The 57310-nt window shown below is 54.7% G+C and carries 45 protein-coding genes and 6 pseudogenes; 32 read left to right on the top strand and 19 right to left on the bottom strand.

Going from position 1 to position 57310, the window contains the following annotated elements; genetic code table 11:
• Positions 1-969: 969 nt before the first annotated feature.
• On the bottom strand, positions 970-2298 hold the full coding sequence (locus EO776_RS18695) for a restriction endonuclease (protein ID WP_129452727.1): 1329 nt from the start codon (positions 2296-2298) through the stop codon (positions 970-972).
• 659 nt (positions 2299-2957) lie between these two features.
• On the opposite strand from EO776_RS18695, the gene EO776_RS18690 reads away from it, so the two are divergent.
• A complete protein-coding gene (locus tag EO776_RS18690; protein WP_129452726.1) occupies positions 2958-3950 on the top strand; it encodes a DUF6414 family protein in 993 nt (330 codons plus the stop codon).
• Positions 3951-3974: 24 nt separating this feature from the next.
• Positions 3975-4217 carry a hypothetical protein gene (locus tag EO776_RS18685; protein ID WP_129452725.1) on the top strand — a complete coding sequence of 81 codons (243 nt, stop codon included), beginning with the start codon at positions 3975-3977 and terminating at the stop codon, positions 4215-4217.
• A 489-nt stretch (positions 4218-4706) separates the two neighbouring features.
• Here EO776_RS18685 and EO776_RS19555 read toward each other — a convergent pair whose 3' ends face one another.
• The gene (locus tag EO776_RS19555; protein WP_246041593.1) at positions 4707-5453 is read right to left on the bottom strand and encodes a hypothetical protein; all 747 of its coding nucleotides are present in this window, start codon (positions 5451-5453) and stop codon (positions 4707-4709) included.
• Between the two features lie 431 nt (positions 5454-5884).
• Here EO776_RS19555 and EO776_RS18675 point away from each other — a divergent pair, with 431 nt between their 5' ends.
• From EO776_RS18675 to EO776_RS19545, 10 genes are all read left to right on the top strand, one after another.
• Positions 5885-6982 (top strand): hypothetical protein, encoded by a 1098-nt coding sequence (locus EO776_RS18675; protein WP_129452724.1) that lies wholly within the window; start codon positions 5885-5887, stop codon positions 6980-6982.
• A gap of 3 nt (positions 6983-6985) precedes the next feature.
• Positions 6986-8113 (top strand): hypothetical protein, encoded by a 1128-nt coding sequence (locus EO776_RS18670; protein WP_129452723.1) that lies wholly within the window; start codon positions 6986-6988, stop codon positions 8111-8113.
• A 456-nt stretch (positions 8114-8569) separates the two neighbouring features.
• On the top strand, positions 8570-8704 hold the full coding sequence (locus EO776_RS19680) for a hypothetical protein (protein WP_276425098.1): 135 nt from the start codon (positions 8570-8572) through the stop codon (positions 8702-8704).
• Complete coding sequence (locus EO776_RS18665) at positions 8701-11994, top strand: ATP-binding protein (RefSeq protein WP_129452722.1); 3294 nt, start codon at positions 8701-8703, stop codon at positions 11992-11994. Before EO776_RS19680 ends, EO776_RS18665 begins: the two co-directional genes overlap by 4 nt.
• Positions 11991-12608: a DUF7680 family protein gene (locus EO776_RS18660; protein ID WP_094519821.1), complete on the top strand. Its 618-nt coding sequence runs from the start codon at positions 11991-11993 to the stop codon at positions 12606-12608. Before EO776_RS18665 ends, EO776_RS18660 begins: the two co-directional genes overlap by 4 nt.
• 16 nt (positions 12609-12624) lie before the next feature.
• Positions 12625-15522, top strand: a complete 2898-nt coding sequence (locus tag EO776_RS18655; protein WP_129452721.1) for a DUF1156 domain-containing protein — start codon at positions 12625-12627, stop codon at positions 15520-15522.
• Positions 15523-19155, top strand: coding sequence for a DEAD/DEAH box helicase (locus tag EO776_RS18650; protein ID WP_129452720.1), 3633 nt, complete (start codon positions 15523-15525; stop codon positions 19153-19155).
• A gap of 625 nt (positions 19156-19780) precedes the next feature.
• Positions 19781-20365 (top strand): hypothetical protein, encoded by a 585-nt coding sequence (locus tag EO776_RS18645; RefSeq protein WP_129452719.1) that lies wholly within the window; start codon positions 19781-19783, stop codon positions 20363-20365.
• 213 nt (positions 20366-20578) lie between these two features.
• Complete coding sequence (locus tag EO776_RS19550; RefSeq protein ID WP_246041592.1) at positions 20579-20914, top strand: recombinase family protein; 336 nt, start codon at positions 20579-20581, stop codon at positions 20912-20914.
• Positions 20911-21396, top strand: a complete 486-nt coding sequence (locus EO776_RS19545; protein WP_246041589.1) for a serine integrase family protein — start codon at positions 20911-20913, stop codon at positions 21394-21396. Before EO776_RS19550 ends, EO776_RS19545 begins: the two co-directional genes overlap by 4 nt.
• Before the next feature lie 274 nt (positions 21397-21670).
• Here the strand turns inward: EO776_RS19545 and EO776_RS18635 are convergent, their stop codons facing one another.
• The 3 genes from EO776_RS18635 to EO776_RS18620 all read right to left on the bottom strand — a co-directional run bounded on the left by EO776_RS18635 (position 21671) and on the right by EO776_RS18620 (position 24391).
• Positions 21671-22450 (bottom strand): cell division protein ZapB, encoded by a 780-nt coding sequence (locus EO776_RS18635; RefSeq protein WP_129452718.1) that lies wholly within the window; start codon positions 22448-22450, stop codon positions 21671-21673.
• 369 nt (positions 22451-22819) lie between these two features.
• Complete coding sequence (locus tag EO776_RS19540) at positions 22820-23137, bottom strand: MraZ N-terminal domain-containing protein (RefSeq protein ID WP_246041587.1); 318 nt, start codon at positions 23135-23137, stop codon at positions 22820-22822.
• A gap of 498 nt (positions 23138-23635) precedes the next feature.
• Positions 23636-24391, bottom strand: coding sequence for an SDR family NAD(P)-dependent oxidoreductase (locus tag EO776_RS18620; RefSeq protein WP_129452717.1), 756 nt, complete (start codon positions 24389-24391; stop codon positions 23636-23638).
• 254 nt (positions 24392-24645) lie between these two features.
• Between EO776_RS18620 and EO776_RS18615 the strand changes: the two genes are divergently transcribed.
• Positions 24646-25137, top strand: coding sequence for a hypothetical protein (locus tag EO776_RS18615; protein ID WP_129452716.1), 492 nt, complete (start codon positions 24646-24648; stop codon positions 25135-25137).
• 1023 nt (positions 25138-26160) lie between these two features.
• On the opposite strand, the gene EO776_RS18610 is transcribed toward EO776_RS18615, so the two are convergent.
• Positions 26161-26829, bottom strand: a complete 669-nt coding sequence (locus tag EO776_RS18610; protein WP_085682810.1) for a site-specific integrase — start codon at positions 26827-26829, stop codon at positions 26161-26163.
• 633 nt (positions 26830-27462) lie between these two features.
• On the opposite strand from EO776_RS18610, the gene EO776_RS18600 reads away from it, so the two are divergent.
• Positions 27463-27744 (top strand): helix-turn-helix transcriptional regulator, encoded by a 282-nt coding sequence (locus tag EO776_RS18600; RefSeq protein ID WP_004599500.1) that lies wholly within the window; start codon positions 27463-27465, stop codon positions 27742-27744.
• Positions 27745-27861: 117 nt separating this feature from the next.
• On the opposite strand, the gene EO776_RS18595 is transcribed toward EO776_RS18600, so the two are convergent.
• On the bottom strand, positions 27862-28062 hold the full coding sequence (locus EO776_RS18595; RefSeq protein ID WP_129452714.1) for a hypothetical protein: 201 nt from the start codon (positions 28060-28062) through the stop codon (positions 27862-27864).
• A 223-nt stretch (positions 28063-28285) separates the two neighbouring features.
• Between EO776_RS18595 and EO776_RS18590 the strand changes: the two genes are divergently transcribed.
• Positions 28286-29227 carry a ParA family protein gene (locus EO776_RS18590; protein WP_129452713.1) on the top strand — a complete coding sequence of 314 codons (942 nt, stop codon included), beginning with the start codon at positions 28286-28288 and terminating at the stop codon, positions 29225-29227.
• On the top strand, positions 29224-29802 hold the full coding sequence (locus tag EO776_RS18585; RefSeq protein WP_129452712.1) for a nucleoside/nucleotide kinase family protein: 579 nt from the start codon (positions 29224-29226) through the stop codon (positions 29800-29802). Before EO776_RS18590 ends, EO776_RS18585 begins: the two co-directional genes overlap by 4 nt.
• A 252-nt stretch (positions 29803-30054) precedes the next feature.
• Here the strand turns inward: EO776_RS18585 and EO776_RS18580 are convergent.
• From EO776_RS18580 to EO776_RS18570, 3 genes and pseudogenes are all read right to left on the bottom strand, one after another.
• A pseudogene (locus EO776_RS18580) lies at positions 30055-30255 on the bottom strand (IS1595 family transposase); the annotation flags it as partial.
• Between the two features lie 239 nt (positions 30256-30494).
• Entirely contained in the window at positions 30495-31829 is a 1335-nt protein-coding gene (locus EO776_RS18575) for an IS4-like element ISH30 family transposase (RefSeq protein WP_129452703.1), read from the bottom strand.
• Positions 31830-31910: 81 nt separating this feature from the next.
• Positions 31911-32696, bottom strand: a pseudogene (locus tag EO776_RS18570) (IS1595 family transposase); the annotation flags it as partial.
• Between the two features lie 103 nt (positions 32697-32799).
• Here EO776_RS18570 and EO776_RS18565 point away from each other — a divergent pair.
• Positions 32800-33249 (top strand): hypothetical protein, encoded by a 450-nt coding sequence (locus tag EO776_RS18565; RefSeq protein WP_199237876.1) that lies wholly within the window; start codon positions 32800-32802, stop codon positions 33247-33249.
• Positions 33250-33282: 33 nt separating this feature from the next.
• Here EO776_RS18565 and EO776_RS18560 read toward each other — a convergent pair whose 3' ends face one another.
• From EO776_RS18560 to EO776_RS18545, 4 genes are all read right to left on the bottom strand, one after another.
• Positions 33283-33501, bottom strand: coding sequence for a hypothetical protein (locus tag EO776_RS18560; protein WP_129452711.1), 219 nt, complete (start codon positions 33499-33501; stop codon positions 33283-33285).
• Positions 33502-33503: 2 nt separating this feature from the next.
• Entirely contained in the window at positions 33504-34721 is a 1218-nt protein-coding gene (locus tag EO776_RS18555) for a Cdc6/Cdc18 family protein (RefSeq protein WP_129452710.1), read from the bottom strand.
• A gap of 788 nt (positions 34722-35509) precedes the next feature.
• Positions 35510-35689, bottom strand: a complete 180-nt coding sequence (locus EO776_RS18550) for a hypothetical protein (RefSeq protein WP_241997568.1) — start codon at positions 35687-35689, stop codon at positions 35510-35512.
• Between the two features lie 115 nt (positions 35690-35804).
• On the bottom strand, positions 35805-35984 hold the full coding sequence (locus tag EO776_RS18545; RefSeq protein WP_004598870.1) for a hypothetical protein: 180 nt from the start codon (positions 35982-35984) through the stop codon (positions 35805-35807).
• 85 nt (positions 35985-36069) lie between these two features.
• Between EO776_RS18545 and EO776_RS18540 the strand changes: the two genes are divergently transcribed.
• The 4 genes and pseudogenes from EO776_RS18540 (at position 36070) to EO776_RS19535 (ending at position 41862) form a co-directional block, all read left to right on the top strand.
• Positions 36070-36600, top strand: a complete 531-nt coding sequence (locus EO776_RS18540) for a hypothetical protein (protein ID WP_129452709.1) — start codon at positions 36070-36072, stop codon at positions 36598-36600.
• A 2356-nt stretch (positions 36601-38956) separates the two neighbouring features.
• A complete protein-coding gene (locus tag EO776_RS18535; RefSeq protein WP_246041595.1) occupies positions 38957-39343 on the top strand; it encodes a hypothetical protein in 387 nt (128 codons plus the stop codon).
• 1774 nt (positions 39344-41117) lie between these two features.
• Positions 41118-41285 carry a DUF7837 family putative zinc-binding protein gene (locus tag EO776_RS19960; protein ID WP_439330843.1) on the top strand — a complete coding sequence of 56 codons (168 nt, stop codon included), beginning with the start codon at positions 41118-41120 and terminating at the stop codon, positions 41283-41285.
• 231 nt (positions 41286-41516) lie between these two features.
• Positions 41517-41862: pseudogene (locus tag EO776_RS19535) on the top strand (DUF6788 family protein).
• 185 nt (positions 41863-42047) lie between these two features.
• Here EO776_RS19535 and EO776_RS18520 read toward each other — a convergent pair.
• Positions 42048-42548, bottom strand: a complete 501-nt coding sequence (locus EO776_RS18520) for a hypothetical protein (RefSeq protein WP_007992836.1) — start codon at positions 42546-42548, stop codon at positions 42048-42050.
• A gap of 226 nt (positions 42549-42774) precedes the next feature.
• Between EO776_RS18520 and EO776_RS19165 the strand changes: the two are divergent.
• The 11 genes and pseudogenes from EO776_RS19165 to EO776_RS18470 all read left to right on the top strand — a co-directional run.
• Positions 42775-42912: pseudogene (locus EO776_RS19165) on the top strand (DUF6788 family protein); the annotation flags it as partial.
• Between the two features lie 76 nt (positions 42913-42988).
• Positions 42989-43819, top strand: a complete 831-nt coding sequence (locus EO776_RS18515; protein WP_129452707.1) for an IS5 family transposase — start codon at positions 42989-42991, stop codon at positions 43817-43819.
• An 87-nt stretch (positions 43820-43906) separates the two neighbouring features.
• Positions 43907-44158: a hypothetical protein gene (locus EO776_RS18510; protein ID WP_129452706.1), complete on the top strand. Its 252-nt coding sequence runs from the start codon at positions 43907-43909 to the stop codon at positions 44156-44158.
• Positions 44159-44506: 348 nt separating this feature from the next.
• Positions 44507-44830, top strand: a pseudogene (locus EO776_RS19705) (HNH endonuclease); the annotation flags it as partial.
• Positions 44831-44882: 52 nt separating this feature from the next.
• Positions 44883-46109 (top strand): IS701 family transposase, encoded by a 1227-nt coding sequence (locus tag EO776_RS18500; protein ID WP_129452469.1) that lies wholly within the window; start codon positions 44883-44885, stop codon positions 46107-46109.
• Positions 46110-46123: 14 nt separating this feature from the next.
• Positions 46124-46324, top strand: a complete 201-nt coding sequence (locus EO776_RS18495) for a hypothetical protein (protein WP_129452705.1) — start codon at positions 46124-46126, stop codon at positions 46322-46324.
• 1084 nt (positions 46325-47408) lie between these two features.
• Positions 47409-47852, top strand: a complete 444-nt coding sequence (locus EO776_RS18485; RefSeq protein ID WP_129452704.1) for a hypothetical protein — start codon at positions 47409-47411, stop codon at positions 47850-47852.
• Positions 47853-48985: 1133 nt separating this feature from the next.
• Entirely contained in the window at positions 48986-50320 is a 1335-nt protein-coding gene (locus EO776_RS18480; RefSeq protein WP_129452703.1) for an IS4-like element ISH30 family transposase, read from the top strand.
• A 1102-nt stretch (positions 50321-51422) separates the two neighbouring features.
• Positions 51423-51998 (top strand): annotated as a pseudogene (locus EO776_RS18475) (methyl-accepting chemotaxis protein); the annotation flags it as partial.
• A 363-nt stretch (positions 51999-52361) separates the two neighbouring features.
• Positions 52362-52529 carry a DUF7837 family putative zinc-binding protein gene (locus EO776_RS19955; protein ID WP_456152232.1) on the top strand — a complete coding sequence of 56 codons (168 nt, stop codon included), beginning with the start codon at positions 52362-52364 and terminating at the stop codon, positions 52527-52529.
• Positions 52530-52761: 232 nt separating this feature from the next.
• Positions 52762-53109 (top strand): DUF6788 family protein, encoded by a 348-nt coding sequence (locus EO776_RS18470; RefSeq protein ID WP_129452702.1) that lies wholly within the window; start codon positions 52762-52764, stop codon positions 53107-53109.
• Positions 53110-53157: 48 nt separating this feature from the next.
• Here the strand turns inward: EO776_RS18470 and EO776_RS18465 are convergent, their stop codons facing one another.
• The 4 genes from EO776_RS18465 to EO776_RS18450 all read right to left on the bottom strand — a co-directional run bounded on the left by EO776_RS18465 (position 53158) and on the right by EO776_RS18450 (position 56860).
• The gene (locus EO776_RS18465; RefSeq protein WP_129452701.1) at positions 53158-53595 is read right to left on the bottom strand and encodes a TRAM domain-containing protein; all 438 of its coding nucleotides are present in this window, start codon (positions 53593-53595) and stop codon (positions 53158-53160) included.
• 103 nt (positions 53596-53698) lie between these two features.
• Positions 53699-53992, bottom strand: coding sequence for a hypothetical protein (locus tag EO776_RS18460; RefSeq protein ID WP_129452700.1), 294 nt, complete (start codon positions 53990-53992; stop codon positions 53699-53701).
• A 159-nt stretch (positions 53993-54151) separates the two neighbouring features.
• On the bottom strand, positions 54152-55135 hold the full coding sequence (locus tag EO776_RS18455; RefSeq protein WP_129452699.1) for a hypothetical protein: 984 nt from the start codon (positions 55133-55135) through the stop codon (positions 54152-54154).
• A gap of 399 nt (positions 55136-55534) precedes the next feature.
• Positions 55535-56860, bottom strand: coding sequence for a Cdc6/Cdc18 family protein (locus EO776_RS18450; protein ID WP_129452698.1), 1326 nt, complete (start codon positions 56858-56860; stop codon positions 55535-55537).
• Between the last annotated feature and the right edge of the window lie 450 nt (positions 56861-57310).

The following is a 57310-nucleotide window of genomic DNA, read 5'->3' as shown; positions in this document are numbered from 1 at the left end:
ACTGTTCATCCGTGAATGTCATGTTTACTTCCTCCGAGGAGTTCTTGAGAGACGTGTGTGGTCTCTATTCTTCCGGGGTAGTGTTTCTCACGTCTCCAAAATCGAGTGTTAACTACTTTCCTGTTTTGAGTAACGCACTCACTCGAACTCTAGGGAATGGTGTTCGTCCAGCTGAATTAATTCCTGAAACACTGGTGGGTGTCAGGCGGATTTATATGAGTTAGCGTCTCTCTTGCCCCGGAACCGAATTCGTGAATCTACTCTCTCCAGATAGGTTTATGACTCTCATTCTCCGATACTCTCGCTAAATTCGTGAAACAGTGGTGGGTGTGTCTCCGATAGCGGTTGCTCAGACTCTTACCAAACGCTGAGAGCAGTTTTGTTCGCGACCGCGTCGGTGGTTACACTCGAACGGATAGTGTGTGAGAGCGGCTGGATCTCAGCGTCGATCTACTGGTGTACTGTTTGAAATACTCGAAGTGCCGGTGTGTGGGGACGTAGGCGATCAACCTCTTCCAGCACACCCACTACGACCCGCACTCCTCTTGCCAATCACAGCGACTGGCAGCACCGACTCTATAGTGTGAAACCAGATCGCCGCCCAAGAGAAATCTGTACCCGACAAGTGTATGATCGAGGTAATATCCGACGTTCGGTAGTTAGACAGCAGGATGCTGTGATTAACCAACAAAGATAGCAAAACCTGAAGTATGTTGGTTAAGATCGCTCGCTCTCATGGAAAACTGCTGAAAAGACCCATCGCTAATGGAGTCTGTTGTTTCACTTGAAGCAGTGGTGTGTGGGCTCAATAACTGGTATAGATCGCGTCTAACTCTCCACCGTTTCCGCAGCTTTTGTTGACGAGTGATCGCGGGAATCCGCACACCACCATTTCCGAAGCTATTCACGAGAGAACAAGGGGACTACGAAAGAGGCGGCGTAATCAGGATGAGGCCGGATCGCCCCAATCTACTCCTCCCTTCCCGGTGGTTGGACGATCTCTCCAAGAGATCGAACCAACTCTATTCCGTTCTCGTAGCCAGTCGTCACCCGATACCCTTCTCCATCCTGCTCGACGGCACCTACGCTGGGATGCGCAAGAAGTTGGAGGGCGGATCGAACCTCTTCGGTGGTTGGGATATCGTTCGAGTCCTCCATGCCCACGACGATCCACCGGACGTCCTCCGCTGTCTCTACGGCTCCATCGGCACGCTCGAGGGCCTGGATGACCGCAAGTAGGGTCTCTCCAGCATCGATCCGGTCCTGGATGTACTCATCGAGGAGGTCGAGCCTGTCGTCTTGGAAGGCTCCTGAGCGTGTCAAGAGGGCCAGTATCTCCTCGGGTGGGACGGCATACTCGTCCCGGCGATCGAGGGGCTCGACGAGGTCGTCAACGGCGATGGTCGTTAGCTCGGTCGTTTCGGCGTTATCGATCACCTTCGGAGCAAAGCCTGGGGCGACCACGATGGCGTGATCGGCTCCACGCTGGCGTCGGTGTTTGTCCACGTTTGTGACCTCTAGCGAGTTGACTCGCCCATTCCCTCGGGCCTTCACTTCGACAACGACGTGTTCGGGGGATCGGATCTCCACGTCGGTGTCACCCCCTCCTTCGATCCAGTCGGCGGCACAGCCCAGCCGAGAGAAGGCCTTCGCAACGAGTTTCTCGAACTCCTCGTGGGCGTTCCCATCTGTGCTGGCCGCCCGGAGCTGGTCAGCAAGGTCGGGAGCTGGTTCGTCGTCTTCGTCGTCGACGGGGTGAACACGTTCGCCGGCATCGGTCAGGTCGGCAATGGCAGTCTCGACTGATTCCTCGCCAGAGAGTTGGTTGAGGCGCTTGTCAGCGACCCGGGTGAATCCCTGCGGGCGATAGGTCTCGTCATAGCCAACAAGCTCGTTGAATTCCTCAATGTCGACGTCGACTTCCTCAACATCGGTGAGGAAAGTCATGTACTCCCAGGGGCTTTCCTCGTTCCAGCGACCGTGTTCAACGTTCTCTTTCCAGAGATACTCCGCAAGGTCGGGGTCGTGTCGGAGTTGGAGGACTTGTGCCCTCGCGACGAACGCGCCATCGTGGTAGACGAGCGCGATGTCGTTTCGCTCGACGTTCCGCCACGTCCCATCTACTGAGGTCCCCCAGACGTGGACGAGATCGTCGTCAGATGTCGTCTGAAACAGTTCGAGATCCTCGTCATTGAGGTAGGACTCAATATCCTCAATTGGGTGCCCATCTCGGATGAACTGTTTGTAGTCCTCAAACGCGTCGTCGCGACCAGCGGGGAGGATCACGATTCCGGTCATGCTTGAGTGGAAATCACTAGTGGGAAGCAAATAATTGGCTACAACTTCATTGACTCTGTTGACTCGATGGAAACGCTGCTATCCCTAGAGAACGTGAACCAAGATATGGGGCGCAAGAGACCGATAAGGATTCCGTGCCATAGAGCACGTTCTGTTGACTGGTCCATGCGCGAAAGAAGTCGATTCATGGGCGCTACAGCCCGGATGCCGCGGCGCGCGGCATCCGGGAAAGCCCGAATACGTGAATCTCTGCTTCACGTGCTGGCGCCCCGAGTCACACGATCGCCTCTCCGAATGATGATGACCACTAGCCGGGCAGACAGACGAGGGAGCTGAGGGCCGCCAAACCGGCGGCCCTCAGCGGTCGGCGGGGCCTTCTTTAGCACCTGCTATCGCTAGACAGCGACCGCACTGCACACACGTTTCGACCGCCTACCGGCTGTGGAAGAAGCAGATCCCCAGACGGCGTAATCATTTTGTTGTTAGCCGTGGTTTGGCTAGCTAGCAGCGTTTCCATACGTGAAATCCTAAGGAGCTGATAGGATTGGCGTGCGAGATACAGAGGTTACATCTTGTATGATTTGTTTGAGACCAAACTAACTGTTCTTCGAGAGGGTCACGTCATTAAATCTATGTAATTGGAATGAAGATGACAACATATGTCCGATGAAGACGGTGGAGAGAAGCTTGCTCCTCGATATGTTCCCGGTTTCGTTTATCTTGATATGGACCAAGTGAAGTCTATCTCAGCCCGCATGGGCGGCGGCTACATCAAGGAACAAATTGAGGGACAAGAAGAGTTTGAGGAAGAATCTGAGAGCCTTCGAGCGCGATTGATGGCTTCGATTTTCAATATCGGATCGGATGTCGAAGGAGAAATCACGAGAACCAAGGCCAACACCTCGCGGTCGGAATCCGTGAAGGGGCTTCACCACTACCATTTCACTCTTCTCGAATCAGAGCTTGAAGATGCAGAGGAAGACTGGTTCCACGACTTGGAGTCAGTTATGAGCAAATCAAATATGTCCGGCGAGAGTGCTCAAGAACGGATGTATAAAAGCGTATTTCGAGACCGTATCTCCGAAGGTGATATAATCCGTATTCAGGCAGACATGGAACTCTCTGACGTGTCTACCAGTCTCGACCTCCTCGATGGGTTCGTATCGATGATGAGTACGATGCAGAAACTCGATAGCCTCGGGATTGAGGGCTTCGACATGGAGGGAGCCTTCGACGAGGATTCAAAGATCGCAGAAATGGATTGGGATTCCCGGGAAGAGACATTTAATGCATTTCTGGATTTGTTCTCCGCTATTCTCCCAGAAGAGTATGAGAACATGATAATTGCGGAGTTATTCCCCTTAGACGGGAACCGAGAACACACCGTTTGGTCAATACTGGACGGGGAGAAACTTGAAGCGAAACCTGTCGAGCTAATGGCAAAGTATGAAAAACGCGACATTCCGAATTGTACGCTTATTGCACGTGTAGATACCATTACTAACGACCCCACTGAGATTGAAAGTTCGGAAGATCTTGACTCAGACCAATTGGGAATGCTTCACCATCTTGTGGACGGTCTTGCTTCTCAGATGGGTTTCAAGGTGTCTTACCCTTCAATTTCGGTTACACCTATCGCCATTTATCGGTGAATCACGGAGGTCTAGCTACCTAACATGGACAAGATATTTGAGTTTCTCAGAAATCTCATTAATGCTGTAGTTGCTGTTGTCGTCGTCGCGGTGTTCTTCGGGGCCGTCGTGAACATCGGATTTGCTCCACAACCGGGTGACCCATTCTTCCCTGCTTGGCTGGATATAACTCAATATGGATGGCGGGCGCTTATTTTGGTTATCCCCGGTGTTGGGACCGCTGCTTATATGATCTTCAGTCTATTTCAGGACTCCAGTGGATTCTAACGGTGTCGTATTTTGACTTATTCTTGGCTACTACACTAAATTAGACAGCTCTTGCCTGTATCCCTGCGGTTTGATCTGAATGAATAAAACGCTCACAAATGACGACGGTCACGCCTATAAATTACAGCCGAAGAGCGAGGAAGGATGCAATAACCAAGACGAGTGATTTACTGATCAAGTAGCTCCCCGCATGATTGTCTGCTTCTGCTGCCAGATACGCGCCCTGTATTCAGCACGCATCTCTTGTCATGTCTAAAGGACTTTAATGAAGCCGCCCACAGCTAATCGCGTGCCGAGATCGGGCGGGTATAGTAGCTACTCAATATTGTCGCAACACCTTATGTAGCCCTTGCTTCCTACTGTTATTAATCTGTTACATAAGGAGTTGATGTCGGATGTCGCGTGACCAAGTCGAAAAACGTCCGTTGAGGGTCCGTCGTGCTACCGAGTGGGCGTAATTAGCGCAATAATCACGACCACAGAAGCCGCTTATCCATCAAATGAATTACGGACATGATCGTTGAGATTTCTCTTTCCAAAAACAGGGACGAACTCTTCTGAGAGTGTTTTTCGATCAGCAGCTCTCCCCAGCTCAACATCCCCATCAATTGTTTCGGCCCTAATCGCTTCGCGTTCCACAATGCTAGAGAGATCGACTTTTGGGGTGGCTTCTTTGATCTCTCCAGTAGCAAGGTGTTTCATCCAAAGGGTCCACCGGAGTCCATCAGTGCCAATCCCTACGAGGTACTTTTGATCGATATCGCGGAGATATTTACAGAATGTATCCTCTTCGAGGTATTGCCGAATGTCGGCTGTAGCGTCTTGTTTCGAGCCTCGTACTAACTCACGGTTTGCTGCTTTCGCCTCCACGAGACAAACTAACGAGTCATCGACATTCTTGAGGAGATAATCCGGTTGTCGAGGTTCCACCTTACGATATGTTATTGGTCGGCGAATGAAGTGTGCGCCACCTGCGCTGTACTCTTCGGATGTCGGACTTCGAAATCCGAGCCCGTGAAGAACCGGCTCGATCAAGTACTGCTCAGTAAATACTTCGGGTTGTTGTTCAACCCGCGCTCCAGGAAGTGTCCCTGGATTACGGAGGATATCTGCTAATTGGCCTCCTTCGTTGAGCTCACGGAACTTTTGCGCAAACATCTCCATTTGAAGACGAACTCGCTCGGCAATCTGGTAATCTGGGTGGAGGGTAGGATGTAAGTCAGCGTCGTCAGCCATATGATTCGTGTCGGACGTATCGTTGATGTATCTGTTTGTTGGTTCAGATGAATCACCAATCTCGGGCTGAGAAGGCGAACTGTACGTCTTCTTTCCTCCTGTAAGAATGAGGGGCTACGGCACTTACAGGTGGAAGCGATAATAGAGATTGGATCTCTTGAAATCGTTAAGAGCTGATAGGATCGGCGTGCGAGATACAGAAGGTGACTTCAGCACGAGGTAATAGTGTGGTATTCGTTCGGATTACGGTATCTACGTGTGGCTCACCTAATTTGGGGCTATGATATCTCCCAGAGCAGTTGGTATTCAATATTCCCAAATTTGAGGGAATAGAATACACTTAGCTATTGGTTTTCACATTTGTTCTGAAGGGGGAACTAATATACCTCCTGCTGTTCGATACCCAATAAGGAGTAATCAGAGGTACCCCTATGCACATCCCCGAAGGACAATACACGCTCAAAGAGTTCTGCCGAGTCATCTTCGATTCACCAGAGCGTGTGCTCGAAGGGTACCACGGTCAACGCATCAAGTCCTTTCTCTACCTCTCCGACGAGGGCTGGCAAGATTACCTCAAACAACACTACGAGACCGAGGAGCTTGGGGACATCACGAAGTTCGTCGGCGAGTACCGGAACAGGAAGGGTGTGGAGCAGCCAGCGAAGTTCTACCTTGGCCAATACAAGGACGACCTCCGGATGGTTTTGACTGCCGAAACAGAAGAGGCGATTCGACAGGCTCTACGCCCGGTCTCAGAGCACAGCGATTGCCTGTCGCCGATGCCGATTATGACTGAGGACTTCCAGACAATGAACGAGATCGTCCTCAGCACCTACGACGATATGCGGATTTCCGAATTCAAATCGAAGCGGGTGCCAAGTCTTGCTGATGCTCGAACGCGCCCAGATGTGGATCGGGAAATCGAGTACAAAGGCGGCGATGGACGGGATCGACTTGATGAGTTCCGCGACGAGTATGGCGTTGTTCCAACCCGCATTCAGTACGAACACGAAGATGTCTCTATCCGGATCGATACGTCCGGTAAATTCACACTCGAAACGGTCAACAAGGAGAGCTTCAACATACTGTTCGACCTGCTGAGTGAGGTTGTGGTGAACGTCCTCGAATTGCTGGATGTGGCGAACCAGATTAAGTTTGAGAAGCGGGAGGTGGTGCCGGGAAACCTGAAAGTGCAGGTGCCAGAGGTGAGTTCTGGTGAGATAGATTTTGATCAACAGGTGTCATTAATGCAGGCTGAGAATTTTATCAAAGGAACGAAGAATAGTGATGACCTGAATTTCAGCTTCACCGATGTCACCAAGCAAGCAGGGTCGCTCGACTTCTCCGCACAAGTCACCGACGAGAACCGAGGTTCCCTGTTCAATGTGAGTGCGACAGAAGAGTCGATGCGTATCGTCCCGAAACACGACTGTTCGTTCCCGTCTTTGGTTGAGTTCTACTTGGCCGTGATTCAGTTGTTGGATGGTGGCGCTGAGATGCGGCTGTATGAATCCCAATCAGCAGCATAACGCATGACGAATGTTGACCCTCCTGAATCGGTGCCAGAGGGTCAAAAAACAAAGTATCGTGGGCTGTACGGCAAGTGTATCGAGCATAAGCTCGACACATTCCCCGAGCAGTCTAAGCGGGAAGACCTACTTGAGGAAATTAGTGTTCAGCGCAGACACCGGAAGCTAATCAGTTACTCTATCTTCCCGTTCGTACAGGAACGCCCAGCTGGTTATAAGTTCTTCACGGCGGAGCCTCTGGAGGAACTTGGCGTTCCGAACTTCGATTTCCTGTTGTGGGACCTAGATGGGAAGGTAATTTTCGGAGAGGCGAAGTCTTCCATCCCGGCGAGTGCCGACACCGTGGTGAACCAGCTCAAGGAACGTAAAGAGATTGCTGAAAAGCACAAGGAGCACATCGAGGACGAGTATCTCGGAAGTGAGATTGATCATATGGAGTTTGTGGTTTCGACTTATGTCAATCATGGAGACAAGATTGCGAAGGCCATCATTGAGCAAGGGGCCGAGTTCATAACGTGGGTTGTGGACGCTCATCACGACGAGCTGTGGATTCGGCAGGCGCGTCCGACCTCGTTTCCGGACAATTTGGAGGCTGATGAGCCGGATACGATGCTAGAGGAACTAGACCGGCGACACACACACGACGTATCGTCGCTAAACGGGGAGTTAGACCGAATAAAAACTAGTCTAGGGCAGGCAGATGTCTTACCAACCGCGATTATTGTCGATCAGCTACGAGCTGTGGTACAAGCACGACGCGTTGTGGGGCGTCACCCATGTGTTGACAGGGCGGATATTGAGACGTACGTCTCGAACAGTTCGCTGAACTATACTGAAGAGCGTGTAGGGGGTATCGTTGATGACCTGATTGAAGCTGGGAAACGAATCAATTTCTTGTCTGAGTGGGACGACGAGCGTGCCGATCTGAAATTGGTGTCGAACTATACAGCGAAGGACGACTTGGAGCAGGTGCTTGAGAATAAGTGGATTGACTGGCGAGTTGAGGGGATGAAAGACAATCTTCGGAATCAGTGTGAGGAGCGGATTACTGCTGAGCTGGGCCGGCAGAGGCAGCTTGATGAATTCGATACGGGTGTTCCAGCTAAAGAAACAGAGGAGAAGTCACGGTAACTACCGGGCCGGTATCTACCGGTCCAACCAACTCCTTACGACGACTCGCCTGTAGCCGACTCACGCGCTTTATTCAGCGTGGCTCCAAGAACATATCAGCGGGAGAGAATTTCAACAGAGCCTAGAGATTCAAAATAGATCGCGGGACGACAGGGTACTTTTTGTGGCCGACGCGACCTAGCAATCTGCCAAGGCGATGTAGGAGGCCTGTCCGACAGACGGCTACGACAGCGACCAGCCCCAATACGAGAAGGTGCCGAAGCCGGATGGTTTCTAAGAGATCTGGCTGTTCACGTGTGTCGCGTTTGGCCACAAGTGCGCGAGTCTGGATCTCTCAGCAACCCGAAACCATTCAATTAGAATACCAAACCACTAAGTTAACAGTCTGTATACGCTCCGATAACTCACTATGCAGGTAATTCAAGGAGTAAAACAGTTTGTGACCCAGCCATGCCAATGATACGGGTACAAGACTGGACAAAAGAACAGCTAGAAGAAATAAAAGAAGAGGAAGACCACACGTCTATCGACTCAGTAATCAAAACCCTCCTCAAAGAACGCGACAACAAAACTACCCCCGCAAACGAATGAGTGATACGCCCTCAACCACCGGCACGACGAATCAACCACCGAGTATCTTCGACGCCTGTGAGCCGCGCCAAGATGTTCTCACCGGTGAACTCGCCGAGGACCAGTTTGCGGCCAGTCTCGCAGACGTTGCTCATAGTGACGATGCGCCAGAGGTGTATGCTGACCCACGTCTATTCTTCGAGAAAACGTTCCCCACGGCTGGTCTACAGGACCTTCTCACGCGTCTCGCAACCCGTTTCGTCGGGGCACATAACGACGACTACACCGGCACGAACGGCATTCTCCGACTCGACACTAGCTTCGGTGGCGGGAAAACCCACAACCAGATCGCCGCGTATCACCTCGCAGAATCGCCGAGTGCTGTCCCCGATCTGTCTGACTTCATCCTCGACCAGGACATCTCCGACGAGTATACTGACGCCGCTGCACTCGGTCTCGACGTCAACTCAGCTGTCTTCGTGGGCACACACGTCGACGCCGAGGACGCTCGATCGAACTACGACAACCCTGACGCCCCTGCGACGAAGACGATGTGGGGGGAAATGGCCTACCAGCTGTTCGGGCGGGAAGGCTACGAGTTCCTGCGGGAAAACGACGAGAACCGAACGCCTCCAGGAACAACCAAACTCGAGCGGCTCTTCGAGCGGAACGACAATCCGTCGCTCATCCTCATCGACGAGATCGCCGCATATCTCGAGCAAGCAGCCGCTGTCGAAATCGGGGATTCGACGCTCGCAAAGCAGACGAATACCTTCCTGATGTCGCTGCTGTCCGCGACGCAGAATAACGACAAGGTCACTGTTGTCCTCAGTATTGCGGACACTGCCTTCGCCGACCAAGCCGAAGATGTCCGTGGGCTCGTCTCCGAGACCATCTCCGAGTTCAACAGTATTAGCGACCGTGTCGAGGGCTCCATCACCCCGACTGAGGACAACGAAGTTGCCGCTGTCCTGCGACACCGCTTGTTCGAGAGCGTCGCAGGAGATGGGCGCGATGCGACCGTTGATGCCTACATGTCTCTCTACACGGGTGATCGTGACTCCTTCCCTGATAGTGCGACGAACCCGGAACACCGGGACCGCCTCGAAGACAGCTATCCGATCCACCCGACGGTCATCGATACACTCACAGAGGAACTGGACTCCCTCCCATCGTTCCAACGCACTCGGGGTGCGCTCAAGCTCCTCTCTCGCGCGGTCTACCGGCTCTGGCAGCACCAGAGCGACTACCAACAACGCCACTTCGTCCGTCTGTTCGATATGCATCCCTCCGATGGGGACGTTCGTTCAACGCTCCTCCGGCTGTTTTCGTCGGTCGACATGGACTTCGAGGCCGCGATCAAAGCCGACATATTCTCCGAAGATGGCACGGCGAACGCAGAGGAAGAGGACCGGAACTGGATCAAGAACGGACACCCACCACTCGGAACGCATCTGACAACGTCAATCCTCTGGAAAAGCATCGTAAAAGGGGCTGAGGGACGCGGTACTACACGCCGGCCTCTTCGACACGCGATTGCCAACACAGAGGTCGAGCTGGCGCACTACGACGACGCGCTCAATAACCTCCTTGGAGAGGGACGTCGATCTGCGTGTTTCTACCTGCACGGAGACAACGGTGAGAAAATCCAATTCAAGTCAGAGGCGAACCTCACAAAACTCATCGATTCTGTCGTCGAACAATTACAAGATGGGCTTGCCCGTCGGCATCTCGAGGAAGCTCTCGACGAGGCGCTTGGTCAGGGCAGTCTGAATGTGATTGTCGGGCCAGAGGAGCCACACGAGATCCCGGATACAGCTGACGAAGCGCATCTGTGCGTAATGGACTTCGACACGGTCACCATCACGGACTACGAGACCGTCCCCGAAGCAATCCAAACGCTATTCAAGAATACAGCATCGTCGAGTGGTGGACAGAAGACGCCACGGGTGTTCAAGAACAATGTCGTCTTCCTAGCAGCGAGCGCGAACGACGTGACTGATGCAAAGCGGACCGCAGAGCGCGTTGCCGCCATCAAACACATCCAGAACAATCTCGACGACCAGTACGATCTCAACACCGAACAGCAGGACAAGCTCGGTGAACGCCTCGATAGCGCGAAGGGCACGCTCGATCAGGACATCAAAAAGGCGTATACGCATCTCTACTTCCCGACTGGAGATGGCCTGGCTCATCGGAACGTCACCACCGACAGCACCATCCATCAGAGTGTCATCGAGAAGCTCGATGAAGCAGGCGCGATCATCCCCGAAGGAGAGGACGCCTACGGTGTTGACTGGTTCGAGGCGACGATCTGGAACGTCGGCTCGACCTCGATGACGACGAGAGCAATCGAAGAACAGTTCGGGAAACGCCAGGATGCGGAGATTCTCCTGTCACCCATCCCACTGCGAAAGACGATCGCCCAGCTCGTCCGTGAAGACGGGTACGCCTACTGGGACGAGGAGCAGAAGACCGGATACTACACCCCCGAGACGACGCTCACGGCAACCGATCACGAACTCGACGACGCGAAGAATCTGCACACGGGGCTCAGCTATCAGGACGTGAAGCTCTCGCAGTCGCACACACTCTACACCTCGCTCGATGAGCTGGTCGACGACGTCGGGAGTGAGATCGACTGGGAGGAACCCGACGAAGACGAAGAGCAAGAGGACGAGACTACTGACGACGATGATGAGGAGACTGGCGGTAGTAGCGGCGGCGGTTCAGGTGGCGATGACGACCCTGAGCCGTTCAGTAAACTCATCGAAGTTCGCACCTCTGAGCCCGCCCACGTCTCTCGGGCCCTGCAGGAAATGCGGGCTGACATCGCGGATGAACTTACCAGCGCTCGCGAGGAGTACGACGGACACCCTGACGAACTGACGCCCATCGTCGAAGGCGTCTGGATCCATCTGGACGGGGCTGATGCGTGGAAGGGCGCGTGGTTCACTGCGAACAAACTCAGCAACGATGAGGAGTTCGCAGAGGATACGACGATGGACTTCGATTATGAGGCCAACGACGGAGCCGACTCGAAATCGGAGTTCGAAGTCGATTTCAATGGACGCCCTGAGGTCTTCGCGAGCCATCTTAGATTCAACATGGAGCCGGAAGATCTCGCGAATCCGGATGGCGGTCGTACCGCTGAAGCCGAGTTCTCGATTGAGTTCGACGAGGGCGATGACCGTCTCTATGGCGACACCTTCGACCTCCTGGACGAGCTCCTCGCGGTCGACAACGCATTCACCGTCACGATGCACACGCAGATCCGTGTGATCGAATCCAGCGAGGTGAGCCAAGTATGAGCCAGAGCATCGCCGAGGGGAATTCGTTCGCCTTCACCACCGGCGCGTACGGGAATCGACCGACGTTCGTGTTGACGCGTGATCGGGTCGACGACCAGCACGAAATCACGCTCTACGAGCTGGCGCCCCGTGATATCGCGACGGCTCGACGAGAACGGTTCGAGAGAGTGCAAAAAGCAGTAAGCGTCTCAGTACGTGAACTGGAGAAGGCCATTATCGGCGACCGTTCACCGTCCGAACTTCCTGGGGCAGATGACGCGGCGTACGATTGGGATGACTGGTGTGCGATTCGTATCGCGACGTTACGCGGCGGGGCGTTCAACGAGGTGAGTTTCCTCATCGAATCCACCTTCCGTGAGCTGAGTCTTGATCCCGAGACCGTCTGTACAGGAGACCCAGCAAGCGTGAGTCTCCCCGAAGCGGCCGGTGTTCGGCTCTCGATCGCGTTCCGTGCGATGAAGCCGATGCGACGCCGGGACCGTCTCCGTGAAGTCGCAAAGGGAATCGACCAGATGAGCCTGGGTGAATGCTACTACTGGCACGCCAAGGCTCGTTCACCGTCCTCACCAAGCGGTACGAAAGCACTTCGCGTCCTGCTCGCCGACCACATCTAACGATATTTCCGATACTATGAGCGACTCTCACACGACATCCGAGACCGAATCCGAATCTGACGATGAGTACACCTCGTTGGCAATCGAGGGCGAACTCCCCCTGAAGGCCGTGGGGATTGAGAATCTCAAAGAAGCGAACCCGAAGCACATGCCGCCACACCGGTACATTCACCCGTGGTTCGCTCGCCGCCCCACCCCTGCGGCTCGTCTGGCGATTCTTGGATCGGTAATGGAGGAGGGAACGAGTGCGGATGAACTGCTGTCGCTGATGCAGATCGGGCCAGACGGTCTAGAAGAGAACATCAGCGAGTACGTTCAAGAGCGCAAGACGACTGAAGGACAGCGTGACGGGACACTCGGCGAGTGGTACGGCTATCCGAGACCGTTCACACAGTCTCCGACCGGAGACGAGCTGGCAGATCTACATACCTCGTTGCGAGAGACCTGGGATGGCGAATTACCGACTGTTCTAGATGCGACTGCTGGTGGCGGAGTGATTCCCTTCGAGTCCATCCGCTACGACTTGCCCACCATCGCGAATGAGCTGAATCCCGTCCCGTCGGTGATCCTGAAGGTGATGTTGGAGTACGCGCCGGAGGTCGGATCGCTCGAAGATGACCTCTACAAATGGCGCGACCGAATCCAAAAGAAGGCGAGCGAGGAGCTCGACGATCTGTACCCTACGAAGCGGGATGGTCGTGAAGTGCTGGCCTCAGCCTGTACGTACCACATTCAGTGTGAGTCCTGTGCTGGGACGGTCCCGTTGATGCCGAAGTGGTGGCTCCACAAGCGTAGCGCCGGCGAAGGCGTCGCGATCAAACCACACTACGAGAACGGGGGCGTGTCGTATGAATGCGTTGAGCTCACAGAGAACTCGAACACTGACTTCGATCCGTCGGAGGGTACAGTATCGCGCTCGGACGTAGAATGCCCCCACTGTGGTGTGATTACCGAGTACGAAGAGACTCGGGAGCTGCTTAAGAACGGCGAGTTCGAATACCAGATTTACGGTGTCAAGTACGACGATCCCCGTGGTGGTTCAGGGTATCGGGCGGGTGACGACCTCGACCAGCAAGCCCTCAAGCGCGCCGAAGAGCGTATCGAATCCGACTTCGAGCTGCTCACTTTTCTGTCCGAAAAGGTCGAAGTGAGTAGTCGTATCACTGATCCGGCGACCTACGGGATGGAGGAATGGCGAGATATCTTCAATCCGCGTCAGCTGGTCTCCCATTACGAGTACTGTAACGCATTTCGAGAATGCGCTGAGGAGATTCGTGAGGAATACGATACACGCGAGGCAGAGGCCATCCTGACGATCCTTACGATCTCTGCCAGTAAGATGATTGATCGGAACTCTCGAATGTCTCCGTGGGACACAGGAAGAGGATATCCTGCGAATATGTTCATGTCTCACAACTACTCGTTCCGTCGAGTGTTCTGCGACAACAATTTAGTCTCTGAAACGATGGGGTACGAAGATACCTCGCGGAAGGTGATCGACTGTTACGAGGAGCTCGTTGAGATGGCTGCGGGCCGAGACGCAGCAGAGGTGTACTGTGGGGATGCAGCTGATCTCACGTCGAAAGTCGGAGAGGGTTCTGTCCAAGCTGCAGTCGTTGACCCCCCATACTATGATAGCGTCATGTACGCCCAACTCGCAGATGGCTTCTACGTCTTGCAGAAGGCGTACTTGAGCGACGTCCACCCCGAGTTCTTCACCTCAGAACTAACCAACAAGTCTGACGAAGCTGTTGCGAATACCTCCAGATTCGAAGGACTGGAAGGTGAGAAGTCAAAGAAGCAACTCGCAAAAGAGGACTACGAAGAGAAGATGGCAGAAATCTTCTCTGAACTCTACGAGACTCTTGAGCCCGGCGGCGTCCTGACAATTATGTTCACACATAAGGAGACCGACGCCTGGGATACGCTGTCGATGTCGCTCATCGAAGCCGGGTTCACAATTACCGCGACACACCCGATCACAAGTGAAATGCCAAACCGCGTCGTGATGCGCGGGAGCCAGAGTGCTGACAGCACAATCCTCCTTACGGGGCGGAAACCGTTGCACGAGAAGGAAGATACAGGCGGGGCGACGCTCTGGGATGATGTGAAATCGGAGACGCGGTCCGAAGCAAAGAAAGCTGCACGAGAGCTTCTGGACTCCGGTCTAAGCCTCACCAAGACGGACACGATTATCGCAGCGTTCGGTCCAACTCTACGCGTCTTCGCCGATAACTACCCCGTCGTGGATAAGAAGGGGGAGGAAGTCCCGCCCCGGGACGCACTTTCAGCCGCCCGCGACGCCGTCGCGGAAGTTCTCGCCGAGCGGTATCTGGACACGAAAGGATTCGACGATCTTGACGGGCTGACGCGCTGGTACGTCCTCTCCTGGCTAATTTATGAAACAGACACAATGCCCTATGACGAGGCTCGACAGCTCGGAATCGGCGTCGGTGTCAACATCGACGACGTGAAACGGGACACCAAAATCTGGGGGAAAAGCAGTGGTGATGTCCAGCTCAAAACCCACAGCAATCGAGTACAGGACATCGTTCGTGTCGAAAACCGAGAAGACGTCTCCAGCCGCAAATATCCCGTAAACCCGACTGATGAACGCTTCAGTCACGGCATCGATGCAGTCCATTCTGCCACCCACGTCTACGAAACCAAAGGTCCAGAAGCTGCCTGGGAGTGGCTATCCGATCGTGGTCTGAAGAATGACGAGCGGTTCCGGACCACCGTCACCGCTCTCCTTGAGGTGCTTCCCCAAGAACACGAAACTGCGGAAACCCTTCGAGATATACTCTCGGGGCGCACGGGCGAATACCTCGATATCGACATCAGCAACATCAATCTCAACGTTCGAGGAGAGGACGACGAAGATAATCAGGCAGCACTCAACGAGTTCGAATAAATGACCCTCAGGGACGTCTCGTGGGAGCCGGTGTACGAGAGCGAGTTCCGGACCAACCGGACGCTCATGGAGACGTTCTACCGGCCATTCCTCAACGAGGTCATCCGCTACGACCGGCTCGCCGGCTATCTGAGTTTACGTAGTCTGGCGCACGCTCTCGAAGGGGTTGACTCCCTCCTCGAGACTGATGGAACAGTACGTGTTATCGCTGGAGCCGACCTCCAGAAGCGCGAGAAGGGAGCGATGTTCCCTGACGCAGATGAACCCCTCGAACCGTGGGTTGAGTCCCAACTCACCATCATCGCTACCCTCCTTGACCGCGGCGACCTCCAAATCAAGGTCGGCGACCCCAAAGGCGGTGACGGGCTCTTCCACCCGAAGCTCGGCATCGGTGTCGATCGCGAGGGCAACAAGATTAGCTTCGAGGGGAGTATCAACGAGACGCTCAGTGCGTGGCAGTACAACTACGAACGCTTCAAAGTTCATCGCTCCTGGAGCCGCGGCGAGGCGAAGTATGTCGAGGAAGACGTCTCGACGTTCAACGCACTCTGGAACGGCTTCCACCCCTCCGTCGATGTCTTCGAGCTCGACGAAGCTGCACGCCAGAACCTCATCGACTGGAAGGACACCGATGGAACGCTCGAGGAACACGTCGATCGGGTCCAGAATCACGACCCTCAGACGACGGTGCCCGAAGACGATACCGCTGGCGTCGTCTCGATTGCCGGACGAACACCGGGAGGAATCCATCTTGCAGAGGAGATCAGTACTGTCACGCCCTGGCCCCATCAGCGAACGATCTCCGATACCGCGGTCAGTATCTATCCGAACAACCTCCTGTTCTGTGACGAGGTGGGCCTCGGCAAAACCATCGAAGCAGGTCTGACCCTCTCACGGCTGATGCAGGTCGGAGAGGCTGAGCAGGCGCTGTTTCTGGTTCCTGCAGGGTTGGTACAGCAGTGGCAGAACGAACTCCTCGACCGCTTCAATATCCACGCCTACTATCACGAACGGTCCTACGACGGTGATTACATGATCGGTCCTCTCGGAGACGCAGAGGATCACCGCATCCCCACATCCGGAGCGGTCGACGCCGATGCCTGGGAGAACACGCCGATTGGTTCGTTCGTTACGGAGAGAGATGAGCCAACCGTCGTGATCGAGTCGTGGCATACTGCCCGCCGCGAAGGTAATCAGGGACACGTCGCCCCACGCATCGACAAGAACGTGTGGGACCTCACAGTCGTCGACGAGGCACACAGTGCTCGCGAGGAGACGAAACTCTACGACCTGCTCGGACAAACCGAGGAGGCCTCCCGGTGTCTCTACGCTCTCACGGCGACGCCCATGCAGCTGAATGTTGGCGAGCTCTACGATCTCCTTCGACTGTGCGATCTTCCAGAGGGTTGGGACGACAAGGACCGATTCGTCGAGTTCTTCGAAACACGGCAGGCACTCGAAGATAGTCTCAGTTCCGTTGGCTCTCGGTATCAGAATATAGCCGATGGACAGCAACAGGTTCTCCAACAGTTCCAGAAAGAGCTCGATCTGGAGGAGGACGAAGGCCGACCGAGAATTGAACGGTTCGGGAAACTCATTCACGAACATCTCACGTTGAATCCCGGCTACGACGAGCAGGCGAAGGCACTAATCGAGACGACGGACACGGAGTCAATTCAACAGCGGAAAGCCCTCGAGAAACTCGTTGGCGTACGCGAAACCTCACCCCGCTTTGACGATCCGCGCTCGCTCATTTTCGACTGCGGGCCAACGGAGTGGAGCGCACTTGTGGAAGCGTCTCAGTGGGCGACACCGGTTCAGTCCCGCATCTTCCGGAATACTCGAGCGGTCTTGGAGCAGTGTCAGGATCTCGGGCTGCTCGACGATACGGTTCCGACTCGGGATGTCGAGACAAAACGTATCGAGCTGGGTGACGCAGCCCCGCTGTACGATCAGGTAGAGCAGTATATTGATGAGACGTATAAGCAATCGCAGAAAGTCCTGACGGGGAAGGAGAAGCTCGCGTTGGGCTTCGTGATGACCACGTATCGTCAACGCCTGACGAGCAGTCTCCACGCCATCAAGCAGAGCCTCCAGCGCCGGATGGAGAAGCTCGACGAGAAGGTTGCGGACATGACCGAGGAAGTCTCCGAGCTTAGTAGGGACGCCGGAGTGACGGAAGCGACCATCGACGAGGCGATCGGCCAAGCGTCCCTCGACGCCTATCAGCCGAGTAGTCGTGGTGCCGCCGACGTGATTCAGGCTGAGCGGACGGCCCTCCAAGAGTTCGTGGACGATCTCAGGCAAGCCCACACCGACCCGAAGGTAGCGCAACTGCGCCGCGACATTCGCTCACTCCGTCAGAGCGCCCGTGATAACATTATCATTTTCACGCAGTATCACGACACCCTCGAGCATATCCGTGAGACGCTGACAGACACGCATCCAAACGTCGGTACGTACAGTGGTGGCGGCGGGATGCAGTACGACGAAACAACCGGAGAGTGGGTGAACGTCGGTAAAGAGGCGATCAAGCGCGATTTCACTGACGGGGATACCAATATCCTGATCTGTACAGACAGCGCGAGTGAGGGGCTGAACCTTCAAACCGCAGATGCGCTGATCAATTTCGATTTGCCGTGGAATCCGATGCGGGTTGAACAGCGCATCGGTCGAATCGACCGTATTGGCCAGAAGAACGAGGTCGTGAAGATCATCAACTACGCCTACAAGGACAGCATCGACGGCGACATCTACGAAGAACTGGAGGGACGGTTACAGCTGTTCGAGAACGTGGTTGGGCCAATGCGTCCGGTATTGAACAGCATCGAGCAGGACATCAAAGACGCCGTTATGGGTAGTTCTGGGTCGGAGGACACCAGAGATCCCAGTGAACAAGTCGTCGAAGAAGCGGATTCACGGGCGAAGCGTGCCCAAGAGAAAGCCGAGGAGACCGGGCTAGCAGGTGAGCCAGAAGGGGTATCGACGAAAGAGGCGATAATCGAAAGTTCCGGACTTGACGGGTGGGAACCCTATTGCTATCCCGCATTCGATGAGATCGGGACCGGTGATCGGTCGTATGAACCGTTGGTGAGCCTAGAGACGATCGAGACACAACTTACGCAAAGCGACCGCCTCGAAGAGACAGAATGGTCGTTTACTGCCCTCCGGAACCATAACCGCGCCGACGACTTCGAAGATGTTGTCGACGAGGCATACGTTCTGGAACTGCCGGAGGAGGATGCAGTAGCAATGCCGGAGTCGCTCGGAGAGACAGCTCAGGCAGAGCTTGGAGGGGGTAGCGGTGTTGTTGTGACGTTCAAACCAGAGATTGCTGAGCAGTTCCCGTCGATTCGCCTGCTCCTACCTGGAGATCCACTATTCGAAGCACTCGTCCGCGAAGCTGCGCCTGTAGAAGTCGATAATGTGGAGTTCGTCTGTGGTCAGCGTGGAGAGAGTGGATCGTCTGTTACCCGAAGTAGTCAGGTCGCCGAAGCCAAACACGCGACTGTTGTTGAACCAGCTGTAACGAGCGAGAGTGTGAAAAATCTCCTCGGTGGGACGAACTCGATCTCAGATGTCGACGATGCTGAGCAAACCGTCCTGAGCTGGTTATCTCAATCTCAGTTATAGATTCAGTGTACTTCAAATTACTACGATATCTCTGAGTCAGCAGATCGTGTCACTATCACTCCTCAATTAAACCGGTACGCGAAAGCAGACAAATCCTCGCGTCGGTAGGCGTGCTCGCCGTAATATAACCAACAAAGGGAGTGGTTCAACAGATTTGTTGGTTAACGTGGTCTCCCTTGAGCAGTCGAGAGAGGGGATGAGAATTAAATACAATCGTTCTATACGGGTATATATGCCACTGTGTCCTAGTTGTCGTCGAAAAAAGGAATCGGTTACCACGCAGAAAGAATACCGAGAGTGTGACCGCTGTGGAAAGGAATTCTAATGCTTTGTGAGGATTGCCGAGAGGAAGCAGAGACTCGCCAGAGGTTGAATGCCTCAGTTGGCTTAGATTTAGAATGTGATCGGTGCGGTGAAAAAATAAATGCTCTGTGAGGAATGCCGTGGAGAGGCAGAAGTGAGTGTTGAGGCGCTTAGAGATACTCGACCCGAAAACAAATGTGACCGGTGTGGTAAGGAGCTATAATGCCACTATGTGAGTCTTGTAAACGGAAGGGTAGAGCCGAAACACAAACCATATTGGATGACGACAAGGTTCGGTGTGACCGTTGTGGAAAAGTGATTGATGAGTGATTCGGATGAAGATGGTATTGACCTAAGCAAATTTCCTGGGCTTGAACAGGCACTCACAGAGGCTCGTCGTCGGTTCGATAACGAAGAGAGTCGCCGTGACAATATTGAGAGAAAGATCGGCATCGTTGTTACAGTAGACGCTCTTCTCATTTCTCTTGGAAGCCTATTTCTAGAAAGTGGAGAAGAACTTCTTTCAGTTGTTACCTTGACTCCTGCTTTGCTCTCTGCTTTGATTGGACTGGTTGTAATTCGACCTAAGAACTACAAGAACCCTCTTCGAGACCCGAGTGAGTACTATTCTTATGCTGGATTTAAAGAGGAGGAACTTCACGACAAATTCTTACTCTCGTATATGTCCGCTATCCAGTACAATGGAAAGCTGAATCATCTCAAGGTACTCTTTCTTAATCTCTGTAATGCCCTCACGTTCACCACATTACTGTTGATAATTGGTAATCCAATTCTGTCGGGTGACGGGATTCTCACAATATCTCTATTTTTGGCCCCGCTGGTGTTTACTGGAGATTCTCTTACCGAGTCAAGATTTTTCTCACGTAATTTTTCTCAGTTATTCTAACGGAACAAAATACACATAGTCCAACACACCAGTTGGGCTATGATTGACATCTACACAATGGTTTTCTTTGCCTTGTTGGGCCAATGGTGCCAGAGACCTTCGATATTGATCGTCTAATATTTGCTCTCGAAGGTAGTAGCACGAAAAGGTAGTGCTATACACAAAACCGCAGTAACTCCCACTCGTTTAAATCAATAGCACGTCCTCGAAAACATGAGCGAAAATGGACCCTCGAACGCAGCGATCTACGCCCGAGTCTCGACGTCGGATCAGGACGTCTCTCGGCAGCTCGACGAGGCGCACGACCATCTAGAGCGTCTCGGTGTGGAAGACATCAAGGAGTATCCGGAGGTTGTCTCCGGCGCTGCCGGCACCGACACTCGCGAGGTCTACAACCAACTCCTCGATGATGTCGAGAGTGGGGAGTTCGATCTCGTGATCGTTCACGAGATCAGTCGTCTGTCTCGCCTCGGCCCGACTGAGATTCACGAATTCATTCAGCACTGTTTGAACATGAAACCGGTGTCGAAGCCCTCGGCGTCGGCTTGAACATCCACGTCGACGATGGGGAACTCCAGCAGAGCATATACGGCATGGTTGCTCGACTGATGGATGACCTCGCACAGATAGAACACCAGCAAAAGCTCCAGCGAATCCAGTCCGGCGTGCGCGCCGCACAGTCTGCCGGAAAGTGGACCGGGAGGCCGCCTGCGGGATTTGTCGTCGAGGACGGGTACCTCCTGGATCCCGCCGAGTTCCTACACCTGCGTGAGGCCATCGCCCGCATTGACCGTGGTGCGTCGTTTGCGGCTGTCGCCGACGACACCGGGATCGCCGAGTCGACCCTCCGGAGTCTCCACCAAGATCGGCGTGATATCTACCTCAACGGCGAAGCTGACGACGATCGCGCCGACGAAGCGCTCACCGACATCCGCCTGCTGGAGGACGCCCGGTCCGGGGGTCCCGACCTCGAAGAGCTGCGCGACCGCGTCGAGCGATTGGAGGAAGCTGCCAACCTCGGTGACCGCTAACGCTCCACCTCCACCCCCTGCCTCAACTCCGACACACGAACGAGTGTGAGTTCGGCTATCCTTCTTCATTCGATCTGAAGGAGCTGGATCTCTATCACACGGTTGTGATAACACAAGTCGGTGACTCCGTCAAAACGCGCGATTTAGAGCGGTAAACACAGTCTAAAACCAAGGAGTTCTGCCGGGTACTGCTGCTAAACATAAAGTAACCAACCGCTGTGTCGTGTCAGTGTCCTAGAGAGGTCCCTCTCGGGATAGCGCCCTCATCACAGGGCTAGGCTGCTCCCTCCATCACACACCCGTGATTGGTATCGTACTGATCGAGCCGACGAACGAGGCACTCGTCGAAGACGACGATCTTTGAGTTGTCTCGTTCGACGAGGTCCACACCGTCTTGCCCGAGTTCGTTGAGGAACTCCCGGACGCGGTTGATCGTCTCGGTGTGAGCAGTGTCGAAGGCTGCTTTGAGGACACGACCCATCGTGGCGGCTTTAATCACGTGACCAGCTGGTGCTTTGCTGGCGTATTCGCGAATGTCCTTCGCGATAAACCGAGCACGTTGCTGGTTTTCTGTGAGTTCTTGTTCAACAAGTTCTTCGGGAAGTGTAACGATCCTCTCCAGCGGTGTTTCGGGCTTTGGCCCCTCCGAGGGTGGTGCTTCTTCGGCGTCCGAGGTGGGGGTTTCGCCGCTCAACCGGGCTTCTAGGTCTTCGATCTCGTCCTTGAGGTCGCCTCTGGGGGCTTTCGACGAGATAATCCGTCCAATCGGCACTTCGTTGATTGTGAGTGACTCGTAGTCAGTCCCGTCGATGTCAACGTCCGGTTGGTCTTCAAGATCGTCGACGCGGTCGTCGACATCGTCAAGCCGCTCTCGGAGTTGCTCATTTTGTTGACGCAGCTGTTCCTTCTCTTCGTGGAGGTCATGGTTCTCCTCTCGGAGATTGTCCTTCTCTTCCTCGAGAGTGTCGACACGGTCTTCAAGTCCGTCGACACTGTCTTGGAGTTGGTTGACTATCCTGATCAGTTCGTCGTCAGTGGCCGTTGTTGTTAACATGGTTCGTAGATCGCGGTTGGTTGCTTGCTGGTCTGCGCAGTCGCACCCGGCAAAATCATCGCTACCCGACAAGGCCCCTTCCACGGAGTCGCACCGTGGTCGCGCTGCTGCTCAAGGGGTGAGGACACGGTTAGGAAGCCGCTATCACCGGAATAATCGGATCTCATGGGTTTTCACCCGGATTGAGCTGCAATAGTGACGCATCTCGAGAGTCGCTAAAGCTAAGTTCGACCAGCAACGAGAAGCGAACACGGCCCACGCGCGAGGACGACCCAGCAAACCAGACCTTTCCACAATCTTGAATGCTGGATCGTCGGTGGCCCGTGTCAGCCCCTCTTGGGGCTAACACGCACATTCTGAGTGGCTACTTTATTCGCCGTCACCTCCGTTCTCGTCGTCGAGGTAGGTTACTTTCTTGGCTTCGAACTCAATGAGTACTTCCTGCCCTTCGATGCTGAGTGCCTGGCGATGCTCTTTCGGGATGACGAGCCGCCCTTTCTTGTCAACCTTCTTGCTGAACAAGATCGTCTGACTTTCCGAGCCGCTCACTGGTTTGGCGTTGAACTCGACAAGTGCATCCCGCCCATCAATGGTCAATTCCTCACGCTGATCCTGCGGAATAACGAGCTGCCCTTTCTCGTTTACCTTCTTGCTGAAGGGAATCGTTGGACTTTCTGAGCCGCTCATCTATTCAGTATGATGAACTTGCTCCTGGGTTAAGTGTTTGGGTCGGTAATATGGATCGGATCATATAGGCAGACGGCCAACTCATCTCGATGTTTATCGCTGTCGTGGACTGCTGAGACGCAGCAATCTACGCCCGTGTTTCGACATCGGCCCAAGACGTCTCTCGGCAGCTCGACGAAGCCTACGAACATCTGGAGCGTCTCGTTGTCGAACCTGACGAACTGGTTGAGATGCCTTGCACTCTTTTCGCTCTCAGACTAGTACCGCATCAACGCTGAACTGCTAGAAACGACTGATAGACTGTCTGTAAGGTGAATCTAGCAGATCATAACTGAACCGGCACTAGCTGAACTCCCTACGCAACCAACGCTCTGTCTTGAGCGATCGGTGTTGGGTGTGGGAAGTACTGCTACGACAGTTTCATCGCGGCAGCACTGCGGTGTACGGGGACACCATGTTGCCACCGAAATGAAAGCCACCTCTGCGGTATCTGTTCAGCTACTGGACAAGCAACCCTCCGTCGACAATAATTGGCTGTCCCATCACGTAGGAGGAATCCTCCGAACAGAGCCAAACAACTGTATCGGCTATCTCTTGGGGCTCACCGAGGCGTCCTGCTGGAATACCCGCAGTGATGCGGTCCATTTCCTCGCTGTTGTCCTCACCCGCCTGTTGGACCATTGGCGTTTCGATGACACCCGGACAGACAGCGTTGAACCGGATTCCATCTTCAGCGTAATCAACCGTTGCCCGTCGAGTCAGTCCAATAACACCGTGTTTGCTGGCCGCGTAGTGCGCGCTCCCGTTCGCACTCACGCCAGCGACCGAGGAAGTGTTAACAATGGCGCCACCACCCCGTTCAATCATCTCCGGAATCTCGGCTTTCAGACATCGCCAGACGCCTTTCAGATTCACGTCAATCATCCGATCCCACTCCGCCTCGTCATATTCAGCAAGGCGATTACCCTCATCTGCGATGCCGGCATTGTTGTGTGCGAAGTCAAGCCCGCCGTACTCGTCGAGTGCCGTCTGTACCATCGCGTCAACATCGTCAGAGTCGGTGACGTTTGTTTTGACGAACGTCGCTTCGCCGCCGTCACTCGTGATCATCTCAACTGTCTCCTGGCCACCTTCCTCGTCGATATCGGCGACAACGACTTTTGCTCCTGCTTCGGCAAACCGAAGTGACGACTGTCGACCGATTCCCGATCCACCGCCAGTGACGACCGCAACTCCGTCTTGTATTCCGTTCATAGTGTCTTCCACCACGCTGTTTCACGTGGAGTATTAAACATTAATAAACAACCATTATATATCTATCGGCAAGATTTCATACAAAGATAGTATGACTGCCTCTCCCTGAAAAATAATTTTACAGAGAAATAATCGGCTGATTTAGTTTTGAATTTTAATTGTCGATGTAATTGTCAAGAGATTCAAAAATGTGTGCGACCAGCAGGCGCGAGCCTGACGAAACCAACAAGTGAACCAAGAGATGAGAGTATGTAATGAACACGTCACGACGAAACGTACTGGCAGCAACAGTAACCGGCTCCACACTCGGGCTCGCTGGATGTGGCGACCTCGCGGGCTCGGACGGCAACGTAACTGAACAGACCGATGCCGAGGAGGGCGGAACCGAGAACGACAACGAGGCGAGCGCAACGATCGCACTTGATGTTCAAGACGAGATTCAGGAAGCTCAAGAAGAAATTGGAACACGTGTTCAAGAGGAGAATCTCTCGCGGGAGGACGCGCAGGTAGAATTCCGTGACGCCCAGATAGAGATTATTTCGGCCGCGATTGAGGACGTGCGAACGTACGCAGCTGATGCTGAGGGGCTCACTGTCCAAAACACCAACGAGCAGGTAGGTGCGGTTCTCGTCAGCGGGCCGGCCGCGGCAGTATTAGGCACGCTTGATGCCGACCCAGTAAACTCGCTGCTATCCGCGTCTGATTTCCCCGCTCCTCAGGAAGGCGGACAGCCCAATGGGTCCTGATGAGGTCGAGTTTTTCAAAACCACATAGTGACCGTATCATCATCCGCGTTCGGTTAATCCCCAGCCGACAGCTCTGTGCGGTTTGAGTATCGGTCGCTCCTGCCGTGTACCCCCGGCTCAAGCAATCTTGGACCGCATAGGATATTACTGAGAGAATTAACCGAACACTAATAACCATATCACGACTTCGGCGACAGTTTTGAAATAAAACTGGCAAGACGCTAGTGTCAAAATAGCGTACAGGAAACGGGGTTTTCTGAACAGTAAAATCAAATCTACAAGGCTCTTCCCGAACTCAGTGAAACACTACTATTCGCAAATTGATAGAACATTCCGTGATGAATACGGGGCGCGAGTCGGTCACTGCAAATTAAACCGTTTGTGTGGTTATCTGAGCCCGATTTCCTTGTGACGCTTGTACAGATAGACTACACCAGCCGGAATCGTGATTAGTTGCACGGCCGAGAACACAAACGAACCCAAGTGCAGTATAGCAACGCCGCCCCACAGCACTCGGTTTGGTATCAAGTCACATTCTTTCTGACGGAGTGCTCTGGTATCGAGATAGATGCAGAGTGAGTACAGTGGGGCTAGAAGGCCCCCGATTAGAACGGTCGCTACCACCGAGAGCAAGGAGTATAAGAATAGCAAGCCAGTCTCTGGACTGGAGGGCACGAGGCTGGGTGGAGAACCGGCCAGTGGTTCGCTCACCAACTGAAGAAGACTGTATGAGGCCTGCACTAGCACAAAAACCACGATGAAGAACGCGACTCCATACCACCATCGTGAATTGGTGGACCTATTGGAAGACCTTCCGGGCGACTTTTCGGACATAGGCTGTTGGAAAGAGTGTGATTGTGGCCGGGCATGTAAATTGTGGACTGAGACCTCTGACTCGATACTTACGCAGACTACACCCTCTCTATTCAGCAGTCAGTAGCAGCCTATATCATATATCGAATAGTTGTTTCGCTAGGTTGGGCAAGAGCCATCTACAAATTGGCCTACGATTAGGCCTATAGATCAGTAGAGAGAACGCGACTGAATCGTCGGCTCAAAAACCGGATCCGCACCCGGGTCGGACTCGACGCTGCCCGTGACGTACGAGATCTTCTTGCGTTCTCGCTCGGCAGCTGCCGGACTCATTTCCCCGAGATAGTGGTTCCGGAACGTCTCCCAGTCCTCCCACCCGCCGAAGCTCATTACCACGGCAGGAAGTACGCCGCAGTCCCACAAGAGATGCCCGCCCCACGTCCGCCGGAGGTCGTGGACGTCGAGGTAGGTCCATCCCTCGTCACCGGTTGCCGCGTAGCGTCGCTCGCCAGCTCGCTTCACCCAGCGATAGATCGAGTTCGGCTCGACGCCGACAACCGGCTCGTCGGGATCACGCTCGTACGAGAGCGTTCGAACGGAACTGGCGAGTTCTTTCGGGATCGGCGTCTCCCGATATTTCCCGCGCTTCGCGTAGTCGTTCCACACGCGAAGGAAGCCGTCGGGAGCGTGGGTGAAGTCGTTGCTGGTGACGCTGGCGATCTCTTCGCGGCGGAGGCCCGCCTGAACACCGAGCCGAAATGCGATCTCCTGCTCGGGAGACTTCGCCTCGTCGATGAGCGCTGCGACCTCGTCGTTCTCGTCGCTCTGGCTGAGCCAGACCCGCTTCCCGTCTCGTTTGGGGTAGTCGTCAAGTCGCACAGTAGGCTTAACGAGGTGGCGCTACTAAAAATCGTGTGGAATAGGTATCTGAGGGGTCTCTTTGAGAGTCAGCTCGGGCCTATCAGTAGCCGAATCCCGGATTCTAACACATCCAGAGACAAAGAATCAAATAGTCAATCAGAGTAGGATTTACTATCATGCTCCCAGACGATCTCCCGGTTGATCGCCAGAAATTGCTGACATGGGAAACAGAATGCTGGCAGTGTGGCGAGCAAACGCCTGTGGTCTGGCCACGAGGAGACCATCTTGATACGCCTCTCGGAGATGTATTAGCGAATTACGAAACCCCTGTTGAACGGGTCTACAGCAATACTCTCGGCAAGAAAGTCTGGGGGAACGTCTGTCAGCACTGTGATTCTTACCAAGGAAATCATTTCATCCAGCAAGAGGCACTGGAGATTGACCCTCCACTGGTAGACTGTCCACATTGTGGGGATGAACACGAATGGAGCCCGGACCAAGGGATGGGTGGAGCATTCGGACAGGGATGGGTCTCATGTCCAGAATATGGAGAAATACCGGTTGGTGACCCACGGGGAGAGTGATGAATCCCTTAGCTCCATACAGGACCAGATCAGTAGTATTTCAAAACTCGAATGAGTAAATTGCGACATGTACGATCTCACTGGCTTTCAGCGCGATCTGCTGTACGTAGTTGCCGGACTTGATGACCCCCACGGACTCGCGATCAAAGACGAGCTCGAGGACTACTACGAAAAGGAAATCCATCATGGTCGGCTCTATCCCAACCTCGACACGCTCGTCGAGAAGGGACTCATCGAAAAAAGTCAGCGCGACAGGCGGACCAACGAGTACAGCACTACTCGCCGGGGCACTAGAGAGATCGAAGCTCGGACTGAATGGGAAGCTGGATACATTGACCACGACGGGTGATCGAACCGTTACACCCGGGGACTGTTTGCCTCTAGTGGCTCTGTTGAAATCCTATTCTTCAGACATATAATTAAATGAAACGGCTGGTCGCTGAAGGATGCGTATTGATGGAATGTATCAGAACCAGTCGTCCTTTCTGAGATAGAACATCGTAATTCCAACAACGAGACCGTATAGCCCTCCCTGCATGACTGCACTGGTCAACTCGCCATTGAACAGTATAACTTGGGTAGCACTCACGACTACTATCCCAACAACAACGTTCGTGAAAACGAACAGCCACGGATTCTCCAAGTCGAAACGACGGACCTCATTCATACTTCAATTACTGACCTCAATAGTAAATGCGTTCCCTGTATTGACCGCAACTGGGTCAGAATATGTCTCCTGTTGAGGATTTCATTAGAGTCGGTCATTTCGTTTAGCCACGACATCGCATGGCAGCAACTAGTGGACCAGCATGAAGTCGTGACATTCCGCCGCGGTCGGCGGAAGTAATGTCTGACGTAGAGTTAAGACGCTCCAGATACCCCTTCCGTCTATGCCACCACAGCCGCCACAGGCGGGACAGGCGACACACCCGCCACGGTTGGTCATCGCGAATGCAAAAGGAGGTGTCGGCAAGACAACCGTCTCTGCAAATCTCGTCGGCGCACTCGCCGATCGCGGACTCGACGTCCTCGCTGTCGACGCCGATCCGCAGGGCAACCTGACCGAGGCGCTTGGCCACTTGGACGTCTATGAGGCTGAACCGCCCACGCTATTCGATGTCCTCCTCGATATCGAGGCTCGCGACGACGTCGCGACGATTCTCTGTGAGGGGGTTGAAGCCGACCTCGTCCCGAGTAGCATCGACATGCTGGGGTCGACGCTCGAACTCTCGGCGGCACACTTCCTCGGCCAGCTACACAACGGTGACGTCGTTGACGATCCGGACGCCGTTGAGGCTGCGACGTGGGCGCTTGAATCGATGACGCAGTTGGTGACGCCGGCGACGATCGGGAGCGACGACCACGGCTACGGCTTGCTCGATGACGCTATCGCCCGAATCGACACGAACTACGATGTCGTGATCGTCGACGCACCGCCGGGACACAACCCGATGTTCAAGAACGCGCTGTACGCCGCGCCGAACCTGATCGTGCCGGCGACGGCGGAGGCGTCCTCGAAGGGGGCGGTCGACCGTCTGTTCGACGAGATCGCGGCGTTCGAGACAGAGACTGGCCGCGGTATCGACGAGGTCGCTGCAGTTACCAACCGGATCCGCATGTCGACGAACGCTGCCGATGAGATGACGTCGTTCCTTGCAGAGGTATTCGACGATGTCCCCGTGTACGAGATACCCGAACGTGTCGCGCTCTCGTACGCCTACGACGCCGGCGAGTCCATCTTCGAGTACCAGCCGGAAGCCGACGTCACTGAGACGTTCGGTCAGCTGGGCGACCACGTCATCGAGGCGTTCGACCTCGAGGTGGCAGCATGAGCGACGACGCCGACGACGCCGACGAGGACGACGAGAACCTCGACGAAGAGACACAGGAGCGTGTCAACCGCGTCCGGGGGAAGCGTGACTCCCGACCGAGCCGCCGTCGAGGGCGTTCGAAACAGACACCTAAGCCGGAACAGACGCCACAGGCGGAACAGGAAGAACAGGCTGAACAGTCAAACAAGGCGGAACAGGAGGCTGACGAGATGGACGCAAACCCACAGACAGAAGCAACACAGGAGAATAAGTCACCACAACCGACACAGGCGGAACAGAGAGAACAGACGACTGTGTCGAAACTGGAGCCCGTGACGCAACGGGAGCACGACACCTACTATCTCGACGCCGATGTCCGGGAAGAACTGGAGCGCGTCTACCGGCGGATGTCGTTGGACATCCTCGAGGAGACTGGCGTCGACCTCGATGAACAGCGAGTCGGGGGACGAAACCGCTACTACCGGCCACTCGCTCTACTACTCGGTGCTCGCCAAATCGCCGAGATGTCTCCGGGTGAGGTTCGACAGGCGATCGAGGAAGAAGACCTCGTCGACGACCTTCCTGATAGCGAGTAGCCGCGTAGTTTCTATCGCGGGATGTGATTTATGAACAGACGAAATGAGGTGTCTCCCGCAAACACTCCACTATCGAAGTGTATCTTCGGCGGTCTGACCCCCTGATTTAGGACGACAAGAACGGCTTCTCGAAGGTGTAAGCGTGGTGGATACTGGGTTTCCGGTTAAGATAGGTTCAGATTCCGGGATTAAAAAGACTATCTCGAACACTGACCCCATCATCCTCACCGTCCTGCGGTTTCAGTCTCGCTCTTATGTAGAACTACGGAAAGCCCCCATAACAAGGCAGTCAATGGTGATATCGACGGATGCGCCTGTGAGATTCAGCGATCTAATGATCCCGAATGTATGAGCGGCCTGCTCCAAGCCTTGCTTGGACAGGCCGCGGAACTTCCGCAGCCACGGTTGAACAAGCAAAAACAGACATTCTGCCTGATTAATGTGGACTCCGTCCATTCGTTGTAGTTTAGCGGCGCGTCGAGACGGTGTTTATGCGGATAGTTGAACAAGACGGTGTTGAGTCGAATCGCTAATGAAGCGTGATCGGAGAACTGAATGGATGTTCTTCTGTCTCGGATGCTGAGATCTGTGTCACTCTCTGAAGGCGGCGCACTCACTCCGGTGAGTGCGTCGCCGATCCAGAGCTGTCGCTACTACCTACCTCTGAGCTGACCGGCTTGTCAGGCGAGTTTCTACCAGAACTCGCCTGACTCAACCTGCTCACGTAATCTTGGTCGATGTGGATTTGGATCTCGTGACGACCACAACAGCAATTCGTCGAGATCTGGCAGTTCATACCCGAGATCCAGCATCAGGTACAGCTGGACTAGGTGTGCGTGACGTTCGAGCGCATGAGAACACCGACGACGTGGAAGACGCGTCGACGACGCGGCCGCGTCGTCGTCGCTCCCCTGCCGCTTTGCGTCTAATTTGCGGAGTTCATCCACAATAACGCGGCTCATCAGCAGCGAGAGCGCCGCTACGATGATCAGCGCTTCGATGATGTAGGGATCTGTCGTATTGATCTCATCAAGACCGAAGCGCGATTTGAGTTCCTTGAACAGCAGCTCAATCTCCCAGCGCGCCCGATAGAGCTGTGCGATATCGGGCGCGTGGTAGTTGTCTCTGGCAAGATTCGTTACGTAGAGATGGTACTCACCGCTGTCCTCGTTGAGCACACCGACGAGTCGGAACGTTCGGGTCGTGCTGACGCCCGACCCTCGCTTGCGGTCGAATGAGAGGGTGATCCGAGCGTCGATCTCCTGTCGCTGCAGGTCGTCGAGGACGTCCTGCAGCGACTCGCCTTCGAGTGGAATACTGTTTCCCCGCCATGTGCGAAGCTCTTCGACGATCTCGAAGTTTGCGTCATCTTTGACCCGTGAGACGAACCAGCCGTCGTTTTGGTCGATACGGTCGAACAACCAGAAGTCGTAGAAGCCGAGATCGAGTAAGACGAGTGCGCCAGCTACCCACTCGCCGGTGGGTAGCTGGCTCCGTTCCTGCGTTTTGGCGTCAGTCGTTTGAAACCGCGTAGGAAGTCCGGTTGAGAGTGATTCCGTAAGGTGGAGCTTTACGCCAGCTTGATCTTCGCCAGTCGCTGCGTAGACATCTGTAGCGTCTTGGTAGAGTGAGACGATAGAGGCGTCAACAATGAGGACGTCTCGAAAGCGTTCGAGACGTCCGCTGAGGTCGGTTTGTCCCGGTTCGAGATTCTCGATGGCGTCATCGAGAATCTCTCGCAGGAGTGCAACGAACGCGGGTGAAAACCAGCCGTGGAAGGTTGGATAAGCAAGTTCGTCACAGTCAGCCATTTCGACGAACCGTTCGAGAAATGCCTGAATAGAGCGATCCGATCCAGCAGCGAAACCCAGTGAAAGGGTATAGAACAACGCGACAGTGTCGAACTTGCGCTCTCGTTGGACGAGATTCGTTGCGCGAGCGCGCTCGCGCAACTCATCAGAGGGAAACGCTCTTTTGATCCGGTCGATAATCACTGAATCCGGTGGTTTGTAACTCACAGCAGCCACCGGGTTTCTCTGACAGGTAGTCCCAACGATATTCAGATCAGGAGACGGTGCTGGCGTGAGGCGTTAAACTATAACGGATGGGACTCCGTCAGGCGATACGTACCTCTCTTTGTGGACGACCGTTCGGTGATCCCGATCCATCTCGCGGTACGCTTGGAGTCCATCTGTCCAGACCTCTCCCAGCCGCTGGGGGAGGTCTTCAGCTTCCTGAATCACTGGCTCAAGATCGCCTTCGTAGTCGATCCCACGCTGTCCGCGAATCACACGAAGCGAGTCGCGGCACGCCGCGACGAGCGTCAGCTGGTCACCGTGACGCCCTCGCCAGCGTGATCGGCCAGTGCGCGACGAGCCGCCGCGAGAACGACTGTTTCGCGGCGGCTCTTGACCTTTGTAACCAGAACAGACTTTGCCAGATTCGTCGACCTGTGTCGGTCCATCGGTGGTCTGGTTAAACAGTTCCCAGGTGAGGGGGAAGCCGCGCTGAACCGCGGCTTCCGCCTCCCGAATCGCCGTGTGAATGGTTTTGTAGGCACGACCGAGCAGCGGCGCAATCTGGTTGATGCTCAGCAGTGTATCTGCGTAGAGGGTGAAAGCGAGAAGGACCTCACCGCAGGAGAGGTGCTTCTCGTGAAATGGCGTTCCATGGGTGTATACTGGCTTAAATTCGCAATTACGACACCGAACTCGGTCGTGTTTCTCCCACGTCATAATGCTCTGGTGACCGCAGCGAGGACAGGATGTATTCTCCCAGAACCGCTTGAGTCGCCGCTCGATGCGCGCATCGAGCGGCTCGGTGTTGATCTCTATGACTCCTAGCTCGATCAACTGCCGAAACATCCCGCCGAACGCTGACTCAGTGGAAGACATATCGCCAGATTAGAACTGTCTGAGTGTAATTATACGGGCTTTCCGCGTTTCTACATAAGAGCGTGAAGGGAAGTGGACACATCCAGAAAATGTCCCAACAGGCGTGGACACCGATACGTTCCACAAGTTCCTGCTCGGACTGATGAACTCCCGCGTGCTACACTACTACATGTTCAAACGTTCTGGCGAGATCGACGCCGCCGAAGCGTTCGCGAATATGCGGCAGGGAGATATTCGCGAGCTGCCGGTGCCGGTTGCGGACCTGACGACAGATGCTGGGCGCGAGACAGTGCGTGAGATAGCGGAGTGTGTCGAAGAGATGCAAAACGGTGGAGAGCTCGGGGATGCGACGGATCTCAAGATCGAGCGTCTGCTACTCGATCTGTACGGTTTGCGACCGGCGGATCTGTCGTATATTCATTCGCAAATGGGGCTTGGAGCGTACCACAAGAAAATGATGGAACTGTATCCGGACGGGAAGCCGTCTGCTCCGGAGCGAAAGCAGGATATCCGCGTCGATGTCGACTCCACAACAGCTGAGGCTGACGACTAGGCCAAATTGTTCTGTTGGGTCGGCTGTGTTCGTTCACTGGATGTCGTCGGCATACTTCCCGATCCGCATTACCCAGAATTTTCCGTTCACCTTGAGTACCCGCCCTCGCTCCTCGGCGATCGTGAGAAGATTCTCGACTTGTTGGAGTTCGATCTCGTTCAAATTGATGTGCTCGTCGACGTCTTCTGCTGTGACCGGCTCGTGAGTTGCGACGATATCGACAACCTCATCGAGGGAGAAAGGCTGGGTCATTTTCAGGCCGGCTGGTCGTCGCTTCGTTCATCAAGCTCCTTTGTTGCGCGGAGCACTTTCTCTGGGTCATCGATGAGGGTGATCTGCGTTTCGCTTCCAAGTGCGTGACCAGCAGGCTTCCGCTTCCGGGAGAGAATTTCAAGGAACTCTGCTTCCTTCAAGAGGTCTCGTACGCGACGTTCCGAGAGCGCATCAGTCGCATCAAAATTACATTTTCGTTGGTAGAGTTCGTACGCTTCTGTCGTTGTGACTGGATCTGCGGTGGTATCGCGGTCAGCTGAAAGTGCGGCGACGGACTGGATGACCAATCTCGAGTGCGGTGGGAGTCGGGAGATGATTTGGAGAATCTCTTCCACTTCAGCCTCCTCGAATCCTTGTTCGACGTGGCTTCTTTTCACAGTATCTGAACCAGCTTTGTTCGCTACTTCACCAGCGTATCGGAAGATGTCCATCGCTTTGCGTGCGTCTCCATGCCGACTGCCTGCTTTGGCTGCTGCGAGGGGAATGACATCTGACTCAAGAACACCATCTTTGTAGGCGTCCTTCCGCGCGTTGAGAATCTGTTCTAGTTGAGCCGGTTCGTATGGCGGGAAAATGTGGCCACGTTCGTTGAGACTGGAAAGGGTTCGCTCTTGGAGTTTGTCCTTGAATCGAGGTTTGTTGCTGATCGCGATGATACCGAGAGAGCTCGAATTAAGTTTGTTTGCTTCCCCAGCTCGAGAGAGTTGCATCAAGAGAGAATTGTAGTCTCGGTGTTTGTCGATTTCATCGAGAATGACGATTCCGACGTCGTGGTTTTCCTCCAACGCATCCCAAGCCCGGTTGTAAACAGTATTGGTCGCGAGGCCAGTGTCGGGAATTGACACGTCACTCCCGTCGGTGTTGAACATCTGCCCGATCTCGGTGATCGCGCCAGTCTCGGTGTTGCTTTGAGCACAGTCAACGTACGCACGTCCGATCGAGACGTCGTTGGCAGTAGCTTCTCGTTGGAGCTGTTTCGTGATAAACTTCGCACACAGTGACTTTCCCGTGCCCGGTTTCCCAAAGAGGAGGCAATTGTTGGGTTTGCTTCCTTCAAGTGCGGGCTGGAGAGATTGAGCCAGCGCCTCAAGCTGGTCGTCACGCCCGATAATACGACTCTCATCGACCACATAGTCGATTTGGAGGATATCTTTGTTCGCGAAGACCGAATTGAGGCCGTCAAAGAAATTCCGTGACATAGATGGAACAAGAACCCATCCCCAGTTAAAATTTTGGAGCAGTAGAACACCGAGTTTCCGTAAGCGATCTCTTCAAAACCAGCATCACAGAGGATTTATACGGTGTTTAGAGCGGAAACTGGGGGTGTTCCGCGTATCCCCGTTTCCGTTCTAAGTATGTGAGCCATCAACATTAGTGCTCGGAGGTCCCCATCCCACGTTTCCGCTCTAGATATCTTTGGGGACAACAGAGTAAGAGTTGGCTTTGTCGAGGTCTGATTTCATTCCGGTGGCTCGGGGAACTCAGGCTACAACAGGACACCCCCACCCCACGTTTCCGCTCTAGATGGCGGTTCTGTACCTTACCTAACGCACCCGATCTAATTCTGGCGTCTGTGCTGCCACACCCCGTGTTTCCGTTCTAAATATACCGTTATCACTGTTTCTAACGCCTCTATTGATTGTCTTCTATATTCGCACCCACTTCCCTATAACACATATTATATATTTTACTGTAGTAGCAATAAATACATACATGGATAGACAGCAAATACGTGCGTGTTAACCGTCTTACTGATTGAATACGTATTCTGGAAGTAGTTCCAAAGATGGCGGTAATACGGCTATTTATATACTACAATCCAGGAGAATAGGCTAGGACTCCCGTATTCGGTGTATTTAGAACGGAAACGTGGGGTGTGTGTCTGGCCGTTCTAGTACTTCCTAACGATGATCGGTAGCAGGTTCACCGAACTAGAGCGGAAACGTGGGGTGGGGCTGTCCGCCCGTCCGATCACGATACGCCAACCTCAGACAGAGGCGTTCATGACCTCCGCCAGTTCGCGGTCAATCTGTTCGACCTGCCGAGTTAGTCGTGAGACCATCTCTGTTTGGCTCTCGTTTTCGTCCGCGATTTCCGCGATTTCCTCACTCACGACGATTGCCCGGTCGGAGACGTCGTCGACGGCACTCGATATCTCTTCGGCCACGCTTGCCTGCTCCTGTCCCGTTTCGAGTATTTAAACCCAGGGGTAGCCTCTCGCACTCAATGCTAAAATACGAACTCAAGAATGGTTGCAGCGGCTGTAACAAGTATTCAGCTGGTTAGAGTGTTCCTTTCCGACGACGGATGATCAGCTCACGGACTCGTGCTTCGTGGTCGATGTCGCCTTGGAAGTACGCAGTCAAAATCGCCTCAACAACCTCTGAACGGCTTGCTTGGAGATCGACGCACTGCTCGGTCAGTTCATCCAGCTCCTCAACGAGTTCATCCGTGATGGACACGCCAAATTCCGTGTTTGACATCGATTAAACCTCCTAAAAGATTGTTGTAGCTGCTGTAATGTGATTTTACTGCTTGCTGTGATCGATGAGATTCTTCGCGGCACCACCATTTATATACTCGAAACGGGACAGTGACACACCTGAAACAGCCTCCAAAGGAAAAGATAGCCATCCCGAACCGCCTGTTGACGAGATCACCGACTCTCTCACCGGTGAAGGCTTCGACATCTTCCACGGGCGTGAGTACATCTCCTTCCGCACAGATAGCCATCTCGCACCAAATTCAACAGTAGTTGAACAGCATCTCGAGGGAAAAGAAGCCGTCATCCTCGCGTACAACGAGGACAGCAACGAGGTCGCACTCATCCCGCTATCAGCAGATTACGATCGGGGTGATGTTTACTCGCTCAAACGCAGCGATGGGAGTACGGTGATCGCCGCAACAGGATTCTTCAAAGAACACGACCTCTCCGTGGATCAAACCGTCCGGTATTCACCAGAATGGAACGGGGACATCGGCGGCAGTAACGTTCCTGGTGGATTGGTCATCGACCTCGACGAAGACGGAGAGGTCTACGCGGCTGCCTCACCATCGGGGTCTACTGACGAGAGCTAGCACTCGGCTACACACCTAACTAGGCACCCGCACAAACACGATAGATCGCCGGACTACCGCGGTCCATAGACACTCGACGTACGCTCCAAGACCAGCTTTTCTTTTTCCGTCGGTCGTCCTATTTCCAGAGGACCCAACATCAGCCATCGTAACACAGACCAGTTCTTTGACGCTCCTCTGCGGATACTTAGTCTAGAAGACGAACCACCGGCACATCAGCGTTGAATTGGAGACGAACTGGGGATACATCAGCGTTGAATTAGGGACGAACTGAGGACACAGCAGCGTTGAATTGGAGACAAATTAGCATCAAATCCCCGTCCTAATAGCCCCAAACCAAGACTTTCAGAAAGCAAAATACGAATCGCTGTTTAGCGAGAAACCCGCTTCCAACAAACACAACTCTTGCCCATTATTGCTACCGCCACCAAGCGTTCTATCATATCCTATATGGTTTTGGGGGGAATTTGAGGCTATAATTACAAGACGGCAGCGGGATTAGTAGGGGTGCTTCATGAAGTGCGTAATGACAAGACGGCGGCGGAGTTAGTGGGGTGCTTCATGAACCAATCCTGAATCCATCAAGTAGCGATCGACCTACCGTAATGACAAGAAGGCGGTGAGATTAATGGGGGTGCTTCATGAAGTGCGTAATGACAGGAAGGCGGCGGGATTGGTAGGGTATTTCATGAACCAATCCTGAATCCATCAAGTAGCGATCGACCTACCGTAATGACAAGAAGGCGGCGAGATTGCGGGGGTGCTTCATGAAGTGCGTAATGACAAGAAGGCGGCGGGATTGGTGGGGATGCTTCATGAACCAGATTTGGACCCAACAACCACCGACAAATATCCTATAATGACAAGAAGGCGGCGGGATTGGGGGTATAATTCATTAATTACATATCTATATTGGTAGGTCATCTAATGACAAGAAGGCGGCGAGATTACGGGGGGTGCTTCATGAAATTGCGACCAGCCAAATCGGGCGTCGTTGTTCAGCCATAACCAGAGATAGCTTTAGAGGCCCTATGGAGCAATCTCCTGCCCTCGTCGCAGTTCAGCCGAATTCACACAATTAGGGTTCAGGGGAGATGAAGTTCAGTGGATAGTCGCGTAGCGAACGATTCGGGCCGGAGCCAAGAAACGGACGGGGGAAAGGGGGGGAGACGGGAGGCGGACAAGGCGAAGACTATCAGAGATATGATAGTGGATGGAACCCTGAGTGAGCGGCGCAGGGGACAGGGGATGAGAGGCGATGAACAGGGACCGACGACAGGCAAGTAACGACCAACAACCAGAGGCGACGGAACACCACCAACGTCGACGGCGACGGGAGACAACCGACCACTCGAAACGACGACCGAACCCGACAAGGCTGACCGACGATCGATACACCGAGAACGCGGACCCAACGCTCGACGACGGACCACCAACTGATCGACAACACCCCGACACCGACTCGCGGGCAACAACGAGACTACTCTGACGGCACCAATCCGACGAGCGACGACGAGGACTGACCCGGAAGGGACACGGATCAACAACGACCGGCGGCGACCAGCAGGGACCAGACCGACGACCAGGAAGCGACAGGGCGACCTCGAACAGCGACCAGCATCAAGGATGGACCAAGAGGCGAGCGACAACGAGGGACCACTCGAAACGACGACCGAACCCGACGACGAACAGCGGCGGCGGGGCAACGACAGAAGGTGGGGGCCAGATCACGATGCGAGAGTGTAGGGTGAGAGGCGCGGTCGACGACGTCGAGAGTCGCGGTTGCGATGCGACGGTGAGGGGTGGGTGTGCGAGGCAAGGCGATCGAGACCGCACCGAGTGCGAAGCGACGGTGGGGGAGAGGGGCGACGACGACAGCGAGGCAACGATACCGCGGGGGCGGCGAAGCGACGGGGACGGCAGGGGGCAACGACGACGCCGGCAGAGACCGAACAGCGAGAGCGAAGCGGCGATGGGGGCGGGGCAGCAACGACGACGAAGACCGCGATCCGAAACCACCGCAGCGGGGGACAGCTATCGACGACCGTTCAGCAGAGCGCAGCAATCGGCGGGGGACGAGTGAGGCGAGAAGGGGGAGGTGGAGATGGAAGGTGGGGCGAAAACTCGATCCCCCGGATTGCCGTAGGCGGGTCGTTCAGGACGGAGCCGATGTGGATGAACAGGGCGGGGCCAGATGGCGACTCGGGGCGGGGAGTAGCCGGGTCGGCAGAAGAGGAGGGAATCCCCAAAGAGTAGGTGGGAGCGAAGCGCAGTTGATGTCCCACAAAGACTCGCCCGGAAGGCGACTTACTACGTGGGAGCAAATCGAGTCGGTATGGGAGACCAAATTAGCGCGATGGTAGACGGGGATCTGAACAGCATTCTCGAAGCGATGGCAAAACACCATGACATCCCGAAGAGCAGAGTGATCGAACTGCTCCTCCGGGAGGGCGTCCACGCACGCGAGATGCGATACCGCTACGAACAGATGGACGCGAAGCTCGATCACCTCATCGACAGCCTCAATGTGGGGTCGACCGCAACGGACGCAGTCGAGGACCGATTCGAAACAGTCAGCGAACGGTCGTTGCCCGCCGGCGTCGCTGGTGTGGAGTTAGCCGACAGCCCACTGCCGTACTTTCAGAGCGCCGGGAGCTATCCAGATCGATCGGACGAGGAGGCAGTTGTCCGGGATCAGGTGTTCGACGAACGGGATGCGGTTAGGAAAACAGACGACGACTGATCGATCTGCCGCCGGCATAGTCGAACTCACGCTGGGGCAGCATCGTCGTCGGGGTGCGGTGTCGATATCTCGGAACTGACCTCAATGGCGTCGCCGGGAACGAAGGCACCCTTTGCCCGACCGGCTCGCTCAAAGTGGACGATATCGTACTCGGCGAGTAGTTGGTCGCGTCGCAAAGTCGTTCAGAATACAGTTCGTCCCGTTTCCTTTGACAGGGTAGATCTCTCGGATGCGTGACTTGATGATGGACAGACTACCTCTACATGTTATTTTCAGCCACATCAGCCTTCTACCGAAATTACGGGAAACTTTACCGTAACTCAGGTTGAACGGTTTTCCGACGCGAGTAGATTATTGAGACCTTCTGTGAATCACTACAACCGCGTCGACGATCGCTCTTGACCGAGATGAAGCTGAACTCGCGCGAATCCTTGCTGATCAACTTGCCGAATAGACATCTAAATCCCAAGACATCAGTAGTTACCGTATAGTTTGACTAAATTACGGTAATATCTCTCAAATTACTTTGTGAGGTACTGGATGCTAATTAGGAGTTGGTTCGCTCGCGGATTCGTTTGTATCCCTCGAGAGGAGTGAGAGGGATTCGGAAAAGGGATGACCCGCATCCGATCCCGCTCAGAACTATGCAACAATCAAAATATACAACGTATGCGTATGCGGCCGCCACCGACGCAACTGTTTCACGGCCGGAGTGGTGGTCGTACACGCGGCACGAGCGAATAGTCGTACCGACACAAACTCTCGGACAGCCACTACTAGCTGGCGACCTGAACACGCTGCCAACTCCTAGTGGACCCGTCGTGGGCAAGCGCTCACCGAGAGTCAAGGGCAATGTCTGACGACTCACTTCGGCAGGCTGTCCGGGATGCGTGGGGTACTGAGTGTCTCATCTGTGGGCGGGCCCCTGAAGACTGGGTTAACAGTGACAATCGGCCGTTGGTAAACTCACTCCATCACATCAACGGCGACGATACCGACGACCGTGTCGCCAACCTAATCCCGCTGTGTCAGCGCTGTCATATTCACGTCCACAAGACGGACGCGACCCCATACAGGCAGTGGCATCGCCAACTCCCGATCGAACACCGAAATGCGTGGAATGCGCATCATAAAGTGTACTACGAGGGGCCACGGCTCAACAGCGCACAGGCCGAGTGGTTCTACGGCGATAATGAGGGCACGCCACAGAGCGCACGATTCCACGATAAAAAGTCGGAATCGCCCGATGAGTCTCACGAAACGACTGAATCCGACACTAACTCGACGTCAGAGACGTCAGAGGATGATGACTCAGAAATGACATAGCTAGTCGTCGACGAGAGGCTCGGTAACTCCGGTAGCGATCAGGTCCGTCGTGGTGTCAATTCGGATCCCAGCTTGGAGACAGTAAGCATCAAACACGCTCCAAGCAATGAGGACCAATATCAGATCGGGTTCGTTAGCCGAGACGCCCACGGCTGGTAGCGACTCAAAAAACAGGAACTGGCCAACGCTGGCGGCCAGTTAGACGTCAGCCCATCACCGATATCGGTATTACTCACTGATGACCAACTGCGTGATGGCCACTCGAGACCCACGGTCACGCTAATTTTTTAGAATAGTACTTTCGCCCCGCTTGCCCGAAGTATAAGTCACAGAGTCTGTAATCTTGGGGTGAGGGAGCACAGCTGAGTCGGTCTCACCGACCGAACCAGCTGTTAAAGAGTATCACACGCTCCCTCTCCCCCTGAAAAGAGCTGCCGATTTCGTGAGAATGGCCCCCGATAATCCAGAGACAGTCCGTGGCACCTGCTCATTCTGTGGCGATACAGTTACTGGCCGACACGCGATAATCGAGTATGAAACAGATAGCGGTAGACCGGGCGTGTGGGCCGAATGTCCAAGCTGTGGCGAGGTCGTTGACCCCACCCATGCTCAGTAAACAGTTCATCCAGCAGATTGTGAGACTCGATCTACCATCGACAACCCACCACGAGTGCCGTCACTGTGGATACAGCGTGGGGAAGGACATCGATGAATGTCCACAGTGTGGCGCTGACGAGATTGCGGCCTACGACCTCGAGTAATTGCTGGAGCGCTCACAGTTGGTGGAGAAGTTTAATGCCTTATGTAGCATCCGAACGCTAACGTGGCATCAATTATTACATAAGGTGTGGAGGAGCCGCCACCACCGACCTCGCTACCCAAGTATCTCGCAAAAGGCTCCCAAAGCAGGATACGGAGACGCTCCACGAGATACAGAGCTACGTTGGGGTACTCATCGAGTATCGCGACCAGCCACTCGGCACCGATGAACTTCCCGAGACAGCTGAATCCGTCAACAAGCCCGACAGTTCAGGAACTGGACCATCGTCAAAGAGAAGATCACCTGTGGCGACGACAGCTGTAAGTGCGCCAGCGGAGATCGTCAGGATATGTACGGCCCGTATCTCTACCGCTACTATCGTGAGAATGGGACGATGAAATCAGAGTACATCGGGAAGCCGGGAAGTGGGTAGTGGTGAGTCGGTCAACGTCGACTAACGAGCATCCCGGGAGAGATACGCTTTTCACTGTACGCACACTTAGACAACGGTATACGATGAACTGGGATAGTGAGCGAGAAATGGCCAAAGACGTCGAGGAGAACGAGGAACTGTACGAGGCGCTCGCAGACGACGATACCGACGACGACAAAGAGTAATCAGCGATACTCTTCAGGAAGGACCTCGCCGAAGAACTGAAGCCAGACGCGATACAGCTCGTCCGTTTCATACAATCTGTCGAGATGGATCGGAGGTATCTCTCTTCGAACGTCGTGTGACTCAGCTCGCACCCGTTTGACCCGCTCCGTCGACCATTCTCCCGGTTCGATCCCGTTGTCACGGAGCAGCTTTCGCAATGTAACGATCGCAGTACGGTGGTTCCCATCCGGGAAGAAGTGTTTCCCTACGAGCGCGTGTATCCAGAGCGCGCACTGTTCGGGAAGCGGCCGGTCAGTTGGGAACTCCTCGAGAACCCGTTCGAGATCGCCGTTTCTCACTCGCCAGATCTCCTTTCGCTGTTCAAGGAACGACTCGTCGTGTGGATTGTCGTAGTGATGGCCGTCTGCTCTCAGAAATTGTGTATTCCGGAATTTGAAGTTCTCCGGCTCGATCGACGAAAGATCCGTGATACGAGGGGCTGGATCCGTCGAGTCTCCCATTCGTTACACGCCCCAACTCATTCGATCTACATTACTTGTGGGGGAGACATGCGTATACGGTTCCTCATCAGACCTGGTCGATACTGATGAATGCCCACAGGGTAGCTCTCACGAGATTGCGACCTACGATCTCGAGTAATTGCTGAAGAGCTCACAGTTGGTAAAGCGAGTTCAACTCCTTATGTGTCACCCGAGCGCTAAAGTGGGACTAGTTGTTACATAAGGTATGGAGGAGCCGTCACCACCCACCTCGCTCCCGAAGTATCTCGCAGAGGGGCTCCCAAAACAGGATACGGAGACACTCCACGAGATACGGAACTACGTCGAGGCGCTCATCGAGTATCGCGACCAATCGGTTGACACGGCTGTGTTGAATCACTAGATAGCGTCGGGATGGGTCGCTAAATCAAAGGAGTTGAAGCGGGATGATTCGGTTGTTCATGACGCAAATCTCCCGCTTCACTGGTGAGATTGTGCCGATTGCCCAAGTTGTTACCGGTGATGGAGACGAATCCGCCGCCCCGGAAGGTGGCGGCGGATTCGCCGATTATGCCCTCGTTTCCCTCCATTGTCTGCGGATTTACCTCGACACGTCCTACCGAATGACCATCGATTTACTGAAGGAGATGCCACAAATAACCGGGGAGATCGGCCTTGACGCGGCCGATCTCCCCTCGCCATCCACGTTGTGTAAGGCGTTCGACCGGATCAGTATGAGTGTCTGTCGAGTGCTGCTGCGCCAGTCGGCGCAGCTGCACGACCTCTCGAAACACGGTGCTATCGACGCCACATTCTACGAACGCTCAACTGCGAGCCGCCACTACTGCCAGCGGATCAGCTACCGCGTCCAGAAGCTGAAAGTCACGAAGCTCGTCGATACAGACTCTCAAGCCGTTCTTGACGTACACTGTTCGACGAACCGGAAAGGAAGTGACGCCGACCTTGCCGAGCAGATCGCCCGCCGGAACGCGGCCGATCTGCGGTCTCTCGCCGCCGACAAGGGCTATGACAAGCAATCGCTCCGCGAATCCCTTCGTGACCTCGGGATTCGCCCGCTCATCAAACATCGTATCTTCGCTCCCTACGACCACGCACACAACGCCAGAATCGACGAACAGCGCTACAATCAGCGCTCGATGACCGAAACCGTGAATTCGACTGTCAAGCGCTCGCTCGGCTTCGCCGTGCGAGCGCGGTCCTGGTTTCGTGAGTTCCGAGAAATCGCCCTGATGTGTGTCGTCTATAACATCAAGCGAGCTGTGAAACAGTGAATTCCAACGCTGTATGGCGATTCAACACAGCCATATAACAAGAACGAGTACTTCACACTGAAGCAGCTCGGCACCCACCACCATCTGATGGTGATCGGGAAGCCGAACACCTACACCACAGACGAGAGCGAGACGAACGTTTCAGTCGATCCCGAGGCACTCATCATCGTCGGCGAACCGACTCGAGAGCGGTGGGAGGCAAAAATGGCCGAGTTCACCCTCGACCAGATCGAAGCGTACGAGGGCGGCACTGCGTCCCACTTCGACGAGGTCAACATTACTATGAGTACAACATCGACGAGCTTCGAGAATACGACGGAACCGTCGTCGACGGGCTGACCGGAACCGACACCGAAGCTGCTACCCCAAACCCCGACAGTCCCAACGACGAATCGCCGACTCCCGAGAGGGACTGTCTCCCGGTAGCTGTGACTTCTCTGTAGTGCGCTATCAAGAATGTTAGCTAGCGTGTATCGCGTCTGGTGGGCGGTGATCGGTCTGTGGAGTCTGTTTTTATTTCTCGATTTGGGTGAGGTGAACAGTCAAAAGGGAAGCACCGCACGGGAGAGAGCTCCCACAGAGCCGTCTCGATTTTCAACCAGTTTGCCGCTCGCGTCATAGTGTGGACACACACTGCCGGCAGGGTCCAGACGACCAGCCACCCGAGCGGCCATTCAAAATCAACTAATGCGACCAGAACATCTTGAACAATCAGTCTTCGACCGTTGGGGCCAGCAATGCGTGGTCTGCGGTCGAACCGTAGAAGAGTGGCTTGAAACTAACTCCGGAGCGCGCAACCAGGACAAACTCTCTTTTCACCACGTCAACGGCGACGATACGGATCAGCGTGTCGAGAACGTGATCCCGCTGTGTCAGAGCTGTCACGTCCACATCCACAAGGTGGACGAGCCACCCTACCGGATATGGCATCGACAGCTCCCGATCGAACACCGTCATGCATGGAACGAGTACCACCACGAATACTACGAGGGGCCACGCCTGACTCGTGAACTCAGCTTTGAACGTTGAAGTAGGAGCGTGACGTAGGCGGTAGTGAAGACGGATGATGCCGATTACGGACTTCTTGTCGTGTACGCGTGTGTTTGACGAGTTCGAATCGCTGTCATCAGCTCAACGCCATCACGCGAAAACCTACGCCACCGGTCTTGTTGCGGCCAGCAACAAGACCGTGGCAGGCATCTCACGCGAAGTCCTTCCAGCTGGAGACAAACGCGCTCTCAACAAATTCCTCACCGAGTACGACTGGGACGAACAACAATTCAACCATGAGCGCCTCGAAGAACTCCAAAAACACGGTGAAACACGCTGGTCGAAGGATGGCTACATCATCCTCGACGACACGATCACCCACAAAGCCGGGGACGAAGTCCCCGGCGTCGGCCACTTCTACGATCACGCTGAAGGTGACACTGTCTGGGGCCAAGACCTCATCTACGCCTTCTACGCTGACAACAAAACCGCCTACCCACTCACCTTCCGACTCTACGAAAAACAGGACGACAATGACCAAGACCACGACACCAAGTACGATCTCGCCCGCGAGATCGTCACCGAACTCGAAGACGAGGTAGGTGTCCCGGCGGACACCTACCTCTTCGACTCGTGGTTCGCCCACGATTCTGGCCTTCCTGAACTCATCGAATCCTCCGACAAAGACTGGATCGGCCCGCTCCGGAGCAACCGACAGGTGACCTACGGCGGCGAAGAGATCCGCGTCGATGCGCTTGCAGAGCGCATCGACACGGTTGAACGCGACGTTGAAGACGAGACCTACCACATCTGGACAAAGAAGCTTCCCGTCTCCCAACTGGGAGACGTGAAGCTGGTGCTCGCTGAGAAAGAAACTGACGAAGAAGACGAAGAGAACCCGGTCAAGTACCTCGTCACGAACAAGATCGACGCACCAACCGAGCACATTATTCGCTCCTACGGGATGCGGTGGCGCATCGAAACGTTCTTCGAGGACTCGAAGCAGGATCTCGGCTTGGGAGACTGCGAGATGCAGACCAACGAAGGTGCCAGTCGGCACTGGCACCTTCTGATGGCTGCCTACAGTCTCGTCCGTCTTGATCCCGAATCGAGCGCCTTGGGGACGGTTCGCTCGAAAGCGTCATCGCTTCGAGCGAACCTCGAACACTCGCTGAAAGAAGCCGTTTACAACCTTCTCTCGTGGGTTCGAGACAACGATGATCGTAGCGTCGACGACCTGATGGAAGAGATTGATCACCTCTTCGTTCACTCAACAGCCGACGCTAACGTTCAAAGCTGAGTCGTGAAGAAGCTGTGAACCAGTTCGGCGACGATGGGGGCGTCCCAGTGAGTGTAAAGTATCTCGTTCATGAACGCGAGGGCTTCGACCCTGATGAGTTTGAAGCACCTGATATCGACTTGCTTCCCGACGATCATGCTGACGATGATTGTGACGAGTCCGCCCAAGACGACGATGGCGGCGACTGTGACGACGACGGCACCGCCACGTCGTAGCGGCTGATCTTAGCGGTTATTTTTCACGGTAAAGGGTCTCTGCGCCCACTAGAGTCGACTTTTAGAAAAGTGTTAAACTTCTTATACGGTTAGGGATAACCTCAAACTAAGTATGCCCTGGTAGCGTGGAGAAACCACCTGTCGCATGCGGCAGGTAGAGGTGAGTCAAGGGTTACAACCCATGTAGGTCGCCTAAGAAGCGATCAGGCCGTCACCGTGGTCGAGCCACTCACTCCAGTTGGGAAGTAGTGGCTTGGGCGTCGGTCGGCTGACAACGGCATCTAAAGTACATGATTCACTCGGTACTACCGACTGCGAGGCTCCGAGGCGGATGTTGACGGGGAACTCCCGTCGATAGTGAGCAACACTGTAGCTACCCCCCTCCTCCAGCCGACAGGCTGTCGATTGCGCTTTACTGCTCTTACTGGCTACGGGAGCACCCCCGCCGGGATTACAGGTCCTGTGTTGAGATCTATTGGTTTAGGAGAATGGTGAGCACGCTCTCGTTCAGATCTGTTCAGTAGTCACAGCTGACAAGTGGACAACTGGTGAACCGTATCCGGTCGGAGAGAACAGGGGTTGGAGCCTGCTTGGGTGGGTCGCTGCGAGACGAGCCGTTTGTAACTCTCGAGTGGGGTGAGGTGGGAATAACAGGGGTGACTCAGCCACAGCCCAGCACACGATGGTGCTGACGTGGTCGCCCGCCGTTCCCGCCTTGACCACATGAACGGACGTTACAACATACTACTGCCACGTTGTTTCGACGTTCAACTGCGTCTCGCTGGCTCCCATGGAGGCAGCGATGACTAGTCCCCGCCGACGCATACGGGAACGGACGGCTCGCGAAGCACTCGATATACATCTCGCACACGCACAAGCAATCATGCGGTGTGAGTCGACTGTCGTCCGTGCGCATCTTGAGGCAGCACGTGAGCAGTGTCAACGCCTTCCACCGGCACCGATTGTTGAGTGTCCCGTCTGCGGAGCGGCCGGTCTACCAGAACGGATCGCCGACCACGGCTGTCCCGTGGAAACTCACAACGACTGAATTCCCCTGACCTCTCACGTTCTTACAACACAATCTATGGATAAGCAGGAACGAATATTTCGGTCTAACGCCACCGATGAGGGCTTCGACATCTTCCACGGCCGTGAGTACATCTCCTTCCGCACAGATAGCCACCTCGCGCCAAATTCAACAGTAGTTGAACAGCATCTCAAGGGAAAAGAAGCCGTCATCCTCGCGTACAACGAAGCCAATAATGAGGTCGCACTCATCCCGCTATCAGCAGATTACGATCGGGGTGATGTCTACTCGCTCAAACGCAGCGATGGGAGTACGGTAATCGCCGCAACAGGATTCTTCAAAGAACACGATCTCTCCGTGGATCAAACTGTTCGGTATTCACCAGAATGGAACGAGAACATCGGCGGCAGTAACGTCCCTGGTGGGTTAGTCATCGACCTCGACGAAGACGGTGAGGTCTACGCGGCTGCGTCACCGTCAACGTCTACTGACGAGACCTAGCACTCGGCTCCACACCAGATTAGGCTCCCGCACAAACACAATAGATTTCCGGACTGTCTCTATCCATAGACAGTCGGCAAAAGCTTCAAATTCAATTTTTCTTTTTGCATCGTTCGTCTCATTTCCAGAACAACCCAACATCAGCTATCGTAACACAGACTAGTGCTCTGACGCTCCTCTGCGGATACTTAGTCTGGGAGACGAACCACCGGCACATCAGCGTTGAACTGGAGACGAACCACCGGCACATCAGCGTTGAACTGGAGATAAATTAGCATCAGATCCCCGTCCTAACAGCCTCAAACAAAGACTTTCAGAAGCCAAGATGCAGATTGGTAACCGGCGGAAAACCCGCTTCCAGCAGCCACAGTTCTCCCCGCTATTACTACCACCGCTAAGTGTTCTATCATATCCCATATGGTTCTGGCGAAAATTTGAGTCTATAATTCCAAGACGGCGGCGGAATTAGTGGGGGTGCTTCATGAAGTGCGTAATGACAAGACGGCGGCGGGATTGGTGGGGGTACTTCATGAACCAATCCTGAATCCGTCAAGTAGCGACCGACCTACCGTAATGACAGGACGGCAGCGGGATTGGTGGGAGTGCTTCATGAAGTGCGTAATGACAATACGGCGGCGGGATTGGTGGGGATACTTCATGAACCAATCCTGAATCCGTCAAGTAGCGTCCGCCCTACTGTAATGACAGGACGGCAGCGGGATTAGTGGGGGTGCTTCATGAAGTGCGTAATAACAAGACGGCGGCGGGATTGGTGGGGGTGATTCATGAAGTAGTTTTGGACCCGACAACCACCCTATAATGACAAGACGGCGGCAGGGTTGTGGGGTGTGCTTCATTAATTACATATCTATATTGGTAGGTCATCTAATGACAAGACGGCGGCGGGATTAGTGGGGGTGCTTCATGAAATTGCCACCAGCCAAATCAGGCTCATACGTTCAGCCATCGGACGAGAGAGCTTTAGAGAGTCTATTAAAGAACCTCGGGTTGTCTAATACGTTCAGCCGAATTCACACAATTAGGGTTCAAGGCCATCCGTTATAGTTTAACGCCTCACGCCAGCACCGTCTCCTGATCTGAATATCGTTGGGACTACCTGTCAGAGAAACCCGGTGGCTGCTGTGAGTTACAAACCACCGGATTCAGTGATTATCGACCGGATCAAAAGAGCGTTTCCCTCTGATGAGTTGCGCGAGCGCGCTCGCGCAACGAATCTCGTCCAACGAGAGCGCAAGTTCGACACTGTCGCGTTGTTCTATACCCTTTCACTGGGTTTCGCTGCTGGATCGGATCGCTCTATTCAGGCATTTCTCGAACGGTTCGTCGAAATGGCTGACTGTGACGAACTTGCTTATCCAACCTTCCACGGCTGGTTTTCACCCGCGTTCGTTGCACTCCTGCGAGAGATTCTCGATGACGCCATCGAGAATCTCGAACCGGGACAAACCGACCTCAGCGGACGTCTCGAACGCTTTCGAGACGTCCTCATTGTTGACGCCTCTATCGTCTCACTCTACCAAGACGCTACAGATGTCTACGCAGCGACTGGCGAAGATCAAGCTGGCGTAAAGCTCCACCTTACGGAATCACTCTCAACCGGACTTCCTACGCGGTTTCAAACGACTGACGCCAAAACGCAGGAACGGAGCCAGCTACCCACCGGCGAGTGGGTAGCTGGCGCACTCGTCTTACTCGATCTCGGCTTCTACGACTTCTGGTTGTTCGACCGTATCGACCAAAACGACGGCTGGTTCGTCTCACGGGTCAAAGATGACGCAAACTTCGAGATCGTCGAAGAGCTTCGCACATGGCGGGGAAACAGTATTCCACTCGAAGGCGAGTCGCTGCAGGACGTCCTCGACGACCTGCAGCGACAGGAGATCGACGCTCGGATCACCCTCTCATTCGACCGCAAGCGAGGGTCGGGCGTCAGCACGACCCGAACGTTCCGACTCGTCGGTGTGCTCAACGAGGACAGCGGTGAGTACCATCTCTACGTAACGAATCTTGCCAGAGACAACTACCACGCGCCCGATATCGCACAGCTCTATCGGGCGCGCTGGGAGATTGAGCTGCTGTTCAAGGAACTCAAATCGCGCTTCGGTCTTGATGAGATCAATACGACAGATCCCTACATCATCGAAGCGCTGATCATCGTAGCGGCGCTCTCGCTGCTGATGAGCCGCGTTATTGTGGATGAACTCCGCAAATTAGACGCAAAGCGGCAGGGGAGCGACGACGACGCGGCCGCGTCGTCGACGCGTCTTCCACGTCGTCGGTGTTCTCATGCGCTCGAACGTCACGCACACCTAGTCCAGCTGTACCTGATGCTGGATCTCGGGTATGAACTGCCAGATCTCGACGAATTGCTGTTGTGGTCGTCACGAGATCCAAATCCACATCGACCAAGATTACGTGAGCAGGTTGAGTCAGGCGAGTTCTGGTAGAAACTCGCCTGACAAGCCGGTCAGCTCAGAGGTAGGTAGTAGCGACAGCTCTGGATCGGCGACGCACTCACCGGAGTGAGTGCGCCGCCTTCAGAGAGTGACACAGATCTCAGCATCCGAGACAGAAGAACATCCATTCAGTTCTCCGATCACGCTTCATTAGCGATTCGACTCAACACCGTCTTGTTCAACTATCCGCATAAACACCGTCTCGACGCGCCGCTAAACTACAACGAATGGGTTCAAGGCAGATGAAGTTCAGTAGATAGTCGCGTAGCGAACGAGTCAGGGCGGAGCCGGGTAACGGACGAGGGGAAACGGGGGAAACGGAAAGCGAACGAGGGGGAGACTATCAAGGATATGATAATGGATGGAACCCTGAGTGAGCGGCGCAGAGAGACGGGGGCACGAGGCGATGAAGAGAGACCGACGACAGGGGAAGACACCAGGCGACAGTCGAAGCGACAGAGACGACCACGGAAGAGCCACCAGCATCGACGGCGACACGTGGCATCGATCAACCCGAAGCGACGAACGACCCCAACCGGGATGACCGACGGTCGGCACAACGAGAAAGCGAACCCGACGCTCGACGACGGACCACCAGCTGATCGACAACACCCCAGAGGCGATCCGCGACACTACCAACAAGACCACCCCGACGCCGACAACTCGACGAGCGGCGACAGGCGAGGACGGACCAGCAGGGACACCGACCACCGACGACCGGCGGCGACCAGCAGAGACCAGACCGACGGCCTGGAAGCGACACGACGACCTCGAACCACGACCGACATCGAGGACGAACCAGCAAGCGAGCGACGACGAAGGGGACCACCGAGACGACACGACACCCGACGACGAACAGCGGCGGCGGGGCGACAACAGGAGGTGGGGGCCAGATCACGATGCGAGAGTGCAGGGTGGGGACGCGGTCGACGACATCGAGAATCGCGGTCGCGATGTGAGCGGTGTGGTGTGGGTGGGCGGGGAGATGCGACCGTGACCGTACCAGATGTGACGCGACGGTGGGGGCGGAGGCGACAACAGCGAGACAGCGATACTACGGGAGCGGCGAAGCGACGGGGACGGCGAAGGAAATGACGACATCGCGGACCTCAAAGACGAGTTCGAAGAAGTCGAAGAGCTCGTCGGTGTGATCAACGACATCGCCGAGCAGACGAACATGCTCGCGTTGAACGCCAACGTCGAGGCGGCGCGGAGCAACAGCGACGGCTTCGCGGTCGTCGCCGACGAGGTGAAGAACCTCGCGAATCGCTCGCAAGACCAAGCTGACGAGATCGAAGACATTGTCGCGAGGATCAAGGAGAAGGCTTCCAAAACCACCGCCGAAGTGGACGCAGCCAACGACGTGATACAGTCTGCGAGAGACGACATCCAAGCCGTCCTCGAGAACCAAAAACAAATTCTCACGGCAGTTGAGCAAACTGAGAGTGGGATCACCGAGATCGCGGAGGCAACAGACGAACAGGCAAGCGTGGCCGAAGAGATATCGAGTGCCGTTGACGACGTCTCCGAGCGGGCGACCATCGTGAGCGAGGAAATCGCAGAGATCGCGGCCGAAAACGAGAGCCAGACAGAGATGGTCTCGGATCTCACCCGGCAGGTTGAACAGATTGACCGTGAACTGGCGAGTGTGATGAATTGGCCAGTTTGAGCGGTCCGCGCCCCACAGACAGAACAACACACCCATCCCACGTTTCCGCTGTAGATCTCCAGAATATCGATACTTCAGGCCGTCCCCTGTAGTCGTCTTTTTTGACATCTCTCTCTGTCTTCAGGCGGAAGAACCCCGACCACGGTTGGGATCTATGACATCGCGCGAAATGGCTACTCACGACCTGCGGTCACGCTGCTGTCCCAGAACAATACTTTCGTCCCGCTCACCTGAGCTATAAGACACAGAGGCTCAAATCTTGACGAGAGGAAACACAGCTGGGCCGGTTTCAACAACCGGAGCAGCTCCAAAGCAGTGTCACACGCTCCCTCTCCCCACGAAGTAGCCCGTGAATTCGTGAGAATGACTCCTGATGACCTAGAGACAGTCCGTGGCGACTGCTCGTTCTGTGGCGAGACAGTCACGAGTCGGCACGCAATCATCCACTATGAGACCGCTGGCGGCGACACAGGCGTGTGGGCCGAATGCCCCAGCTGTGGCGAGATCGTTGACCCCACCGATGCTAAGTAAACAGTTCATCCGGCAGATCGCCAGGCTCGAGCCGTCATCGACAACGCACCACGAGTGCCGTCACTGTGGGTACAGCGTGAAGAAGGAAGTCGATGAATGTCCACAGTGTGGCTCTCACGAGATTGCGGCCTACGATCTTGAGTAATCGCTGAAGTGTTCACGGTTGGGAGAGAAAGTTCAATACCTTATGTATCGCCCGAACGCTAATATGGCTCCGATTGTTACATAAGGTATGGAGCAGCCGTCACCACCCACCTCGCTCCCGAAGTATCTCGCAGAGGGGCTCCCCAAACAGGATACGGAGACACTCCATGAGATACAGAACTACGTCGAGGTGCTCATTGAGTATCGCGAACAGTCAGTTGACACCGACGAACTTCCCGAGACTGCCGAGCCCGTCGACGATCCAGACAATACGGAGAAAGGAACGGTCGTCAAAGAGAAAGTCACCTGTGGCGACGACAACTGTAAATGTGCCAGCGGGAATCCCTCGGACATGCACGGTCCGTATCTCTATCGCTACTATCGTGAGAACGGCACGATGAAATCGGAGTACGTCGGTAAGCCAAAAAGTGAGTAGTGGCGTGAGAAGTTTGCAATAACCACCCGTTCGTGCCAACCTGCGGTCCTAGACTTCTCCGCGAAGGGTGTCATCAACGACATCAGCGAACGCAACGTTCTCACGCACCTGTTGCATCTCGACGGTGACGCGGTCTCCGACACTCGTTTCGGGAACGATCACGACGTAACCGTGCTCAACTTTCGCGATCCCGTCACCTTGGTCACCGAGGTTCTCGATTTCAACGTCTCGCTGTTCACCTTCCTCGACAGGCGGGCCGTCGTATTCGTGTTGCTGAGCAGCGTGGTCAGCTGACTGAGTGACCTCAGTCGTGTCGGTGGCTTCGGTATCCGACGTCGATGTCGATATGAGCGCAACACGGTATGTTTCACCCTCAGAGAGTGTCTCGGTGGCTATCTCACGGTCTGGCACAGGTATCTGGTAGGTGCCATCGTCTTGCTTAACAGTCGCAGTATACAGTGTCTGGAGCGTCTCAGAAATGTCCATAAATCGCGTATTGTGTTGACTCGTGCCAGATAACTTGTTTCTAGCGTTTCTAGTGCTCTCAACTGAATACCGTCGGTCTGATCAAGGTTCCCGAGAGACCACTTCAGGACTCATCGCCAGCATCAAACACGGCCGCAAAGTCTTCGAGAAGCTCCTGTGGCGATCGCTCATCACTACGAGACGGAAGTGGAGCTTCCCAGCATTCGATCTCGAGCATGCGCGCATTCGACACTGACACCGGTTCGGTTGTCACATTGAAAATTCCAGTATGATAGATCGCCAGCAGTCGCTGCTCATGAACGGTGACGTAATCGATTCCGGCCCGGTCCAGGACTGTTGAAACGTTAGTCGGCTCAGATAACGAGACAGAGACGCTTGGAGACGGCGAGTCGGTCATACCAAGTCCTAGGTCTATTCTACTGATAAATACCCAACTTGAGTACGATCCGGATACACCATCTGGCCAGTTGCCGTGGCCGGTCTGTCGTCTCCCAACGAGTACGATAGAACAGTCCTCCCGCAGTCTCGGCCGTGACAGTATCCGCCCAGACGCCGGCTACCCACCAGTTGAACGAGTATGGAAGGATGTCCCGGAGTCAAAGCTGGTGAGCTCGGTAATACGCTGCTCCAGTTCTTCGATTTCAGCTTGGAGCTCGGTTGTGTCTTCGTCGGCTCCAGCCAACTGGTCTTTGAGCCCTTGGAGACGGGTTTCTTTCATCTCTTCGTCGACGTCTGCCTTCCGTACATACTCGCTCTCTTCAATCTCGTAGACATCGGATTCAGAGAGTGACGTTACCTCCAGCGCGTCGTCGAGTTTGCTCGTGTCGACGCTCATCACCCGCTCAGGGTCGATCCCTTCTGCTTCCAGTAGCTCAAGGACTGCTTCGTCATCTTTGAGTGTTCGATTCCGACGGACAGCCCGTTGAACGGACCCGTATTGACCACTCACAGGTTGATCGTGATGGAGGCGGTCAAGCAAGACGCCACGGACCTCCTGCCGAAGATCGTTGGCGTTGCGCTGGACGTCGGACAGCAGCGTGTAGAGATTCACGAGCGTCGGCACGTCTAGTTCGGTGAGTGACGTCACATCGTGCTGCTCGAGTGCGTCGATCAACAGAAGCGCATCTGCGTACACCGAGATGTCGGGCTCTTCTCGTGGACCATCGTCCTGTTCAACCGTGTGCGCATCGACGAGTGGCGACGCTGTTGGCGTCTCGCTTTCGGAGAGCGTCCCGTCCCGGTCGTCGATCGTGAATCGCGGATGGAGACTCATGACGGTGGCATACGGTTCAGCTCCGGGTGGGAGGCGATCGAGATCGAACGACCCAGTCGCATCGTCAACGCGCTCAAACAGCGTCTCGAACTGCTCTCGCTGGAGCGGGACGGTCTCACTGTCGGCCTGACACTCGATCAGCACTCGGTGTTGCTGGACGTCGGTAATGTGAAACGGCTTCTGAGAGAGCGGAGTGAGGAGTGTAGCGTCTGCTGGAAGCTCCTCCACGTTGTCGAGGAGATTGTCCCACGTCACTCGAAACGACATACTGGCGATTCAGTACTGCGAGACAAAAGCATACGGGCGTGTGTGATAGCTCTCTCCGTGATTAACCAACAGAAACAACGGAAGCGCCAGCTTGTTGGTTAATTTCTGAGCCTATCCTCAGAGGATCTTTCCAAGGTCCCCAGTACTGCCTAGGTGTGGGGTGACAGTGGTCGTTTCGTGAGTTCCGTCTGCCTGATTGAGATGGTAATATACTCACCACTTTCGGAGATTTCACGCGAGGCAGACAGTCCCACGCCACACGTGTTATCAGCAAGAATTCACGAAATGGTGGGGTGTCCTCAGAAGAGCAGAGGAGGTCGCTATGTATCCTGAAATTGCTGAAACGGTGGGGGGTGTTGTATAGATGAACAGGGAGTCGAAAATCACCCCACAACAAGACTACGCGTTCGGTCGATCAGCACTGATATGCTCGAAATCGATATCTGCAAACCGAGCTGTATCCTTGAGAACTTCGACAGCGATCTCGGTATCGACTTGGAGCTGATACTCCCAAGCAGGACCACCGATCGAACCCGCCGTCACCTTTTCGCCTTCGGCGATACCTTGCATGTCGAGTTCACGGAGATGATCTTTGAACCGTCGCTGACCGAGTTTGTCGGCATCGATTCGTGAGGCGACACTCTTGTACACGCCGTAGATCGGTTTGGCTCGGACGGGAGCATCCCCGGAAAGTTCCAGGGCAGTGAGCGCAGCAAGGGCAAGATGGGCCTGTGTCGTCATTTCACGCATAGCCTCAACGACGGCTTCTCGCTCAACGAGTGCCTGGGCTTCACGGGCGTGCTCCGCACCAACTTGGTCGTCACCGTGTTTATCCGCCAATTCGCCGGCTTTACGGAGGTATTTGATCGCTTGACGAGCGTCGCCCGTATCTTGTGCCGAGAGTGCAGCGACAAGTGGGATCACGTCATCGGTCAGTACACCATTCCGAAACAGATACTCCTGCCCGGATTGGTCGATTTCGACGACAGTTCCCTGCGGAACTCCATCGGCGTCGACTTCGTCGATCGGAGTCAGTTCGGTATCGCGGAACGCCTTCGCTGCGCGCCGGCGGAGGATCTGCTGGAGCTGCGTCGCATCATACGGTGAGAATAGGACGGAATCGTCGTAGAGCGAACTCTTCACTTTCGGACTGAGATTATCCCGCCACTGGAGGTCGTTACTGATGCCGATGATGCTGGGGAAGACGTGGTCCTCAACGTAATCCTGCGCTCGAGCTCGGGGGAGACTGTAGAGAATCCGGTCGTCGTCTCCGAGCGTATCGATTTCGTCGAGGACGATGATGATCGTGCCACCGATCTCGTTCATCGCCTCGAACATCATGTCCATCACGACGTCAGTTGCGTAACCAGTCGGACGGCTGTTGTCGGTGAGTTCTTGGTAGATACGGGAAGCAGCCTTGTATGACGTTGAGAGATCATGCGATTCACAGGAGACATATGCTGTCGTGAGGTCCAGATGATCGGATTCTTCCTCGGCATGTGCCTGTAGTTCGGAGAGTTTGGCTTTCGCAGCGGCAGTTTTCCCTTGACCGGCCTTCCCGTGGAGGAACACGTTGTTGGCACCGACTCCGCGAGCCGCGGGAGCCAGCGACATATGAAGATCTTCCATCTCGTCAGTTCGTTCGGGGAGATTGTCGGGATGATATTCCTCACGAAGGACCTCTTCTCGTTGGAAAATAGGCGAGGTATTCGAGAACTGGGTCATATGCGGAACCCTCTGGGCAAGAGATAATAAAACCCCGGTTACAGCAATGTCTAGAATGTCGTCAACCGGCGGTTCCAAACAAAATAGACAGACCACACCCCCACCACCGTTTCAGCAATTCTCGTGCCAAAGAGTGGGGACGATTAGTTCCAACCGAAACATACGTTACAGTACGAAGACACGGTTCTCAGCCACCGTTACCTCTATTTCAGTCGGATTAAAGACACAGCGACTCTTATTGTACTATATATTCTTTTCCTTTAGTAGTAGTAATTGTAGTAGTAAGAGAGTAGATAGAGCAGTTACAACAAGTATAGCAACCTATATTTGAAGGATTTATAAGAGACGTACCTCTGGCGGGACTCGTCTTCGTATTCGACCCGATCTCTTATTCGGGTGAATTGCTGAAACAGTGGTGGGGGTCCCAACGGCATCCGTTACTTCGATTTA

The sequence above is a fragment of the Halorubrum ezzemoulense genome, from assembly GCF_004126515.1.
Classification (GTDB): Archaea; Halobacteriota; Halobacteria; order Halobacteriales; family Haloferacaceae; genus Halorubrum; species Halorubrum ezzemoulense.
The sequence above is the reverse complement of the archived record's forward strand: the minus strand, read 5'-3'. Positions and strand labels throughout refer to the sequence as shown.

Coding starts and splice junctions, on each gene's coding strand:
- EO776_RS18670 (WP_129452723.1), top strand. CDS start 6,986: ATGACGAATGTTGACCCTCCTGAATCGGTGCCAGAGGGTCAAAAAACA.
- EO776_RS18690 (WP_129452726.1), top strand. CDS start 2,958: ATGTCCGATGAAGACGGTGGAGAGAAGCTTGCTCCTCGATATGTTCCC.
- EO776_RS18520 (WP_007992836.1), bottom strand. CDS start 42,548: ATGGGAGACTCGACGGATCCAGCCCCTCGTATCACGGATCTTTCGTCG.
- EO776_RS18465 (WP_129452701.1), bottom strand. CDS start 53,595: ATGGACATTTCTGAGACGCTCCAGACACTGTATACTGCGACTGTTAAG.
- EO776_RS18655 (WP_129452721.1), top strand. CDS start 12,625: ATGAGCGACTCTCACACGACATCCGAGACCGAATCCGAATCTGACGAT.
- EO776_RS19540 (WP_246041587.1), bottom strand. CDS start 23,137: ATGAGCGGCTCAGAAAGTCCAACGATTCCCTTCAGCAAGAAGGTAAAC.
- EO776_RS19960 (WP_439330843.1), top strand. CDS start 41,118: ATGGCCCCCGATAATCCAGAGACAGTCCGTGGCACCTGCTCATTCTGT.
- EO776_RS18600 (WP_004599500.1), top strand. CDS start 27,463: ATGTACGATCTCACTGGCTTTCAGCGCGATCTGCTGTACGTAGTTGCC.
- EO776_RS18470 (WP_129452702.1), top strand. CDS start 52,762: ATGGAGCAGCCGTCACCACCCACCTCGCTCCCGAAGTATCTCGCAGAG.
- EO776_RS18635 (WP_129452718.1), bottom strand. CDS start 22,450: ATGTTAACAACAACGGCCACTGACGACGAACTGATCAGGATAGTCAAC.
- EO776_RS18535 (WP_246041595.1), top strand. CDS start 38,957: ATGGTAGACGGGGATCTGAACAGCATTCTCGAAGCGATGGCAAAACAC.
- EO776_RS18515 (WP_129452707.1), top strand. CDS start 42,989: ATGACGCAAATCTCCCGCTTCACTGGTGAGATTGTGCCGATTGCCCAA.
- EO776_RS18510 (WP_129452706.1), top strand. CDS start 43,907: ATGGTGATCGGGAAGCCGAACACCTACACCACAGACGAGAGCGAGACG.
- EO776_RS18485 (WP_129452704.1), top strand. CDS start 47,409: ATGGATAAGCAGGAACGAATATTTCGGTCTAACGCCACCGATGAGGGC.
- EO776_RS18650 (WP_129452720.1), top strand. CDS start 15,523: ATGACCCTCAGGGACGTCTCGTGGGAGCCGGTGTACGAGAGCGAGTTC.
- EO776_RS18645 (WP_129452719.1), top strand. CDS start 19,781: ATGAGTGATTCGGATGAAGATGGTATTGACCTAAGCAAATTTCCTGGG.
- EO776_RS19680 (WP_276425098.1), top strand. CDS start 8,570: ATGATACGGGTACAAGACTGGACAAAAGAACAGCTAGAAGAAATAAAA.
- EO776_RS18500 (WP_129452469.1), top strand. CDS start 44,883: ATGATGCCGATTACGGACTTCTTGTCGTGTACGCGTGTGTTTGACGAG.
- EO776_RS18450 (WP_129452698.1), bottom strand. CDS start 56,860: ATGACCCAGTTCTCGAATACCTCGCCTATTTTCCAACGAGAAGAGGTC.
- EO776_RS18615 (WP_129452716.1), top strand. CDS start 24,646: ATGAACACGTCACGACGAAACGTACTGGCAGCAACAGTAACCGGCTCC.
- EO776_RS18460 (WP_129452700.1), bottom strand. CDS start 53,992: ATGACCGACTCGCCGTCTCCAAGCGTCTCTGTCTCGTTATCTGAGCCG.
- EO776_RS18620 (WP_129452717.1), bottom strand. CDS start 24,391: ATGAACGGAATACAAGACGGAGTTGCGGTCGTCACTGGCGGTGGATCG.
- EO776_RS18665 (WP_129452722.1), top strand. CDS start 8,701: ATGAGTGATACGCCCTCAACCACCGGCACGACGAATCAACCACCGAGT.
- EO776_RS18455 (WP_129452699.1), bottom strand. CDS start 55,135: ATGTCGTTTCGAGTGACGTGGGACAATCTCCTCGACAACGTGGAGGAG.
- EO776_RS19955 (WP_456152232.1), top strand. CDS start 52,362: ATGACTCCTGATGACCTAGAGACAGTCCGTGGCGACTGCTCGTTCTGT.
- EO776_RS19555 (WP_246041593.1), bottom strand. CDS start 5,453: ATGGCTGACGACGCTGACTTACATCCTACCCTCCACCCAGATTACCAG.
- EO776_RS18555 (WP_129452710.1), bottom strand. CDS start 34,721: ATGTCACGGAATTTCTTTGACGGCCTCAATTCGGTCTTCGCGAACAAA.
- EO776_RS18560 (WP_129452711.1), bottom strand. CDS start 33,501: ATGACCCAGCCTTTCTCCCTCGATGAGGTTGTCGATATCGTCGCAACT.
- EO776_RS18590 (WP_129452713.1), top strand. CDS start 28,286: ATGCCACCACAGCCGCCACAGGCGGGACAGGCGACACACCCGCCACGG.
- EO776_RS18595 (WP_129452714.1), bottom strand. CDS start 28,062: ATGAATGAGGTCCGTCGTTTCGACTTGGAGAATCCGTGGCTGTTCGTT.
- EO776_RS18695 (WP_129452727.1), bottom strand. CDS start 2,298: ATGACCGGAATCGTGATCCTCCCCGCTGGTCGCGACGACGCGTTTGAG.
- EO776_RS18660 (WP_094519821.1), top strand. CDS start 11,991: ATGAGCCAGAGCATCGCCGAGGGGAATTCGTTCGCCTTCACCACCGGC.
- EO776_RS18585 (WP_129452712.1), top strand. CDS start 29,224: ATGAGCGACGACGCCGACGACGCCGACGAGGACGACGAGAACCTCGAC.
- EO776_RS19550 (WP_246041592.1), top strand. CDS start 20,579: ATGAGCGAAAATGGACCCTCGAACGCAGCGATCTACGCCCGAGTCTCG.
- EO776_RS18540 (WP_129452709.1), top strand. CDS start 36,070: ATGAGATTCTTCGCGGCACCACCATTTATATACTCGAAACGGGACAGT.
- EO776_RS18675 (WP_129452724.1), top strand. CDS start 5,885: ATGCACATCCCCGAAGGACAATACACGCTCAAAGAGTTCTGCCGAGTC.
- EO776_RS18685 (WP_129452725.1), top strand. CDS start 3,975: ATGGACAAGATATTTGAGTTTCTCAGAAATCTCATTAATGCTGTAGTT.